Here is a 57,671-nt window from a genome sequence, read left to right as displayed (position 1 = left end):
CTGAGGGCTGGAACTTTAATAGGCACAACATTGAGGGTATAGAAGAGGTCTGAGCGGAAAAGCCCTTTTTCAACTAACTCTTTTAAAGGTCTATCTGTACCTGCCATAATTCTGGTATTGAAGGAACTTATCTCTTTTTCGCCTGTTACCTGCAACATCTTGTCCTGAAGAACACGCACCAGGCGTCCCTGTAAGTTTAGGGGCATTTTACCGATATCCTCCAGGTAAACACTCCCTTGATCAGCTAACTCCAACACTCCCGCTTTTCCGATATTGCCGTTCCCTATTGATACTCCTTGCCCAAAAAGTTCAATTTCCAAAAGTTGCGCCGGCAGTGAGCCGCAATTTAATTTATAAAAAGACCCTTTACTTCGTTTACTCTGGCAATGGATTAATCTGGCAATTTCTTCCTTGCCTACCCCTTGTTCTCCGACTAATACTACTGGTGAATCGACTTGACTGACCCTAAATGCCAGATCCAAGACATTGTTCATAATGACTGAACGTGATCTCAAATCAGCACGCATTTCCTGATTATTCCTCATCTGAGCTATCTCAGACTGATATTTTTCGGCAAGCTGTTTACTTTCCTCAAGAGCTTCTCGCAAGAATACTAACTCACTCATATCTCTGATGTTGATAACAATCTTGGCAATTTCTCCTTCTTCATCATAAACCGGGTTACCCGTGATCGCCAGGGAATGCTCCGCATAAGGCCTTTCCAAAATGCTAACCAAACCGTCCTGTTGTTTTACCAAATGGATAATATTTTTCTGGAAAACGCCTTTATCGACTAAATCCTTAAACGGACTCCCCACCAACTCTTCCCACAAAAGGTTGAGGATTCTCCCCACAGCAGGATTGCAACGTAGAATTTTACCCTGACCATCACAAATAATTAACCCGTCATAAGAAGAACCTACGATTTTCTGGAGTTCCTCAGTAAGTTGTTTTACACTCTGCAGTTCTGGTAAAACTTTTTCTATCTCGGAGACATCCTGGAAAACCCCTACCGCCCCTACAACTTCCCCATCCTTAATAATCGGGGTGCGATTGGTAATATACTGTCTTCCACCCACCTGAAACTTTACACCGAATTCAGGTATTCCGCTGCGGACAACCCTGAGGAGGCCCGTGGGAATAATAACATCCGTTAAAAAGCGTCCCACGGCTCCTTCTTTGGTTGAACGAGTTGGTCTTTCGGCTGCCGGGTTAAGGGATGTAATTATCCCTTGTCTATTAATTGCTAGAATTCCATTATGCACGGCGTCAAAGACCGCCTCCAGTTCACAACTACGTGATTGAACCTCTTGCAAATACGCCTGCAATAACGAATATTTGGATACTACCCCGGTAATTTCTTCCTGGTTATTAAACACAGGGTATATCTCAAAGGGTAAATCCCAAACATCTTCCAATGATGTCTCTTCGTTTAAAGGCAGAAAGCGAGTCGTCAAATAGTCAGCAGCCTTATTTTCCGCAGCATAGTTTTCCAAGCCCTTCTCGTTAACCTGGTCTTTGGTTACCATACCCAGTAAATGACCCTGTTCGTTGATTAAGGGCAAGCCAGTCACCTTTTTTTCCATCATCAAAGTCATTGCATCCCCGATAGTATGATAGTTATAAAGATATACGGAAAGCCGTGACATCACTTGCCCCACACGCAACAAACTATCCCCCTCCAAATTACTATCTATTTGGTTGGATACCAAGTTCGATTTTAGCCACAATCTGATTATGAATATTGGAGGTTCCTTCCAGAGTTTCAAACTGTTTGGCATCGCGAAGCCATCTGCCGCATGGATATTCGGTCGAATACCCAAAGGCCCCGTAAATCTTCATTGCCATGTTTGCCCCGTGAACTGCTGCATTACAACCGGCCAGCTTAGCCATCGAAGTTGCCTGTTGGTTGGGCAATTTGTTATCTTTTAGCCAAGCAGCATGGTAAAGCATATATAAGGCCCCTTCATCTTCGAGCTTCATATCGGCAATCTGTTGCTGGATCATTTGATACGTCCCAATCGGTACGCCAAACTGCGTACGTTCCATCGCATATTTACAGGCGCCCTCCAGGCAAGCTGCGGAAAGCGCGACCGAACCGGTAGCACAACCCATGCGCGTGTTGTTTAACATCCACATGCAAACCAGGAAACCCTTATTCTTGGGACCTAAAAGGGCTTCCTTCGGGAGCACCGCATTCTCAAACACCAGTTCCGAAGTCGGAGCAGGCCACATGCCAACTTTCTTGAGAATGGGAATTCGCGTAATGCCCGGGGTGTTATTGTAGTCAACGATGAAACAGGATAGCCCCTTGGTTCCGCCGCCTTTTTCCGTGGCCGCATAGAGAAGTCCCACGTCGCAGGTATGGCCGCCGGAGATCCACATTTTGGTGCCGTTCACCAACCAGTGGTCACCCTTATCTTCGGCAAAAGTTTTCATACTGGCCACATCGGAACCTGTGTTAGCTTCGGTTAATGCAAAACTGCCTACAGATCTCCCACTTAGAAGACCAGGGATATACTTTTGCTTTTGTTCCTCAGTACCCCACTCATTAATGGTCATGGCCGGTCCCCAGACATTGCCGCTGACACTTAACCTCCAGGAAGTATGCACTTTGGATATTTCGTATAAAGCCAGCACACCTTCCATCCAGCCCATGCCGTTTCCGCCGTACTCTTCCGGCAGGTTCCATCCCAACAAGCCCTCGTCACCCATTTTGGTGAGGATCTCACGGCGATAGTAATGGTTATCTTCATCTTCTTCCACATAAGGAGCTATTTCCTTTTCCGCAAACTTGCGAGCCATATCCTGAATCATTTTTTGTTCATCGGTTAATGCAAAATCCATTATGTGTTCCTCCCCTAAAATAAAATTATTCTTTAAAAAATCTCACCGAAGATATTACCCGGACAATCCTAGCCCTTGATCGACCTCGGTAAGATCATCTGATGGATCGGGGTAATAGATTTGGGGTTTTGATAATTAGCGCACGTAAACGCCACGCAATATTTTCTTAAATCCGGCAGGGTTACCACCTCATCCACAAACCCTGTCTGAGCACAGTATACCGGCCTTGATTTATCGTTGTAATCCTTAACCATTTGATTCATCTTTTCAATAGTCGGTCCTAAATCGCGACCGGCATCTTGTTCCTTGACCAGCCTGCGGGCATAAGAAGCGGCAGCGGCAGTTTCCCCATGCATGACATAAATTTCTGTCAACGGTGTTCCCAGGGTAAAGGCGTTATTTTCATTGGCTTGAGGACCACCCATAATATAATGAGCGGCAGCGGATCCTTTTCTCAGGACAATACACATCATAGCGACATCCGTTTGTTCGATTGAATAAATCAGGCTTTGACCCAGAGCGAGCAATTCAGCCCTCTCGGCGATATCTCCAACATCAATCCCGGTAGTATCTTGAATCCAGATTATCGGCAAGTTATCGCGACCGCAGAGGGTGACAAATTCGTTTTGCTTGATCAGCCCTTGACGATATTGTTTACCGCCGATCCCCATATAGGCTCCATTTGCATACTCCGGATAATTCAGTAACGCTCCTTGTACGTTGCCGATGAATCCAACCGGGAAGCCGTCAATTTTAGCTATCCCTGTGAATACCTCCGGACCGTAACCAGGCTTGTACTCCATAAATTCACTATTATCCGTCAGACGAGCCAAAAATTGAATAACATCATAGGCTCTTTTTTGGTTAGATGCAACGATCATATTTAAATCTTCAACAGGGAACTTAGGTTCGGCAGGTTCTGCCACCCTAAACACTTTGGGGTCGAAGACCGGCATACCCTTCATATAATCTTTGATCCCATCCAGAACGCCCGTTTCGGCATCATAAACTTCCCTAAAATAAGCAGTCTCATCAAAATGAGTTTCTACCCGTCCCGGGGGCTTTGCGACGAATCCCCTCGTAGCATCGATTAATTGTTGGGCCGATTCCTCGTCAAAGTAGCCTTTGGGATTCATCCCGCCCACAATTCCCGCTCCGCCCACGGCAATATTGCAATCCTTATGGGCCAAAAGGATTGTAGGGCTAATTCCCTGGTAACCTCCCCCGGCAGGGTTTGTACCATAAATAGCATTTAAAACAGGAATCCCCAGACGGTTCAGTTCCGCATGTCTAAAGAAAGTAGTTCCGCTTCCCCGCCGATTAGCATAGACTCTCTCTTGCTCCATTAATTTAACCCCACTGCAATTAGTGAGCCAGACTAGAGGAATATGCAGCCTTTTAGCCATGTCGGTTACTCTTAAAATATTCTCGGATTGGCCGGAAATCCAAGCCCCTGCCATGACTTTATTATCAAAAGCAATAATTACTGCCCATTTTCCTTCAATTTTACCCAGACCGTCAATAACCCCCGTACAACCTTCTTCGTTATCGTTCGGGTTAAAAAGGGTATGCAGGGGACACCAGGTACCGGGATCCACAAGATATTCCAATCTATCCCAAACGGTCATCCAGCCTCTTTTCCTGATTGATTCAGAAGAAGAACCGGCGTTCTTAACCTTTTCTATTGCAGCGTTAATAATATCCTCTTGTTCTTGAATAAATTTAACGTTTGCCGCACTCCGCTTTACTTCCCCGGCACTCAAGGGTTTCCCAATATCGTCCATTTTTTCGAAGTAAGGGCGCAAAGCTGTTTGCTTCCTATCCATTAATAAATATCCCCCCTGTTTGTTCTTATCATCAACTAAAGTTTAACCGCATAGGCATGTAAGCATTTTACGAGGGCAAAACTTAACCAAAATATACCAGGTAATGGGTACTTCAGTAACAATCTTTACCCTATGATTTCACCACCTCCTCCTTAGAGATTTTCCCGACACCTTGTAAAGATAAATTGACTCAAGGACAAATAAGTATGCATTTGCGCATAGGCATATTCAAATTTGCCTTTGTACTATTATTTAGTATTTACGCTAGGATATCCATAATAGTTCTCAGGTATGGGATGATCTCCTAGATTCTCCTGGATTCTCCACATTTCAGTCCTTTGCAATTATGCATATTCAGCCTTGTCTGTCCTTACATTATATCATTTATTCACAAATTACAATACTGTTATGCATCCGTGCCGGAAGAATCCTACGCGATCGTCTTGAGTGCCTGCGGTAATATTTAATCAACAGAAAAGAACGCTGGATACCGCACGAGCTGCATTCCAACGTCCTTTTAATACGCTTCTTTGATTTCATACTTAATCTTTGTTAGATTATGATGCAGATTAACCCTCCGCTGCCGTCATTGACTATCCGTTGTAAAGTATCTTGCAGCTTATGTTGGGCATTTTCCGGCATTTTATAGAGTTTATTCTGAATTCCTTCCCGCACCAGATTATGCAAGGATTTGCCAAAAATATTCGACTCCCAGACCTTCTTCGGATCACTTTCGAACTCATCAAGCATATATTTCACAAGTTCTTCGGCTTGCTTTTCCGTTCCGATCAAGGGCGTTATTTCTGTCGTAACATCCGCTCTTATAATATGCAACGACGGAGCACTTGCTTTGAGCTTGACCCCATAATGCCCCCCTTGTTTCACAAGTTCCGGTTCTTCCAGAAACATTTCATCAAGTTGGGGTGTAACAACGCCATATCCATTGATATGGACTTCTTCAATAGCCGTTGAGAGTTTATCCCATTCTTTCTTAGCCTTACTATAGTCTAAAACCAAGCGAAGCAACGTATGATCTCCTTCAATTTCCATCCCGGAGAGATCTTGCAGGACGGTTTTAAAGAGCCCTTCGACAGCGGTGATTTCAACATTGGCTACTCCGGTCCCCAGGTTCATCTCTTTAAGGAGAACATCTTGAGCATATTCACATTCGGTCAAGGCATCCAAGGCTTGATCAATATCCCGCAAACGCCGTACCCCTTCGATCGCTTTGCGCACAGTTTCTTCAAAAGCAGCCCGTACTTGATGAGCGGGGTCGAGTTCCTCAACCCATTTTGGCAGATCAATATTTACTTCAGCTACGGGGAATTCATACAGTACTTCTTCAAGAATCTGGGTGATGTCATCGTTATTCATTTCCAGACAATTCACTGGAATAACAGGTATCCCATATTTCTCCTCGAGAGAACGGCTTATTTCCCGCGTGTTTTCTGCATAGGGATGAGTTGTATTTAAGATCACTACATATGGTTTTCCCAGCTGGCGGAGTTCAGAAATGACCCGTTCCTCGGCATCCTGATAAGCCTCCCGTGGAATATCCGTAATAGTTCCATCCGTCGTAACTACGATTCCGATCGTGGCATGATCACTGATGACTTTACGGGTACCCATTTCAGCAGCAGCCTGAAAGGACATAGGTTCGTCACTCCAGGATGTTTTCATCATGCGGGGCTCTTCACCGTCTTCTGTCTCGTACCCTGAAGCACCTTCTACTGTGTATCCCACACAGTCAACCATACGTACATTCATATGAATTGAGTCTTTAACAACAATTTCCACGGATTCTGATGGAATAAACTTGGGTTCTGTCGTCGTGATCATTCTTCCATTCCCACTTTGAGGAAGCTCATCTTTGGCACGCTCCCGCTCAAAAGCATCCTGGATGTTGGGCAGAACTAGGAGGTCCATGAATCTTTTGATAAAGGTGGACTTTCCTGTGCGAACTGGCCCGACGACACCGAGGTAGATATCGCCCCCTGTACGTTCAGCAATATCTCGAAAAATGTCTACTTTTTCCATTAGTATTTTCCCTCCCTTTTGAGTGCTGTCCCCAATTTGGGAAAGGGCCTCCACCTTATCTCCCCTTCCACCTCCCAGTAACAAGTGGCTTCCCGATAACCGGACTAGCACCTTAAGCAATATAAGTATATTGGTTCCTTTGGACAAATATGACATCACAATAAAAAACGTAGAAAAGGTTTTTATACCTCTTCTACATTTATGAAACAATTATCTAAATATGAATTAATTGAACCAGTTCATTTCCATTACTTCTTCAAGTTCATGGCGTTTCCCCCGCATCATCAAATCCGCTACGGCAACTTTTGGATCGGCACCTTCAAACAGTACTTTATAAGCTTGTTCTGTAATAGGCATCGAAATATTGTTCTCTCTACTAAGCTGATAGGCAATACGGGCTGCCCTAACCCCTTCCACCACCATGCCAACACCTTGAAGCACCGTCTCTAATGACTTCCCCTGCCCGAGAGCGACACCGGCCCGGCGATTTCGGCTGTGCTTGCTGGTACAAGTAACAATGAGGTCACCAACTCCCGATAAGCCTGCGAAGGTCATCGGGTTTCCCCCCAGGGCAACTCCCAAGCGTACAATCTCCGCTAATCCCCTGGTCATGAGTGCCGCTTTGGTGTTGTCCCCAAATCCTAACCCCTCGGCAATCCCGGTGCACACAGCAATAACATTTTTTAAAGCCCCTCCCAGTTCAACCCCGATGACATCAGGATTCGTATACACTCTAAATTCCGGCGTCATCATCAGGTCTTGAACTGCTTTGGCATTTTCTACATCTGAGGCAACCACTACGGTTGTCGGCATATTCTGTCCGACCTCTTCCGCATGACTGGGACCGGACAACACGGCAATCGGATGATGAGGAAGCTCCCCCGTTAATACTTCAGAGAGACGGAGGTGTGACCCTTCTTCCATTCCCTTGGCCGTATTGACTACGATACAACCCGGCTTCAGATAAGGCTTAACCAAACGGGCAGCTTGTCTGACACTATGAGATGGTACGCTGAAAACAACCAAATCGCCGTTTAAAAGTGAAAGATCCGTTGTCGGCAGAACTCCTGGGGGCAAAACAACGCCCGGCAAATAACGTACATTTTCACGATGTTTGCTCATTAACCCCATCTCATCCGCATGACGACCAATGAGCGCAACCTGATGACCTGCATTCGCTAAGACAACGGCCAATGCGCTCCCCCAGCTTCCAGCCCCATAAACCGCTACATTAGGCATATTTAATCCTTCTCCTTCTCTTCATCTTTCTGTCGAATGATAATTCGGATCGGAGTACCCTCAAACCCGAAATGTTTCCGCATCTGATTCTCTAAATAACGTTTATAGGAAAAGTGCATCAGTTCCGGGTCATTGACAAAAAAAACGAATGTCGGGGGCTTAACACTAACTTGCGTCAGGTAGCGGACCTTTAAACGCCGCCCTTTATCGGTCGGAGGCGGGTTGAGATGGAGCCATTCTCTCAGTAAGGTGTTCAAAGTGGCCGTCGTCACACGGGTTGCATTTTGTTCGGCGACAAAATCCACAAGCTCAATAATTTTTGTGATCCGTTGTCCCGTTAAAGCCGAAATAAATATCATTGGTGCATACTGCATAAACCCTAATTCTTCGCGAATAGTCTTTTCGAATTTGTTAATGGTCTTCTCATCCTTTTCAACGAGATCCCATTTGTTGACCACCAAAATAATTGCTTTGCCTGCTTCATGGATATACCCGGCAATCTTTTTGTCCTGTTCCGTAACTCCATCCACAGCGTCGATAAGCATGAGGATCACGTCAGAGCGATCGACCGCACGCAGAGAACGTACAACACTGTATTGCTCGGTTAATTTATCTATGCGCGCTTTACGACGCATCCCTGCGGTATCAATGAGGACATAATGCTTCCCATCTTGTTCAAAGGGAGTATCTATGGCATCCCGGGTTGTTCCCGGAATGTTACTGACGATAACCCTGTTTTTCCCGAGCATCATATTAACCAAGGACGATTTTCCGACATTTGGCCGTCCAATAACAGAAATCCGGATCACATCAGAATCATACTCTTCTTCAGTATTCTTTGGTAAATTTGAAATCACCAGGTCAAGCAAATCACCGGTATTCAGACCATGTACTGCCGAAATGGGAATTGCTTCTCCTAAGCCCAAACTTAAGAAGTCGTAGAGTTGGCCTTCAACTTGTTCAAAATTTTCTACTTTATTCGCAGCGAGTAAGACCGGTTTTCCAGACCGTCGCAAAGTACGAGCAATCAGCTCATCATCCGGCGTAGGAGGTAATCGGGCGTCCACCACAAAAACTACGATATCCGCTTCTTCCATGGCAATTTCCGCTTGCCGGCGCATCTGAGCGGCGATTGGCGTCCCTTCATCTTTAAATTCTATTCCCCCGGTATCAATCAAGGCAAACTTATGTCCCAGCCACTCCGCATCGCGATAAAGTCGGTCTCTCGTCACGCCAGGTATATTTTCCACGATGGCCACAAGTCCGCCGGTGATGCGATTAAATAACGTTGACTTGCCGACATTCGGGCGTCCCACGATGGCTACAACGGGTTTACTCACAGCATTCCACCTCCAAAGAATATCCGATCACATGTTCTAAGAATGAAAGCCCATCGTTTTCGACGATACGCGCCTTGCCATTAACCTTTTCTTCCAACCATTGCACGCTCAGATCGTCGAGAAAGATGTCTTCATCGGCCTTAAGCATAACACGCGGGATAAGAAACTCACCACCCAACAAATCTCCTAATTGACGGGCTACATCCTGAGCCGTAATTAAGCCCGCAGCCGTGACGGATGAACCAAAAAAATCATTGCGGATCGCGTGGACCGTGAGCTTCAAACCACTTACTTGCTCCATCAAACGGTCCCGCCACAGTTCAAAAAAGCCTTTAGCTGATGTTCCGGTAATAAGATGCACATGACGTTCTATTATTGCTTCCGGCAATTTCCTCCAGGCAACTTCCAGCTCAGTAATAAATTTCCGGACCATTCCCACCCCATTTTCTAATTGCGGAAAATCATCATAAAGTGTAGCCTCAGGAAACTCTCGTCCGGCCAAAACGTAAAATTCATCGGCGAAATAGACAAGATGTCGGCCCGTCTGCTCAAAGAAGCGCTTTTGCCACCTCTCCGCCTGATCCAAGACCTTGTTCGCTTCAGCCGACAAGAATCCGCGCAGTGGTGTAAGCTGTTCGCGGTAGCGAGTTAACCCCACCGGGACTACAGCAATCGATTGTACCGCAGGATAGAGTTCAGCTAACCGTTCGATTGTTTCCCTCAACACATCTTCGTCGTTATAATCCGGGACTAAGACAACCTGAGCATGGACGACAATTCCAGCCTCAGCCAAACGTTTGATTTGTTCCGGCAGCTTTCCCGCTTGCGGGTTTTTCATAAGACAGACCCGAACCTCTGGATTCCAGGCGTGAACAGAAATATAAAGCGGACTTAGATGCATTCGAAAAATTCGTTCTAAATCCTGCTCACTCAAATTAGTCAGGGTGATGAAACTCCCCTGGGTCAGCGATAAGCGGTAATCGTCATCTTTAGCATAAAGCGTTGCCCTCATCCCTTTGGGCATTTGCGCAATAAAACAAAACATACAATTATTACGACATACCTTTAGCCCCTCGGCACTTATTGTCTCTACCTCTAACCCTAAGAATTCCCCAGGACCCTTCTCTATGTCAATCTCCCACAGCTCACCACTTGGTTTTTCAATAAGCAGAGTATATTTTTCTTCCGAGATGCCAAACTGAAAGTCAATGATATCGTTAAGTTCTTCTTCATTCACACTAAGAACGCGATCTCCGACTTGAATCTCCATTTCTTCAGCAATACTCCCAAGGTCAACCGCTGCAACCACAAGCCCCCTAGGCAATAAATTCCATCCTCCTGACATTCCAGATCAGATCATATCATCCCAGCCAATAATCGTTCCCAGGTACTACAAAATTCACACACCTGCTACAGGAGTTCTTGTTCTTCTGAAGATTCGTAGACTTTTCCTCCATTCGCAGGCAACAGCTGTTCGACGATCTCCGTTTCTCTTTCTTTTTCAAAATAATACAGCCATGCCAGACGAAGTCCTGCCCAAACTGTGAACAAGCCCACACCGAAATTCCAAACAAATGGATCAGGGAAATCCGCAAGTCTCACAATCCCCTCATAAGTAAAACGCCTGAAGACTTGGTTCAAAAGGACGCTCCCTGTAAAAGCAGCGGCCGTTCCCCAAAAGGAGTGCGCGGTCAACCAGGCGGCAAAGACCGGTACAACGGTATAAACCCAAGATTCGTAGGGAATAACCCCAGGTGCATTCACGAGAAAAAGCGTTTCCATGCTTAAGACAAAGCTTGTCAAGAGGAGCGGTAAGATCCGCCGTTCAGCACGTTGCCAAGCCCATGCCCAAAAAGCCAGCATGACCGCCAGACGCGCGTAGTGCCAGTGCCAAAGTGTTGTCGAAGGAAAAACTACCTCTCCACATTTTCCTAGCAGCCAGGTGCCCAGCAGCATCAGAAAAAACCGTCGAGAGGCTCGTTTTTCGGTCCAAGCAGCAAGTGCTAAGAAAAGAATCACCCATTCTCCATAGGGGAAATCCAAATGAACCCCTCCTTAAACGGACCCCATACTCATATTATTCCCGTTTAGGCGGAGTTTACACCGAGACGTTGCGCAGGTTCGTTGCAGTATGGCTTGATGGAGCTCTATTACGATAACGGGATATATTTAAGATCAAACCAAGCTCAATCAACGTAATAACCAGGGAACTCCCACCATACGAGATTAATGGCAGGGTAATCCCTGTTACCGGTAAGACGCCGGTCACAACTGACAGGTTAACTGCTGTCTGAATCGCCAACGAGGAGGTCAGTCCAAAACCAAGGAGCCGTCCAAAGCGATCCGGACATTCACGAATCACTCGGTATGCCCGGGCATATAACGAAATAATGAGGCACAATAAAAACAGGGTACCCACAAAGCCCAGTTCCTCCCCGACAATGGCGAAGATCATATCTGTATGGTTTTCTGGTAGAAAACCGTATTTTTGCATACTCCGACCCAAGCCAACACCAAACAAGCCGCCCGAGCCAAAGGCAATCTCGGCGTTTGTAATCTGGTATCCGATATTATCAGCATATTTCCAAGGATCAAACCAGGCCAAAATTCTATCCCATTGATAATGAACGGCTTGAAACTGAGTGCGCCAAATCAGATAGTAGAGCGGTAGTCCAAATGCCGGACAAGCCAACAGAAACCAGAACGTCGGAAGTTCCGTCTGAAATAACATAACAGCACCGGTCGCTGCTAATACAAGCGTCGTCCCTAAATCAGGCTGTTTGTAAACGAGGCCCAAAACGAGAATCGAAACTGGAATCAGTATTCCCAGCGGGGTGAGCCAATTTTTCCCACGTTTGATCGGATATCGGTCCAGAATGTGCGCGTAAAACAACACCAAAGCCAATTTAGTGATTTCAGAAGGCTGAACATTAATTCCCATAATCTTAATCCAACGGGCAGAGCCGGACGTCGCATCCCCTGCGTCCGTACATACTAACGCAATAAGTAAGCCGATACTAATAAGGATGCCCACTCCTGCGAACCGACGCCAAAACTTATAAGGAACTTTAATGACTACAATCGCAAAAAGAGAACCGATGAGTGTCCACTTCATTTGTTTGAAAACATAGAAATACGTATTTTGTGTAGCATTAAACCCTCTCACTGCCCCGGCACTCAAGACCATAATTAAGCCAAAGGCTATGAGGGCAAGTGTTATAAATAAGATAGGAAAATCAATAGGCCGAGTTGGTTTTAGTTTAGACATCTTCATCCCTAATCATGATCTTTATCCAAAGCATCATTGATAGTTTCTGAATTGTTTTCAGATTGCGAGACAATCGCTTCGTTATCACCTGCTTGAGCAATGTCTTTGACCATCTCGCGCATACTTAGGCTTAACCGTTTCGCCTCCGGCTTACATTCAATAACCTTGGCACTAACCTGATCCCCGACCTTCAGCACCTCTTCTACTTTATTGACGCGATGATCCGCTAATTGCGAAATATGAAGTAATCCATCCACCCCATCTGCAAGCCCCACAAAGGCGCCAAACGGAACGATGCGCACCACAACTCCTTTTACAATGGAATCTATCGGATATTTTTCGGCCACCCGAACCCACGGATTTTCTTGAAGCTGTTTAAGCCCTAAAGATAGTTTTCCGGTATCGTGTTCAAATTTTAATACTTGGACTTCCACTACGTCCCCCGTTTTAAGTATCTCCGAGGGATGCCGGATGCGGGCGTAGGCCATTTCCGAAATATGAAGCAGTCCATCAAGCCCACCGATGTCTACAAATGCACCAAAATCGGCTATCCGTCGCACGACCCCAGTCACAATATCGCCGACTTGAAGGGTCTCTAATAAATGTCTGCGTTTATTCGCCTGCTCTTCTTCCAAAATAATTTTTTGGGAAAGAACCACTTTCCGTTTGGCAGGATCAAATTCAATGATTCGAAGACGAAGGGTTTGACCTAAAAACTGGTTCAGGTCTTCGACATAACCGAGTTGGAGTTGTGAGGCAGGAACAAAACCACGTATTCCCACATCAACCAGCAAACCGCCCTTGACAACCTCAACGACTTTTGCTTGAATCTCCTCTTTACTCTCAGCGAACTTTTCCAGTCTTTCCCGTGCTTGTTCTTCATCCGCTTGCCGTTTAGAAAGGACGGTATACCCTTCTTCATTTTCAACACGAATTACCACTGCGGCAACTTCATCTCCTATGGATAGGAGGTCCTCCGCGCGTATTTGGCGGATCCCCTTTTCGTCGGTAAATGGGATGATACCCTCTGATTTCCAACCAATATCCACGAATATCTCATCATTTGTTATTTTAACGACCTTACCAGTCACCCTGGCTCCCAGGTGAACATTTTGAAAACTCCCTAACCAATTGGCCATATCCATTTCATTTTCATTCATTTCGAACATTGTTTGATAAACCTCCTCAATTATCCAATCTGGTGAAGAAGCCCCTGCAGTTAAACCCGCACTTTTTGCTTCTTTAAACCAGTCAGCTTCTAATTCCTCCGCTGTTTCGATCAAATATGTTTTCGTGAGTTCCGCACAAATACTCGCTAATTTTTGAGTATTTGCACTATTACGCCCACCCACAACTACCATGACATCAACTGTTTGCGCTAACTCACGAGCAGCCTTTTGTCTTTCTGCCGTTGCGTTACAAATCGTGTTGTGCACGGTAAGGTCTTCAGTATGGAGTTTTAGCTCTTCGACAATCCCTGCAAAACTTTCCGCGAGTTGGGTTGTCTGTGCTAAAACGGCTAGTTGCGGGTAAAACGGAAGTTCTTTGGCTTCCTCGAGCGTTTGAAGGGATAAAGCCTGTTTTCCTGCCCACCCCAGAATTCCCTGTACTTCCGGATGAAGTTTGTCTCCCATGACAATTACTTGCTGCCCCCTCCGAGCAGACTCTGCAGCCAGTCGTTGAGCTTTCTGAACAAAAGGGCACGTCGCATCCACCACTTGAATTCCTATATTTTCAGCCCCCTGATAGACACTGGGTCCTACACCATGGGACCTGATAATCAGGGTTTGTTCAGCTAATACCTCATCCAAGGCCTGAACAACATGAATTCCTTGCTCCGCCAAGCGTTTTACAACCTGTTGATTGTGAATGAGTGGTCCGAGGGATACTGCCGATGAAGTTTCCACTGTCCGTTCCGCCATATCCAAGGCGCGCTTAACACCAAAACAAAAACCAGCTTTTGCCGCCAGTTTGACTTTCATAACCATTGACCTCCATAGATCTCCATAATAATCGTAAAGCATAAGTTCTCTACTGTGTTCTTAAAATCCTGCTATTTTGAAGGAGTTTATATCGATAAATCACTTTCCTTTCGCTAATTAAGATAAGGTCATCTTCCAGCCTCCTGCGTCAACGCTACAATTTTAGCTGCCGTTTCTTCCACACTCAAACCCGTGGTATCAAGAATGACAGCATCTTGGGCTGGCTCCAGCGGCGAAACCTCTCGTTCAGTATCCTGTCGATCCCGTTTTCGCATATCTTGAGCGACTTCTTCAAAAACCACATTTTTTCCCGCTTTCACGAGCTCCCTCCATCGGCGATTTGCCCGTTCCTGTTGTGATGCGGTTAAAAAGATTTTAAGAGAGGCTTCTGGCAAAACATGTGTACCTATATCACGCCCATCCATAACTACTCCCCCTCGCTCTGCCTCCCTGCGCTGCAATTCAACCAAACGTTCCCTAACCCCCGCATAAGCTGCAACGGTAGAAACTGCGCGAGAAATTTCCGGACTTCTAATCACCTGTGTAACATTCTCCCCATCACACCAGACCGTTCCTTCATCCGTATGATCCAGAACAACCTCCGCCGTTTTGGCAATTTGACTTACGTTAAGTTCGTCTTCAAATTGAACTTGGTTTATTAGGACTTTATAAGTGATTGCCCGATACATAGCCCCGGTATCCACATAGAATAGATTCAACTGCTTGGCTACAAGCTTAGCTACCGTACTTTTACCGGCACCTGCAGGACCATCGATGGCAATTTGCAATACCTGTTGTTGTTTTTGCTTCACACAAAATGCTCCTTTTCTTTAAATCGGTAAGCTTGCTGCAATCAATGTCGCAACTATGTTATTTAACCCATGTAACGCTATCGCAGGGTAGAGCGATTTATACTTATCATAAAGGTAAACTAAGACCATTCCTAAGATAAAGCGCGGGAAAAATCCGTAGGCTTGGAAATGAAGAGCGGAAAAAATCATAGCGCTGAGCACAGCTGAGGTCCATTTTCCTAAGTACGCTTGCAAGCATCCAAAAATAATCCCCCTAAATAACGTTTCTTCCACCATGGGAGCTAATACGCCCGCAATAACCAAATTCAGAATCAAGGAATACCATGTGGCTTGTCCTAATAATTTGACATAAACATCTGTATCGGAAGGGGTTAAACCATGCCGGTAGAGAAAAATTGCATAACTAATATTTATAATCCAGGTTAAAGCATATAATTTCAAGATCTTTGGCAGTAATTTTTTAAGCGGCACAGAACGCCAACCAAAATCCGCCCATTCCCAGTGCCGGATTCTTTTCATGGTCCAAATCAAGAGGGCAAGAGATAACTGCGTCAGAAACGCGTTAAGATACATTAAAAAGCGTTCATAAGGCCAGCGCTCCATTAACCAGAAGGTTCCAAAAGCCAATATAATATAAATGCACACAATCCCGCCTAAAACTATAACCAGATCTACCCAACTCAAGTAACGTTTCAGAAGAAAATTCGATTGGATTTCTTCATTCATTGACATACCTCCAAAATAATTTCCTTAAATTCCCTGGATGAATATAGTTAAAAAAAGCCATCCTAAGAACAAAAGAAAGGAGGAGTTACTATGTTTTATCATCAAAAACACACTCATACCCATGGGTTTCTCTTTATACTTAGTTTATTGGCAGCTTTCTTACTCGGTCGAAAATCTGAACAGTATGGTTTTACTATTATATCACGCAGGTGTGGATGTAATCCCGATGAAGAGGATAAGCAGGATATAAAGAACGACCCCGACATTTCCGCACAGAGCTAGCCCCAATTACCTCCAAATTGATGTATATTCCTCATATCCATTAACTTAATTCCAGTATAACTTACTTTCACCAATAAGTAATCGCCCTACGTGGTGTACCATAACCGAAACTCCGAGATTATTCCCGGAGTTTCCTATTTTATACTAGTCAGAGCTCCTCTTCAATCGTTACCAACTTTATTCACTACCGAATGGGCTTAAAATTCTTTACCTTGTATATCACAAGTAAATTTGGGTAATAAAAAGCGTGTTCCTGCGTCAATATTATTGAAGGCTTAAAGCCCATATTCTTAAAGCCCATATTCTTAAAGCCCATATTTAGCTAACTTTCCATAAAACGCCGAGCGACTTATTTTGAGAAGCCGGGCTGCAGCACTTTTATTTCCATTCGCTTTTCTCAGGGCTTCCAAGAGAATTTCCTTATCAACATCACCTAATAGTCTACGGTAGGTTGATGGTTCCAGCGGCTCGTTAGGTTCCACGGTTCTCCAGGAGCTCATAGGCTCTATGCGGGCTATGGGTTCCAGCCCCAACCGCACAATTTGGGTTGGAAGATCCTCGAGCCCAATTTCCCCTTCCCAAACATAATTGGCGGCTCTCTCAATAGCGTTTTCCAGTTCCCGAATGTTTCCAGGCCAAGCATAAGATTCTAAAGCATTTTTGGCCCGGGAATTTATTCCGATGACATTTGAGCCTAAAATTCGGTTGTATTTTTCAATAAATGATTCAGCTAAAATCAGAATATCTTCAGAACGCTCGCGTAGCGCAGGCAAATTAAATTCGATGACATTGAGACGATAGAAAAGATCCTCGCGAAAAGCGCCCATCGCGATCCTTTTCCGTAAATCTCGATTCGTGGCAGCAATAATTCGCACATCAACCCCGCGAATGCTTTGTCCGCCCACCCGGATAAATTCTTTTTCCTGTAACACCTGTAAAATTTTAACTTGAATCGACAGCGGCATATCCCCAATTTCATCCAGAAAAATTGTCCCGCCATCCGCACGCTCAAAATAGCCCGATTTTCCCTTTTTAGACGCTCCGGTAAAGGAACCTGGGGCATAACCAAACAGTTCCGATTCTAATAAGGTTTCCGGTATAGCTGCACAATTCACTTTGATAAAAGGATGTTTCATCCTAGGACTCGCAGCATGAATGGCATGGGCAAAGATGTCCTTGCCAACTCCACTTTCCCCGGTCAACAGGACCGTCGAACTACTGCGTGCAATGCGTTGGGCGTCCTTTTTCATCTTATTGAACTTTGGATTTTTAGAGACAATATGATCAAAACTCCTAATCTCTGCTCCCCGTTTTTCCAGTTCATTGCGATAATATTGAACCTGTTGATTTAACGAAAACCATTTTCGAGCGATCTCTTCAGTGAGCACATTATCTTCAAGATAGACTGTACTCACCACCCCCGTTATCCCAATTCCATTGTTCTCTTCTTGCGTAATTGGGATGTGAGAAACAATACAGTTTCTCCCTTTTATGACACATTCGTCAACTTCGGCTGTACCTGTTTTCAGGACTTGAGCCGGACTTTTCGTTTGGAGTAAAGCATCCACCGGTCTGCCTGTGATATTTGCAGAGGGTTCTGCGAGCAGCTGACTGGCCCTCTCATTGACAAATCTTACCGTACCTGTCATATCCGAAACAAACACACCATCCGAAGAAGCGCTGAGAACTCCACTAAGGGTTGACTGCAATTCTTTGACTATTTTCAGTTCCTGGGCAATTTGAATAGCGTACGAGATGTCCAAGAGCGCAATGCTTGTTCCGATTGGTACTTCTCCTTCCAGGATCGGTACTTGATTTACAATCACATGCACGGATTTCACGATTTGTCTTATACCTAAGCGGCGTTTCTTGGAAACCGTAATCTCCGGGAGGATCTCTTTGAGACTAATTCCTTTAACCTCTGATGCCCTAAGTCCAAACATTCTTTCAGCGGCGGGATTAATCCGCAATATTAATTCCTCACGATTAATAATAACGATCCCCTCGGAATTAGCCCGAAATAATGATTCAAGCAGAGCAGAGGAAGTCATGATCACATTCAGGCTTTCGCGCAGATATTCTGCGGTGCCTATCATTCCTACCACTTTATTCGAGCCATCCACGACAACAACATAATCAACCCGACTTCGATTGATTCTCACTACGAGTGATATTTCATCATAGGTGAGATCCGATGATACAAAAACGGGATCAAAAACCACGTACGCATTGCATGGATCATCAAGGCTTAAGCCATCTAATAACGCCTTAAATAACCTTTTTTTCGGAAAGACGCCAATAAGGTTTTCATCCTCGCCAACGACCGGAAGCGTATTCAATTTATATTTATGGAAATGCCGAATCACGGTTCGGAGGGAATCACCTAAATGAAGAACCTCAAATTGTTTATTCATCATCTTCTCGACAATTAACCACGAAGCAGAATCCAAAACATTGAAAATATCCATTTTACTTCTTCCTTCTGTAGGTCATGACAATTTCCGCTGAAATATCCCCAAGTGCCCCCAGCGGAATAACAACTTACGAATCCCTGGCATAATGATTTCTACCCAGACTCAGGTCTTCCGCCATAAACTCCTCCATCGAGCCGTCAGGGAAACCGACGATCAGCCCTCCTCTTGCGCTGATATCTACTGCCCGTCCCTGCTCAGGACCACTATCCCTATTGATGGATACATCCCTACCCAAGGTTACATTGTTATCGATCCATTTCATTCGAAGATAGGAATGTCCTCCGTGCAGAAAACTCTGATAGTGCCCCTCCCAAGAGCTAATAAACTGCTGCAGTACTTTCCAACGCGAAACATTTTGTCCTAATTCCATCCTCAGTGAAGTACTCGATTCCCGGCAATCTGGAGGAAGTTGATGGGCATCGAGATTAACATTAATGCCAACCCCCATAATGACGTATTCGAGAGCATTTTCAGTAAAACTACTTTGGGCGAGTATGCCGCAGACCTTTTTGCCACGTATGACTATGTCATTGGGCCATTTAATTCCCGCTGCACAGCCTGTCGTTTTTTTAATAGTTTCGGCAACGACCACCCCACATAGGAGTGTGAGCTGAGGAATTAACTGCCTATCGATTTCAGGCCTTAAGACCATAGACAGCAAAATGCCCTGGCCTGCCGGACACACCCACTGGCGTTGCAACCTTCCCAGGCCGGAAGTTTGCGTCCTGCTCAGTACGATGGTACCTTCTGAAGCTCCGGAGCGAGCCAATAGTTGAGCCACCCTGTTGGTTGACGTTACTTCCCGATAAAGAAATACCTCCTTACCCATCCAATGGATCAATTTATGGGGCAAGGCAGCCTCTCCATGGACCTTCTCCTCTATTGTTGCCATATTCCCGAAATCCACCTCAATCCCCTTATTTTAAGCATATATACCTTATTGCCCGTATAGCTGCCGCCTATTTATTATTACCACATCTTGTTCCAGAAGTAAACGGAACTACAGACGCAACAACCTAAGCGCATTACCACCAAGAATATTTTCTACACCCTCCGCCGGTAACGGTAACTTACGGATAGCTTCCATATTGTGCTTGATCCTGGACATACCCGGCCAATCGCTGCCAAAAATGACTTTAGCCGTGTTGCGAGCAAGTTCAGGAAAATAGGTCAACAGTTTGGCCGGAGGAAGACCGGCCAGCTCCATATAGACATTAGCGTGCAGTTTAGAGAGAAAGAAAGCCCTGTCGTACCAGAACCCCCGACCCGAGTGAGCCATAACCAGATTTAAATTCGGGAAATCTACCGCCACATCATCCAAGTGCAGCGGATCTCCATACTTTAGGCGAGAACCCCGAAAAATTGATGATCCGGTATGAATCAGGATGGGAATGCCTAAATCCTGGGCAGCTTGGTAGAGCGGGTAGATTCTCTGATCGTTGAGGTAGTAATGTTGGTAGGTGGGATACAATTTTAACCCCCGGAAACCCTCATCTTCAACTTTGTGGCGCAGTTCGTCACCCAAGTTAGAGAAAATATAAGGATTAACGTCACAAAATGGTACCAGCCTCGACCGACCCCGACAGAAGTCTCTCACTTGCTCATTCGTGCAGACCCCCGTAGTAATAGGACTCAACTCTGCAAGCACGCAGGCATAATCAACTCCTTCTGACGTTAACAGTTCTTCAAAAGCTCCCGGGTCATTATAATGCTTAATATAGTCCTCAAACCCTACCGGATGAGCTTGCTTCAACCACTCAGTTACCCACGGCTGGTAAGAGGTATATAACCCCAGATGCACATGAAAATCGACCCGCAGCTTAGGGGATTTTTGGTCCGCAATTTCAAGTGTCAAATGTTTCCATCTCCTTTCATTATACAAGATCATTTAGAAGCGCAGACCTTCTCCAGGTTGTTAACGCTAAAACAATACTGAAACGTTACAAACTCGCGTTAGTCAACACGAGTTTGTTAGCATCCTAATCCTCCCGAGGAAAGGAGTATAGAGTATAGAAAATATGTTTAAATGGAAAGTCGCCCTGAGCACGGTTCACCCATAAAATACAGCAGCTTTCATTATTACTTTGTTGGCTATAGTGCGCTTCATTATTATAAACTAGTCGGGGTCGGCTTGTAACCCGTAAGTTCATGATTTTCCCGTTAATATACGGTACCCTTAAACGGAACACATGTTCTATTTAAGGGTGGTGGCATATGATACCTGCCTGCATTATGAACCCTGACGTTTATACAGCCCGAATCCCCCGCAAAAACCAATATTATCGGTGCGTGGAAACACATTTTGAGGAACTGGCAGCTTCAGCGGCATAGATGTCTATTTATTATAAATTAAAGTATTAAAAATAAGTGCAAAAAGGAGGTCTTTTGCAAAACCCCCTTTTTATTCTTCAGTTAATCTTAGAAATCAGGAGTTAAAACAATTCTCTTCATTAATTTGCCGGCATGAGTCTCTTCGAAAGCGGTGGCGATCTGGCTCATCGGCCGTACGTCTACGAATGGTTCAACCTTGATTTTTCCATCCAAGACCATTTTCAGGACTTCGGGGTAGTACTTGGGCAGGCAGCCCCATGTCCCTTCGATTTCGGCGTCAAAGGCCATCAGCTTGGAGATCATGTATTCAATTTTCTGCATGCCGAATCCGACAACCATCATTTTGCCCACAAAGGAAAGGAAATTCAGGGCAATTTCCTGGCCCATTTTTGTCCCGGTGGACTCGAAGATTTTCCACCCTACGTTGTGAGGCAGACCATTAGCCTTGCAGTAGGCACGGAATTCTGCAGTAATGGCTTTCATGTCTTTGTCCTGCGTGCTGATTGCACAGGTTGCGCCGAAGCTTAAAGAACGCTCCAGCTTTTCCTGGTTGCGGGCAATGGCTACTACCGCCTTTGCGCCCATAGCGCCTGCAAGCTGGGTCAAGTAGCTGCCGACTCCGCCCGTTGCGCCGGTTATCATTACAAGATCCCCTTCCTTAACACCGGCTTTAACTAACGCCTGGTAGGGGGAGGTAATCGCATCCGCCACTACAGCCAGCCACTCCAAAGGCATGCCTTTTCTGTCTCCGACTAAGCAAAGGTCCTCTGCGGGAACAGGGATATGGCTAGAGAAGCCGCCGTACATGCCCAGGCTGTTGCCGGGCATTTTCTGCGCCAAGCAACGGTTGCCCCTGCCGGAAGCGCAGATTGCACATTTATTGCAGCCCATGACTGCCGGAATAATAACTTCCTTGCCGACCAGATTGTCTGGTCCTGCAACAACCGTACCGCTGATCTCGTGTCCGAGGGTCAGAGGGGGTTTGTTGACGGTTGGTACGCCATCATAAAAATAGCCAACGTCAGTGTGGCAAACGCCGCAAGCTGCGACTTTCACCAACGCTTCACCCGGCTGCAGTTCCGGAACGTCAATGCTCGTCTTCAGTAATTTACCGGGTTCAACCATTTGCCATGTGTCAATCTTTGAAGGTATACCCATTATAATTTCCTCCTTATAACTTTTTAACTTTACTACCTAAAACTTAAGGTCGGCCGCTTATTTCGCGGTTTACTTGCCCTGCCAGACCGGACGCCTTTTTTCATTATAGATTGTCTTAAATTGCCTGTCAAGTGGATTAGGTTATTCTTTCCATGGTAGAACCCTTACCCCTGTTCGATAACAATACCCTGGTCAACTTCAAAATTTTTAAGTGAAAATAACCTTCTTTTGTCGGATATCTACAATACCCTTTTGGGTAATGCGCACATACGGTAAACCAGTAAAGCCTAAAAAGCCCAGTCCAAAAATCGGATCATCCCATGGACAACCTTTTTCTTGTAAGAACGTATTCAGCTTTGTTATGTCCTGTGCTAACTCTTCTAAATCAGCAGTGGATAAAACCCCACCAATCTTCATAGGTAACTCTGTAACAAGTTGACCGGCTTCATAGATAACGATTCCGCCGCCCAACTCCAACATGCGGTTAGCCGCTAAAGCCATATCCTGCTCATTGTTACCTACCGCCATGGGGGAATGAGTCTCATGGGCAATACTACTAACAATTCCCCCGACCACAGCACCAAAACCTGTGAGCAGTCCTGTTAGCCAAGAATTCCCGTCTGCCGACCACAAAGATATTTTCAAAAGATCGGGACTTCCCTGTATTTCTACCTGACCGTTATGAACCGGCAGAGTAAGATTTACAGGTTGCGTAATGGTCTTACTAATCATCTTGATACATGGAATTTCTGCCGTATCCCCCACTGATTTGATCGAAAAGTCCTCAGGTTTAACAGGCGTTCGGGGTATTCTACCTTCCCGCCAATCCTGTGCCCTGACTTCAGGAAACATGGGGATATCAGTTGTTAATTCACCTTTATGGGCGACTGCTTTACCTCCGACCCATATGGTCTCCGGTAAAGGATTTTCGAGGTCTTCTACCAAAAGCATATCTGCTAAACGTCCTGGGGCAATGCCGCCAATATCATTATCTAGCCCTAAATAAGTTGCGGGATTGATCGTAACCATTTGAATAGCTTTCAGAGATGGAATCCCAAATTTCACCGCCTCAGAAACTAAATAATTCAAATATCCGTATTTTAAAACGTCCTGAGGACTGAACCAGTCAGGACTGAGCATTACCCTGCTGGTGTCGAGATGAGGATTTTTGGTAATCAATTCTGATAAAGGTTCCAAGTCAGCGCGGATTGAACCATGCCTGAGGATCGTATACAAACCCAACCTGAGGCGATCTAAAGCTTCCGCAGCTGTAACACTTTCGTGGCAGGATGTGAAACCACAGGATATCAAGGCATTAAGCTTTTCATGGGAACATCCGGCCATATGACCCTCAATCCGTTTCCCTTGTTCCCGAGCATAAACCAGTTTGGCAATAAACTCCCGTTCCAGTTCCATGAGCCTGCCCCAACACGTTACTTCACTTACAGCCAGAACCCTGGGATTTGCAAGAAACGACGCTACTACATCCTGAGTAAAAACATCCTCGCCTTCAAATTCAGGTAAGGGTGGGAAGACCGCCGGCGCAGCCAGGTAATAACGGAACGGAATGTCCGCAGTGGCGTCTAACATAAGTTTCAAACCTTTAGGTCCTAAGGCCCCACAAATATCATGGCTATCTGTAAGCATACCAGTAGTTCCCGTAGGTAAGATCTTTTTAGCCAAAGCCAGAGGATTGGAAATAAAATCAGCGTGGCCGTGAACATCAATAAACCCCGGTAAAAGGTACATCCCCTTACCGTCAACGACCTCTGTTGACGGTCCAATTTTTGCCCCAGGACCCACGTATGCAATTCGGCCCTGCCAAACAGCTACTTCCTGTCCCCTCAGAATTTCGCCTGAATATACATTAACTAAGTGGATATTCCGGATAATAAGCTCGGGAAATATTCTACCTAAGGCTACCTTGATAAGGCCTTCTCTGGTATTCAACACTTTTGTCATCTCCCAAATTATGTTTGTTTACCAGGAACTGAGAACACACCCATAGGCTCACGAGCCACTTCCTCCCCTGAGCCATCCTTACATCCGCAATTAGTTGTCAACTGTTCACCTACTTTCTCCTCTAAATGACTAAGTTACTAGATACTTAAACCTCAACTATCGATAAACTGACAATTTACCGCTATGATAAACTGAAAATCTACCGCTAATCGCTTTTTTATGCAAATATCATGCCCGTTTCGCTTACTGTCATACCATTTGAGTATCAATCTGCTGACATTGCTATTTTAACCGTCAAAAAGCAACTGTCAACGGATTATCGCCAGTCAATTTGTCTAAAGTTCTTCATAGGGGAATGCTAAACCCCACTGCATATTTGCAGTGGGGTTTAGCATTCCCCTTGCAAAAAGTCTGTTTGGATCAGAGTTTGTCCCGAATCATATTTGCATCATAATAATGCGAATCTGATTCGGTTGTTAATTCACTTAGCTGGAGGCAGAACTTTTACAATTCCAGCTTAGAATGAAAACATATATGTCTGAATAAATATTGCATGCAGAGCTTTAAGTGAAAGGGGACTTTCTGAATGTCCAATGCACATATTAAAAAGATGTTTCCCGGTGCCCTTACCTCTCAAGGGTTTTACTCATTCTACCATTACATGATTCAACAAAATGCTAACCAAATATTCGTTCTCAAAGGGGGGCCGGGTGTAGGTAAATCAACGTTTATGAAAAAGATTGGGCAAACTATGTTAGATCTCGGCTACGATATCGAATACCATTGTTGTTCCTCAGACAATAACTCAATTGACGGGGTGGTTATCCCAAATTTTAAGATTGCTTTATTAGATGGAACAGCTCCCCATATCGTGGATCCTAAAAACCCGGGTGCCGTAGATGAAATCGTTAATCTCGGTGAATATTGGGACGAAGCTCTGATCAAGCAGTCCAAACAAGAGATTATATCCTGTAATGCAAAAATAAACGGTTATTTTCAAAAGGCGTACTTTGCCTTACAAGAAGCTAAGATCGCCTTAGAAGAATGGAAATCCTACACAAAACCTTATCAGGATTGGACCAAAATTAACCAGATGACATTGCGGATTGAGAAAGAAATTTTTATTTCTGCGCCAAAAGCCCTAGGGAATGAACGGCATCTCTTCGCATGGGCTCATACACCACAAGGAAAAACAGAATTCATCGATACGCTGCTATATGATACGGATACGCTCTATATGCTAATAGGCCAACCAGGGATTGGTAAATCCACCTTTCTTGCTCGAATAGCCGAGCGAGCATCGATTTACGGCTTGGATGTTCAGTACTATCACAATACCCTTGATCCTGCAATGCTGGATCTCATCATCCTTCCGGAACCTCGGATTGCTTTCGTTATTAACTCTGAGCCCTATTCCTACACTCCGAAGTTTGATGGGAAAATTATTACGTTAAATTTCGAGCAGAGCCTTAATGTGGCTCAACTCATGGAAGACTGCGGAGGGGAGCTCCAAGATTGTCAACATCGGGTAAACCAGCATATTACGCGAGCACGGAAGCATTCGGAAAAAGCGAAGGCAACCCATGATTTACTCGAAACATATTATGTGCCAGCCATGAACTTCTCTGATATTGAAAAGAAGCTGAATTCCATACTCCAAAGGATCCTTGCTTTTGAAGAACAACCTGCTGTTGCACCAATGACAACCATTTACCCATAATAAATTTATTCTAATATTTAATTCCCCTTTCCTTTAATTCATGCAACTTATTTTGAGAACATTCCTCGCACCTAAACTCTGGGTTTTTATCTTGTGTTTTATCGTAATTTGTCGTTTTAACTAATCTAAAGCCCTTTGAAACCTGACCACAATCAACGCATTTTATTTTTTCCTGAATTTCCCAGAGTGGATAATAGACATTATTTTTAAATATATATCTATCGACCCAGAAGAATATTAGTGCACCTATAAAATTTGCAACTATAGTTTTGATCGTAATATTAAAATTCATATAATACATACATAGCGCTAAAATCGGTGTACTGCATTGCCAACGTATGATGTAGAATACATACTTTTTAAGCATTATTATCTAATCCTTTCTTTATCCCACAACTTCTATTATCTAAGCTTCTTAATGGTCATTATATCTATTAACGGACCAGTTTATCAATACAGCCTCCCCGCATGGTCTGTACCAGAGACTGGATGCACTATCGTCTCCGAAAAGAGTTTTTCGCCTGGATGAGTACAGGCTTTTCTACCTCTTTTTGGGTACGCACTGCTGAAAGGCAAAAAAATGATTGAATTGTATCATAATAAGTAATAAAATTAAATGATTATTGAGATCATTAGGAGGCTGTATTTATGATAGAAATTGCTTTAACCAAAGTAGAAAAAGTGGGCTCTTTACCCATCGACAATGAACTCGGTTTTGGAAGAATTTTTACTGACCACATGTTTGTAATGAACTATCTGACGGGAAAAGGTTGGCATTCCCCGCGCATCATTCCTTATGCTGATTTTCCTGCCAGTCCTTCGATGATTGCCTTACATTATGGTCAAGCAATTTTTGAAGGAATGAAAGCTTTTCGCTCCGATGACGATCGTCTTCGGGTATTCAGACCATATGAATATTTGAACCGGTTTAACCGCTCTGCCCGATTTCTTAACATTCCCCAAATGGATGTTGAACAAATCCATACGGCATTATTTAAACTTTTAGCTTTAGAAAAGGACTGGATTCCAGGTAAGCTTGGTACTTCCCTTTATATCAGACCCTTTGTTGTCGCTGATGAATCGCAACTTGGCGTCAAGGTAGCGGACAGCTATAAATTATTTATTATTCTTTCCCCAGTCGGTGCTTACTATAAAACCGGCTTTAATCCCATTAGCATTAAAGTTGAAGATAAATATGTCCGGGCTACTAAAGGCGGGCTAGGTGAAGCGAAAACACCGGCTAATTACGCCATGAGTTTAGCCGCACAACAAGAAGCTTACGCTGAAGGTTTCGGACAAGTTCTCTGGTTGGATGCTGTCCACCGCAAATATATTGAAGAAGTAGGGACCATGAATATTCTCTTCAAGATTAATGGTGAAATCATTACACCGGCCCTCAACGGCAGTATATTAGGGGGCATAACCCGTAAGACCGTCCTGGAATTATGCCGAAGCTGGGGGATAAAAGTATCTGAACGCCAGATTTCTATTGAGGAAGTATTTGAAGCCCATGCCAAAGGTGAGTTAGAAGAAGTTTTTGGTTCCGGTACCGCTGCGGTCATCTCCCCTGTTGGCGAGCTATCTTGGAAGGGACAAAAAATCGTCATCAGCAATAACCAAACCGGTGAATTTGCACACAAGCTCTTTAATTATGTTACAGGCGTACAGTCTGGAAAAATTGCGGATCAATTTAATTGGATGGAGGAAATAAAAAGTTAATCGTCTAATTGCATCCCTCAGTCCCATTTCTTATTAAAAAATACCCGTTGGACGCTCTTTACGTGTCCAATGGGTATTTACTATTCACTAAAAATGAAGGGTTGATTTAGTTGACCTTAATGCGTTTGCCTTCCTTAAGCCCTGGGAGCTCAGGATCTAGAAGGACCTGCTCTCCGTCGCGGAGCCCTTTTTCAATGATCGTTTCTTTATCGTTTTCTAAGCCCTTGGTCACAGGTTGTACGATAGCCTTGCCATCGCGTACCAACCAAAGTGCTTGCCCTCCTTGATAAGGGAAGAGTGCAGTTTTGGGAACGAGCAGACAATCAGTTTCTTGATGGGTGATAAATTGAACATCCATACTGCTGCCGAGAATTACCGGTGTATTGCTTTCGAGCAGGAGGGTTACTTCGACCCGGTTTTCTTTAAGTCCAAGAGAGGAGATCCGTTCACTCGCTGACGGGGCGATCGATTTAATTTTCCCGGTCAGCAATATATCGCCGGAACTTGTTGCCTGCAAAATATTAACCGAACTTCCCGGTTTGATATCCAGCGCATCACTGGCCAGGACATAGCTTTCCAGTTTATAGCCTTGGGTTTGAGCAATTGTGAGCAAAAGCTGCCCCGAGGGAACGACCATCCCCGCTTTGACGGTAAGATCTTTAATGATGCCATCCTGTGGTGCGGTTAGCTTGGTCCGTTGAATTTTATCTTCCAGCTGGCTGATCTGAGCATTTAAAGCTTGCTTTTGACCTGAAAAATTAAGCTCTGTTCCCGGAACGGGTATTTGCTGCTCCTCGAGAACCTGAATGGCGACTTTTTGTTGTTCGAGGAAACTCCTGGCTTTATCTGCTTGGCGCTGTGCTTCTTCGTACTCAACAAGCGGAAGTGCGCCGGCCTCATAAAGGGCTTTACTTCGCTCCAGAGCTTGTTCTTGCGTAAGAAGATCCTTTTCCGCTTGCTCGATCAGCAGATTTTGTTGTTGGATGAGGGCAGTTTGGGGAGCACGATAGGCGGCTTGCAGCCGCTGTCCTTCTAAACTGATAAGCTGGGCTTTCAGAACATCAATTTGGTTTTGAATATCCTGAGTCTCAAGTTCGACCAACAGCTGTCCTTTGCTGACGTAATCCCCGTTTTCGACGTGCAGCGCTTTGATTTTTCCATCGACCGGATTAAAGAGCGACGCTTCCTTTAAGGACAGGACTTGCGCTTCTTCCGTAAATCCTTTTGAAAACTCCCCAGAATGTACCGTTAAGACTTTTCCGTTCAGCGGTAAAGCTGATGCGGCAAAAACCCCCGCTATAATCAGAAGCGCAATCAGACTCAAAACCAGAATCTTTTTGGTTAGCCCTTTGATCCGGAACTGCCCGATCATTTTATTGGTAACCTGTGTTGGAGTGGGACTTTGCAGTGACATAAGGCTCCCTCCTTGTTATAGACTTTGAATATAAAACCTTATGCCGCATATGCGGCACCATCATAAGAATGAAAACGTGATCTGCATAAGCCTTACTCTTTAGTGGCCATGATTTCAACGAAGGGTAGTTTTTTAATCTTGCGATACGCGCGGGTTTGGGCAATCCACATGGAAAAGACAGTGCCAACTGCAGCACCGATCAGTGCAGAAAAAGGAAGCTGCGCCGGAATGGAATATAAGTCAGTGCTTAAGGCTTGAACCATACCTGCCAGCAGAGCATAGGAAAGGGGAATCCCCAGGAAAATGCCAAGCAGGGTTAAGAGCCATTGCTCAGAAGTAATCACCCGCAAGACCTCCTTTGGTGTCAGACCGAGCACCCGCAGCGAGGCAAGTTCACGTTGTCTCTCTGAGAGTGTAATAATACTGGAATTAAAAATAAGTGCAAAACCGGCGATTCCGGCCAGAATGGCAAAGATATAGGTAGTAAAACCATAAGAGCCCATCATCTCAAGGATCTTCGCCTTACTTTCCTGGCTATCCTCAAGGGAAGAGACCTGGCTCGCGTCCCGATATTTCTTTTTAAAGGAACTCCGCTCTTCCGGATCCATTTGAATCAACATCGAGGTACTGATATCGCCTTGCTGCAGGAAATTTTGCAGGGCCTTAATTTCCATAAAAGCATTAAGTCCAATATACTGCGGAACGATTCCCTGAACAACCAAGCTTTCTTCCTTTGAGCCGATCAGCTCGCGGCGAAGCGGACTTTCAACCGTAAGAAAATCCCCGGCTTTAACCTGGAGAAGATTGGCTAAACGCTCGGAAAGCAGAATTCCACCGGTTGGCACGGCAACTTTTTGCTCATTTTTGTCTAAGATATTATACAGTGTGGCATCAGGCGATAAACCCATAATGGCAACTTCTTTTTTCAGCCATTGATTTTTTAAAGTTACCGGGACTTCTATAACAGGCTCGATTTTGGAAATCCCGGGTTCATGCGCAAGTGTATGAAGCGTCGTTTTCGTAGAGATTGGAGAAGTAAGGGAAAGCTTGATATCATATGTTTGCACTTTATCAAACTGGTCGGTAGTCAGTGTATCTATCATACCTTGCATAGACCAGGAAACCGTCATCAGACAAAAGACGACAGCCATGCCCAGGATCGTAAATAAGCTGCGTACGGGAGCACGCATCACGTTGCGGATCCCCATTTGCGCTTGAGAGGAAAGTTTAGTCCACAGCCAGGTTATTCGTTCGATAAGGGTTTTATGTGCTGAACCGGGGGCAGCAGGGCGCATGGCATCAGCGGGTTCCAGGCGGAGAATATTGAGGCTGCCTTTAATACCGCTGAAAAGACTGAAAATCAGGGCAAGAGCGATTCCCAGGATAAGGTATTTAAAAGAGAAGGTACCATGCAGACCGGGCAAGGCAAAAAATTCCTGATACAATGAAGTCAACGGATAGGATAAGGCAATACCGGCTAATCCCCCCAGAATTCCTCCCAGACTGCCAATGATCAGGGGGTAGGAAAGATAATGCAGGATTATTTCCCGATTTGTGAAGCCAAAAGCCTTTAGTATGCCAATGATTCCTCTTTGTTGCTCGATCATGCGAATGAGCATGGTATAAAGGATAATTGAAGCAACCCCAAGAAAAATAACCGGCAGGGTTTTCGTCTCCCCTCTCAGTGAATTCAATTCACTGCTGAGGATGGCATGGCTGGTTTGATCCTTGCGGGGAATAATGCTTTGGACGCCATATCGTTTGAGGTCTGTTTGCAGAGTATCTTTGACTGCATTAAAATCAGCTGCGGGCTGTAGGGTAAAAACAATATCATTGACCTGACCGGATTCCTTAATCAGGCCTTTGAGCGAATTAAGCGGGATATAGGCAATTCCAAAGGTTTTAGGATCCGGATAAAGATCTTGCGCGGTTCGCATGGAATAAATAAACTCCGGACTTTGGGCTAAGCCCACCAGAGTGAAGCTGACTCTTTTTCCTTCCAGGATGAGGGTTAAGGTATCTCCGAGGGAAAGGTTATTTGCGGCATAAAACTTCGGATCTATGAGAATTTCCGCGGCATGTTCATCGGGTAACCGACCGCTGCTGATTTGAAGCCGGTTTAAGCCTTCAGAGCTTGACAGATTCATGGAAACGAGGCGGAGTGAGCGGTTAGGCCCGCCTGTTTCTTTTTCATAAATATTAACATCTTTTACGATCCGGCCCTCAACTTGCGCGATACCCGGCAGATTGGCTAAATCTTTAACTTTATTTTCAGGGTAGCCCGTCAAACGGATAAAGCCGTCCGCAAAGTTAGTTTGCGCGTAAAAGTTCTCTTGCGAACGTTCTAAGTTCTCGAGGATAACGGACATGGAGGTAAAGGACATCAGGCCGATGGCAATAACCACTATGCAAGCGAGATAGATCCCAATATTTTCTTTAATTTCCCTTAGGAGTTTTTTCCGCAAGACTACCATGACAATTCCTCCGGTGCAAGCGGCTGTTCATTAATTGTCACGCGCTCCATGGCGCCATCTTTGAGATAAAATACACGATTGGCCATTTTAGAAACTTCTACGTTATGGGTGATAACGAGAATAGTCATCCGATAGTCTTGATTAAGCCGTTTCAATACCTTGAAAACCTGAATTCCGGTTTGAACATCCAAAGCTCCCGTCGGTTCATCACAGAGGAGAAGAGCAGGTTTTTTAACAATCGCCCGGGCAATAGCTACGCGTTGCTGTTCCCCGCCGGAGAGCTGGGATGGAAAATGATCGGCTAAGCTGCCCAGGCCGACATCCCGGAGAACCGTTTCAATCTTAAGATGGTCAGGTGCCAGTTCAGCTGCTAATTTGACATTTTCGTAGGCGGTCAAATTGGGCATCAGGTTATAGTGCTGAAAAACAAAACCAACTTCATTGCGGCGGTAAAGGGTGAGTTCTGCTGCACTCGCTTCATGAAGGGGTTGTTCTTTGTAATAAAGCTCACCGGCTGAAGGCAGCATCATACCGCCAATAATGTTAAGCAGCGTCGTTTTACCTGAGCCGCTGTATCCGAGGACGACAATGAATTCTCCTTGAAGGACTTGGAAATCAATTCCCTTTAAGACTTCAGTTTCCACTGTTCCGGTTATAAAGGTCTTCCGGATTCCTTTTCCTTCGAGCAGGATCGTCAAGCGACTCACCTCCTAGCGCAATTAAATGACTTATCCAAATAGCACAAGCCTTATGTATCGTCTGAAGTTGCGCACCCAAAAATGGCTGGCATTTAGTTTGCAAAGGTGAAAAATATAGCTAAAATCCGCATGAACACTGAGTTTCTGGTATTATTAGATGACGATCCAAATTAACCAAAAATAAGGTGTTAGCATGCGGAAACTGTCAAAGAAATTGAAGACGTGCTCCAAAGTCATGATTATTCGATTTACAACATTATATGTGAAGGAAGGAAGACATTCAAGCTTAAACACAGTGCCATCTGATCCAATTACTGGCGATAAATAGACAAAACCGCCACCTCCAAAAGAAAATGCCCATTTGAGGTTAGAATTCTGAGGTCTTAAACTGAGATTGTCTTCATTAAAGCTCTAATAAATTTTATGAATCTTATAATTATCACTTAAGCTTAATGATTCAGTTGGCACCGCTGTTACTATTCCGCCAATTACTTCTCCATTAATAATAATCGGAAAAGAAACAGCATAGTATTCAATCCCTATAACTTCAGCACCGATTATTTCCTTTACTTTTTTTCTTGTTTGAATTGTCTGATATGCCGCAGAACCAGATAAAATAGCATCACCTTCTTTTACAGGCAAGCTGATTGCTACACCATGTTTAATAGTAACATATTTCTCGCGATCAAATAAAGCAACAAAGGCTTTCCCAAAATTAGCATCATGAAGCATATCAACGATTTGTTTGAAATGTTCAAGCATATTTTTTCCCCCCATTAACCAATCCGGGCGTAATAAAGTTATTTTTACGGGCGTGCTTAAATATACTGTATCCCCTCATCATATACAGTCACGGTTTCCAGTCCGTCTTGAGTTACCAGATAGGTATTTTCAATTCCTGCGACGCCGTCCGGGAAGGTAAATTTGGGTTCCAAGGCGAAGACCATACCTGGCTCCAGCGGCGTTGTGAATCCGCGTCCGATAACCGGCAATTCATCCAGTTCAATGCCAACGCCGTGACCGACAAATGCCAATGGTGTCGGGTAGCCTGTAAAATGCTTGGCAAACGGACTTTCATCAGCTATTTGCCGCGCCAAATCGAAAAGCTTCCCACACGGTACCCCCGGCTTGGCCAGTTTCCGGATCTGCTTCAGGATTTCGATTGCTACTGCGTAGGCCTGCACCAGGTGGTCAGGTAATTTCCCAATGCAATAAATCCTGGCCTGGTCCAAGATGTATCCATCGCAGATAAAGCCGAAGTCCACTAACACAGACTCGTTCCGGCCAATCAGCTTATCGCTGGCACCCTGCGCGAACGCCGGGCCGACCCCTTTGCCTCCAACCGCTCCCCAGAAATAGCTGGGATCGGTATTTTGCCCGGATACAACATGCGTTTGAACCAGATCCTGATTGAATCCTCGTATTCTGCAAAAACCAGGGTGGCCCTTCTCCCGGAAAAAAGCGTCAACCATCGCGGCCACTTTCAGTTCCGACATACCCTCGCGTAAATTTGCCTTGACAAAGGAAAGTAATTCTGCGTGTACCTTGGCTCCGTCTCTGATTATTTCCACTTCATAATCCGATTTGACCATACGCACTGTGCGGATTAGAGAACTGACATCAACAATATTAGCCGATTTCACGAGCTTCTGATAGCGCATATACGTGTTTGCAGGCAGCACATCCAGCTCAAAGCCCAGGGTTTTAAAGCCACTATAGCCATATAACTGGAGAACATTAAACAGCTCCTTAAGGCTGTCCAGGTAGACTATATTGTCCAGTGAGGACTCTTCCCTGGCCCGTTCATAACTCTTTTTCACCAATAGTACCGGTTTGCCCTCTGCCGGAATAAAAAGGTGGGATTGCTGCACAGTCCCGCTGAAGTAATAGAGGTCAGCGTTTTGAACAAATATTACCCCGTCGATATCCTGTTGTTTTAAGAGTACTTGCAGCTTAGCAACCCGTTGGTCCAACTCTTTTTTCGGAGTATAGCGCACAATATTATCTCCTTCCTTTACAATTATTACAACTTACCTGAATTTGCATCCTCAAATCACTAAATTTCGTATTCCATCCCACTAGTGCGATACCCGATTTTACCAGGCATATTTTACTGGGCATATATTTTAATATTTCTACATTTTCCCCTCATATCCTTCCTTGATAGCAAAATAATCTATCGGCACCTAAAAGCGCAAAAGAAAACGGGACAGAATGCCCCGAAGCCTTAGATACCAAAACAACTTAAATTAAGAGTGACCCTCCTCATACCTCATCTCCAATTAGAATCAATCATTAATAATGGTCTTTGATTAACTTTTCAATTGCGTTTACATCCTTGTTAAACATCGGTTCTTTTTTATGTATTACACCATTTTCATGCCTTATTCCTTCCTCCTGGCCTTATCTTCTCAATCATCATCCCGCTCTTCAACTCAAAAACAAAATACGTTGGCGAGAGACTATTTCCCATTTTTTCATTTTCAATCCATGTTTTACCTTCATTCGTTCCTGCGATAGGTTTATAATGCATGAATGCTTCCTTAACAAACTTGCAGGCCTCCATTCAGGGGTAGTTCCAGCGTGGTATCCGACATCTTCGGCAAAAGCTCTCCGCGCATTATTAACTACATCCTTAGAAAACCGGAAGATACAGATTTTGACGTTGATAACTCCTGAGATATAATTATTTGTTATCAGCCGCCGGTTCAGGAAACCAGTGGCGTGTTTTATTTATAAAGCGCACCAGCAAAAGCATAACGGGAACTTCAGTCAGTACGCCCACCGTACAGGCGAGAACGACCGGGGAATCAGGACCAAACAGGGCGATTGCCACCGCCACCGACAGTTCAAAGAAGTCCGAAGCCGCTATCAATGAAGCAGGAGCCGCTATATTGTGCGGCTGCTTCGTCAATTTGCACAGATAATAGGTAAAATTGGCAGAAATCACATTTTGTAGGATTAACGGAACCGCGATCAGCAAAACATATAGTGGTTGCTCTATAATAATGTCGCCTTGGAAAGAGAAGATGATGATCAAAGTGAGAAGCAGCCCCAAAGTCGTGATCCCGTTAAATTTGGGAACAAACTTTTCATTGAAATACTGCTCTCCCTTTTTCCGAATCATGAAGAAGCGCGTGAGTGAGCCGCCCACGAGCGGAACAACAACGAATAAAATAACAGAAACAGCAAGCGTATCCCATGGGATATGAACGCCATTTACCCCAAGCAGCAATTGTACCAGCGGCACAAATAACACGAGGATCAACAGGTCATTGACTGAAACCTGCACGAGCGTATGTGCAGGGTCTCCCTTCGTTAGATGGCTCCATACGAACACCATTGCCGTGCAGGGCGCTACTCCCAACAATACAGCCCCTGTTATGAAATCCTGTGCCAAGTCTGCCGGGATGAGGGGTTGAAAAATGACCTTGAAAAACAGGGTCGCCAGCCCAAACATCAGGAATGGCTTGATCAGCCAACTGCTGCCGCTGGAAATCAAGATACCCGAAGTGTTCTTCCCGACATTCTTGATGGATTGAAAATCAATCTTCATCATCATGGGATAGATCATGATCCAAATGAGAATGGCAATCGGGAGGTTTTGGCCTGCGTATTGAAATTTTTCCAAAACTGCCGGAATGCCGGGCAGGAATTTTCCGATCAGGATACCTGCCGTCATGCACAGCAATACCCAAACCGTCAAGTATTTTTCAAAAAAACCGATTCCCTGTATTTTTTCTTTACTCATATCGTATCACCGGCCTTCTCCCAACGTTCCATTGCATCCTTGTGTGTCTTAGCTCAAAATCACTTCTGTTTCTCATTATTTACTTTGCCATTGAACCGGAACAATAACCATATTCATCTCACTTCCGTCTTTCATGCTTACTTCATAAACCTCCAGCTGCCCTTTCCCCACAGATGCCGGTGTGAAACTTAATTGTGCTTCAAAGTCTCCCCGCTCAGGAGCACCTGCCGCAGCCATGGTCGAACCCTGAGCCAAAATATTTCCATCGGCATCTCTCAGGCGGTAACTTACCATAGCTTCGAATATCCGGGCATTTCCTTTTATTCTTACAGGGCTGATTATAGTTTGATCGGCTATCGGAGAATTAACCCAGATGACCGGTTCGTATACCGCACTAAGATTACGTTTAAAAGGCTGTTCATAGAGACCGACATGTCCCCACCAACCCATACCATTTTCCGCCTTACCATCAACTGTAAACTGAACCTGTTGAACAGTCGGAAACTCCGTTAGAGTATTGACAATACTCGCTATGCCCAACGCTTCCCCAGTTGAACCGACATTAGCCTTAAGTACCTCTCCGGAGAAATCGACTGTGGCCAGGCCATTCTCAATTTTAATACCCAGAATCTTCGTATCTGCCGGCAACACCTTGGTAGCTCCTGAAGTAAGAGGATTTCCCGAAATTAACTCATGTAAGGCAGCCCGGGCTACTTCGACCCTTTTCTCAACCTTGTGAACTTCACGAACAAGGTACATTTCGTTATTTTTATCTTTCAAATAGTAAACTGCCACATTCATGGTCTGTATGGCCTGTGGATCAGATGGTACAGGTTCTGGAACAGGTTGAGTCTGAGCTTGACAACCGACAAGCCCTGCCAGTCCAAATAAGATCACCAAAGACGTAACAATCCTAAAAATCTTCATCTTCATAATTCTTTTGACTCTCCCTTCTCGATAGATAATGCCGCTAATCTGCGTACTGCTCCAGATAATGCTCAATATATTTCCGTGCTTCAGCCGCCGGCCGATAGACCCCAAAGTGCCCCTCGCACAGGATATCCGCCTTTAATTCAAGGAGCTTTTTCATGGAAGCCTGCCACTGGTCTGAGTCCGCGCCCCAGGACGTATTGAACGGGCCATGAATATCCTGCCCAAACAGAACCCATTCCCCGATATTTTTAGGTAATTTTCGCTAAGTTCCCCCCAAAGTCCTGCAAAAGTCTTAGCTTTTCAAAATATAACTTTTTCGTCGTTACACAGACTCTCGTTATGTTATATAACTTGTTAGGAGCTGAGCGGATGAAATGCTAGATCCGCATCCATGCAGATGGCGCCTTTAATAACACCACCAGTACAACTAAGCTAATCAATATGGCAATTATTACAGTCGCTGTAAACCAATTCTTCGATTTAGTTGCCCTCTCTCTTGCCTCTTCCATCATTTGACCGGGAATCATCTTGTTAATTATTGCAATACCTAACGGAACAAGCACCAGGTCATCAAGAAAACCTTGAATTGGAATAAAATCGGGGATTAGATCAATGGGACTTAATGCATATCCTACTACGAGTACTATAAACATTTTCACATACTTCGATAATCTTGGATCTCTATATGCAAAGTAAAAGGCCAATCCGTCCGATTTTAGTTGTTTCGCCCGTTGTTTCAATTGAGTTATATTCATAGAAAGCAGACAACCCCTTTTGTTAATCGACTTGTCTGTTTATCATTGCCACATTCAGGATATATATCATACAAAATCTTTCCGACAATTATATTTACCCCAGATATTTTGCCGCTGATTTCAAGGCGTTTGATACTTTACGATTGGTCTTTTGCGACTTTACTTTTAATATTTCTCTATTTTCTTTCGGCATAAACTGCCTGCTATATAAATATAATTATAAAGTTGGTGTAAGTTTCTATAACCTTGCGCTAATAATGGCTTTTCGCCATTGGTAACATTAAGATAAAGGAGAGTATATAAAAATTGAGATTATTTGTAGATTATATTAGAAGTAGGGTCAAAAACCTAAAGTGGGTTTCTAAGGCTGTGGGGAATGCCCATAATAATTTGATAGAGATTTCAGGCTATTTACCAATGATTGAGGTAATTAATGACCTTGAAGAATTTGATTTTCTTTATCCCGAGATAAAGTTTCTAAAAGAGATAACACAGATGTTTGATAGTAAAACTTCCACTGTAATAATTGGAAGAGATACCTTTAATTTGTGTGAAAGTCATTTAAAGAGAGTGCATTTAAAATGTAAAGCAGTTATTGAGGCTATTGACCAAGTTATGCCCGAACAGAAAATGAACTCAATTAGCGTTAAACTCCCACAGCTTAGACTCGAGTTTGACAGTAAAAATGCAAAACCAGAAGCTGCCGATTTTCAATATCCGCAATCGAAGCGGGATTCCGGGTTTTTAATTAGTTAAAAATTCAAATCATATATGTAGTGCCGCACGGTGTAAATTATATGTTATAATTTATTTTAAAAATTTTTTTCTTCAGCACTTTCAATTCTTCATTGTAATTCTTAGACTTCATATTTGGGAATGCCTGCAATATTCTTTTCTGACCCAGAAATGACTTGTCAAGCATTTGAGCCAACTTTTCATCTTGTTCTTCAATAACTCTGGTTGCAATAGTCTTACCTTCTTCTATTACCTCAATAGCATTATCCTTGAGTTCTGCCATTTCAGTTTTTAATTCCTCTGTTTTTTCCATAAATAGGATACTTTACGATGAAATTTTCTCTCCGAATATAATCTGAAAGATTTCTCATCTTTGCGGCCATCCGATTGATTTGTTTTAGTTGCTTACTGAGTTTAAAAATAGGTTGCACAGTTGCAACTATGTCTATAGCTAAATAAGTATAGAAAATAATGAGAATAATTTGTCCAACTCTGATATCTACAAGCAACACAAGGTTTTGGATTATCGGGTGTATAACGTTCATTACAAGCAAGCAGACAAGACCCCACATAAGTGAAAATTTTAAACAGGTATAACCCCCTATATTAAAAGGCAGATCTGAATAGTCCCACCATTTATGAGAGAAGATTTTATTAAATGCCCATCCAGTGAACCATTCCAACGCTGAAGTCAATAATACTGAACCAAGAAACAGCAAAAATATATTTTCTCTTAGTGGTGTCAAAAATGCAATTATTATCACAGCTCCGACGCCGTAGATAGGGCATACTGCTCCATTCAGGAATCCACGATTAACAAACTTTCCTGTGTTCACAGCTGCATATGCAACCTCTGCACACCAACCTAAAAAAGCATAAATTAAAATAAACCATAAATATAAATACATTTTACTACCTCACCCTGTAAATATATTTACTTCATTCCATGATCTGCTTTACCTTGCTATGCTCTTCATTCTATAAGAGTAACGAAATAACCTTCTCAAGAGCAAAATGCGCTGGTGTGAGAATATCAATCTTCTCAGCCAACGCATTAATTATTTGTTCATCGTTTTTTTTCAATCCTCGTCTTGGTCCTTTTGCTTTCTTTATTGGTCTTTGACGGAGACGCGCTCAGTACCTTATTGAATTCCTGCAGTCTCTTGTCCGCCAGATTAAAGACGCTGCCCTCCGGGTATTTGCCGTGTTTGTTCTTTTCGCCCGCCGGTATTCCGCTTAACAATTCAATCCCCTCTTCTATTGTTTTGACAGCATAGATATGGAAGCTCAGGTCTTTGACTGCATTCATCACTTCGTCTTTTAGCATCAAGTTATCGATATTCTGTGCCGGGATCACAACTCCCTGATCACCGGTCAGACCTTTGGCCTTGCAGACATCAAAGAAACCCTCGATTTTTTCCGTGACCCCGCCGATAGGCTGAATTTCTCCCAACTGATTGACCGAGCCTGTCACAGCCAGGTTTTGTTTTAAGGGAAGCCCTGTCAGACTGGATAGAATCGCATAAAGTTCGGTACTGGAAGCGCTGTCTCCATCCACACCCTCATAATTCTGCTCAAAGGTAATCTGCGCCGTTAAACCCAGCGGTCTTTCCTGGGCAAATTTACCACCCAGATAACCGGCTAAAGTCAGCACACCTTTGGAATGGATATTGCCACTCATGTCAGTTTCCCGCTCGATATTGATGATCCCGCCGCGGCCGGCATAAGTTCGGGCTGTAATTCGCGTTGGCATTCCAAACATGTAATTGCCCATGCCTAATACTGCCAGTCCGTTTACCTGACCTACTATATTGCCTTTAGTATCAATCAGGATTTTTCCCTGCAGGATCATCTCCTGAATTTTTCCCTCCAGCCTGTTCGAACGATATTTGCGTTCCTGAATGGCTTTATCTACATGTTTCGCGCCCACATGCTCGGACCCGTTATTATCAGCCAGAGCAGCCGCTTCATAAACGATCTCGGAGACCTCGCTGAAACGGGTGGACAGCTTGTTTTGGTCCCGGGCCAGGATAGAACCATATTCGATCACCTTAGCCAAACCATCCCGGCTAAAATGTCTCAGATTTTCCTGCCGGCAGATCTCACTAACAAAGGAAACATACTGGTGCAGGTTTCCCTGCGTCCGGGGCATTTCAATATCAAAATCGACTTTAACCTTGAAGAGCTTCTGAAAATCCTCGTCCAGCGTGAAATAGGAATAGAACAGCGGACTACCGATTAAGATAATCTTGACCTTAAGCGGAATCGGCTCTGGTTTAATCGTTGAGACGAAGCGGTACTGCTCACCGATATTTTCCACCACAGCTTGCTGATACTTCAGCGCCCGCTTAAGAGTATCCCAGGCAAACTGGTCCGTCAGCACATCCTTGGCCTGAAGAACGAGATAGCCACCGTTAGCCCGCTGCAGCGCTCCGGCTTTGGCCATAGTAAAATTGGTATTTAAAGCAAACATTGCGCTCTTGTACTCGATTTTGCCAAACAGGTTGTAATAATTACAGCTTAGTTCGAAGATAGCTGGCAAACCCCCGGTCTTTTCATTATTCACAAACAGATTCACTTTGTAGCGGGTAAAGGGATCCACCTCATCCTGGGGCATCGGGAAAGGCAACGGCGAGGGTGTGATAGAACCCCTGAAAATGCCGAGGTTTTCGATCACATCTTTCAGCACCTCATCCAGATACTCTGTAATTTTGGTAAATTTGCTGTATTTCTCTTTCAGCTTGCCGACCAGGTGGCTGGCAGCACCGAGTCCGATCTTTTTTTCCAACTCCGCAGTTTGTTCATTTACCTGTTTTTCCGACAAACGGCCTTCATGAATGTATGTCTCGTCCAGTCTCTTTTGCAGTTTGTGTGCCTTTTTCTCAAAAGCCCGCTGTTCCTCATCAGAAAGCTTATTATATTCTTCCGGGTTCAGCGGTTTCTCGTCTTTGATCGGAATAATCTGTAAGCCCTGGGGCGTGCGCCGCACAACAAATCCGGCTTCCAAGCTTTCCTGCTCGGCGATATGAAATTTTTCCTCCATCTTCTGCTGAACCGCCTGGATGATTGCATCCTTCTGCTGCTCAAAGTCATTGCCTTCAAATACTTTGGTGATGGCTGCCGTCAAATCGGTAACCAATTCATCCATGTCTTTCTGGAACCAACGACCTTGTCCAGCAGGCAGTGAAATTGCCAGCGGCCGGTCGGGGTCACTGAAATTGTTGATATAACACCAGTCGGAAGGAGTCGGGCCTTTGTCCGCAATCTTGGAGACAATCGTCTGCACATATGTACTTTTACCGGTACCGGTCGGCCCCACAACAAAGATATTGTAACCCTGAGTATCCATATCCAAGCCAAACTCCATGGAATGAACTGCCCGGTCTTGCCCGATAACACCCTCCCGGGGCGGCACATCCAGAGAAGTTTTGCAAAAATCCAGTTCATTATTGTAGTCGCAGACTTTCCTTAGCTTCTCTACCGGAATCCTGAACTTATTTGTATTCTCCATTTATAACCATTCCTTTCGCTTCGCTCATTCCTTATGCAACTTTTTCTATTCCAAATCTGAGGATTGATTCAGTAAATCTTTGAGTTTAATCTCAGGATGATATTTTCAAAGCAATATTCACAAAATCTAAAGTTTTCATCACAATTAGTATAATCATAGTCGGTGTTATGTTCAATAGCTTGTTTTTGCTAGAGATTAGACCTCTTTGTAATTTAAATATCTTCTTATCGGAAACTAAGAAATAGGAGTATAATAAGAAAGAATATAGAAAGGGGGTATCGAAATGATTGCATTCATAATTAGTCCTCCTAATAAAACGTGACAAAGGTCGCACTAGACTTCATCTTTCGTGGCCTTTTCTTTTCGGGTTATTTATCTAATCCTTGACAGTACCTCAAGTGTTCGTTAGTATCTTAGTAAATGCTTATCTCCGCGTTACAATGGAAAAAGCGGGGGCAAATATTGATATGACTAAGATACTGCCTTATATATATAAATTGCAGTTTTCTGGCATTTAAAAGGAAGTTTTAAATGGAAACAAATAACTGGATATTTGCTTTGACACTTTCCTTATGCGCCGGCCTGTCTACAGGGCTTGGCGGTTTTCTTGTGCTGCTGTTTAGGACGACAAATAAAAAGTTCTTATCAGTTGCACTCGGTTTTTCAGCGGGGATCATGATTTATCTATCATTTATGGAGATCCTTCCGGATGCCAAATCCCACCTGATTCTGAGCATGGGGGAAAAGGCGGGTGGGCGGATAACCCTATTAGCTTTTTTTACCGGGGTCCTTTTTATTGCAGTAATCGACAAACTCATCCCTACTCTTAAAAATCCGCATGAAATGCACATGATTGAGGAAGTCGACGAGTGCGAAGTATCAGTCGAAGCCCAAAAACTAATGAAAACCGGTGTTCTGACTGCTTTAGCTATTACAATTCACAATTTTCCTGAAGGTCTGGCGACTTTTATTTCAGGAATAAGTCAACCCAAACTTGGGATCGCCATTGCTATCGCGGTTGCCATTCATAACATACCAGAGGGAATTGCGGTTGCCATCCCTGTCTATTGTGCTACAGGGAGCAGGAAAAAAGCTTTTTATTATTCTCTTTTGTCCGGGGCGGCTGAACCACTGGGGGCAGTTCTTGCATTTCTTTTCCTTGCTCCTTATATCAATGCGACGGTGCTGGGATTCATTTTTGCTGGGATTGCTGGAATCATGGTTTATATCTCTTTTGATGAACTGCTTCCAACAGCAAGGTTATATGGAGAACATCATTTGACTATCTATGGTCTGCTGTCCGGTATGTTTGCTATAGGAATATGCCTGTTGCTTGTGTTTTGATATAAGATACTATTAGAGTTTTTGCCCTTTCCAAATTGAATTGGATCAGAAAACAACAGGCAAACTGCGCAATCAGGCACGGGAAGCACCCAGGGAATTTCTGAATCGAGAGAGCCACTACTACTTCTACGGAAAGCGCTACTTGCTGCAAGTAGGGATGAGCTTAACAGATTAGCAGTAAAACATGAAAACTGGAATTACTGAAAAACCTTTGTGATATAGAGGATTCGATATTGTAAGTAATACTCTTGAAAAAGTCAAGAATTAGGCAGATCGCCATCTAATTCAGGCGCAATGGGGCATCAGCCTGAATGTAATTATCAATCAAGTGGCGCATATGCTGGAGCTGTTTCCGAAAAGAAACAGCTTTTTACTACGTTCGCCATTATCGGATGCGGACTGGGCGAGAGTGTCGCCTTGATTACCGATGGGCGGTTCAGCGGCGCAACCCGAGGCGCGGCCATCGGTCATGTTTCTCCGGAAGCGGCGATTGGCGGGAATATTGCTTCAGCTGAGTGTTCTTGCCCTTTTCTCCGTCCAGAGCCTTCTGGAGATCGGCTTTTTCCTGCAGGGCCGGTCCCGATCCTGAAATGCCTGTTCCCGTTCCTGAAGAGCTTGCTCCTGCTCCTTCACTGATCTTGTTAATTTCAGCCGCGATTACATGTGGCGTGCGTCAGCTGATGAAATTAGTTTCAGTTGTTGTATCAGTTATGATATCCACACTCCTTGGGGCTAAGCAGCTCCTTCTAACTCTTGACTTACCTTAGAGGACATGGTAATTTTATCCTAACTGAAACCTTAGCGTTCATTAACCCTTAATTTTAGGCATAGGTTATTGCCGCTAATCTATATTAGCGGACATTAGATAGGGGGCGTTTTCATGGCTATAAGTAATGATGATTTATTAAAGCTGGTAAAGCTACTCCCAGAAGAGGCAAAGCAATCTGCTTATGATTTTTTGAAATTTTTAACAATTGGGCATAAGCGACCCGATTGGGATGAAATTGACCTATTGGAAACGGACGATATACCATTGAGTGAAGAAGAAGAACTGCAAATGAATAACAATACGGAATTTGTGTCATGGGAGGATGCAATGCATGAGCTCAATTTACCAACTGACATTAAACCGTGATTCGTTAAAATTTCTTGCCAAGCAGGAAAGAGCTGTTCAGGTACGTATTCGTAAAGCAATATCAGGCTTAGCCATTCGTCCACCGATTGGAGATATTAAGCTTCTTAAAGGTCAAGGAAAGTTAATGCGTTTACGAGTTGGTACATACAGAGTAATTTTCGAAGTTAATCATACGGAACAAATTGTATATATATTGACGATCGACAATCGCGGTGATGTCTACTCCTAAGAGGATCATCGCCTGGGAGTATGTCAGATTACGCAGGTACGTAATCTGAGTTGCTCGGAAGCATCCAGCAGTTTGCTCAAGAAGCATCGCCTGGCTGTAGTTCAAATTCGGATTCGAATCCGAATGTGAGGAGGTCACAGGCGGAAAAGCCTGAGATAAGGTTAATGCAAATACCTTTGTTCTTCTCTGTGATGACGATGCTCCACCTTATCTCCGGCGGAAGTACCCTGGCAAGTATACAGTGGCCGGGCTTTGTGACCGGTGTGTAATAGTTGATGTGCTTTTTCGCTGTTTGGTTCATCCAGGAATTCCGCGTAAAGTTTCTGTACTTGAGGATTTTCATGCGATTTCCGGTATTCCTTTTCTGCGTCAGACTGAAATAAACCCCTGGCCCGGGACTTGCGAAAATCTAATTGCAAACTCCACTTATCCAGATTAGAGTAAATAGGCTGCCCGCCGCCGCCAACGCAGGCTCCGGGGCAGGCCATTATTTCTATAAAGTCATACTGCGCCTCTTGATTGCGCACCCGGTCACAGAGTTTGCGTGCTTCACCAATGTTTCTGGCTACCGCCACCCGGATAGTCCGGTCCCCCAACCTGAATTCCGCTTCCCGCACTTCATTGAAGGAGCGGACTTTTTGCAGGTCTTCCTCAGGAACTTCCGTTCCGTTAACTTTTTCGTAAACCGTTCGCAGGGCCGCTTCCATAACCCCACCGGAGGCCCCGAAGATCACCCCTGCTCCACTGGAATAACCCATGGGAGCATCAAATTTCTCATCCGGCAAATCGGCAAAATTCAGCCCGTTTAGCCTGATCATTCTGGCCAGTTCCCGTGTCGTCAAAACAGCATCCACATCTCTATACCCACTATCCCGGTGTTCCGGTCGGGCAGACTCGAATTTCTTGGCTACACAAGGCATGACAGAGACACTAAATATTTTCTCCGGCGGAATCCCGGCCAGTTGGGCATAGTAGGTTTTTACTAAAGCACCGAAAATCTGTTGCGGGCTTTTGGTTGAGGAAAGGTGCGGAATGAGTTCGGGATAAAAAATTTCACAGAACTTAACCCAGCCCGGGCAGCAGGAAGTAAACTGGGGTAAGGGACCTCCCTGACCGTTTAAACGGGCTAACAACTCATGTCCTTCTTCCATGATACAAACATCAGCGCCAAAACAGTCGTCAAAGACTTTATTAAAACCTATTCGGCGCAGGGCGGCAACCATTTTGCCAACAACCAGTTCTCCTTGCGGTAAGCCGAATTCCTCACCCAAGCTGACGCGGATGGAAGGAGCAGTCTGCACGACAACATGGATATCCGGATCGGCAAGCGCTTTCCAGACTTTATCCGTATCATCCTTTTCGTGCAGAGCTGCTGTCGGACAAACAAGGATACATTGACCACAGGTTATACAGGGGGTATCCGCCAGGCTGTCATTATATGCCGGTCCGGCGACAGAATCAAAACCACGCTGCTGCATATCATAAATACTTACGGTCAGAACATCGCGGCAGACGGTAATACAACGCCGGCAACGGATACACTTGCTGGGTTCCCGCACCAGAGAGGGCGATTTATCGTCAATAGCAAAGAATCCCCGCTCCCCTTCCCACTGTAAGCCGTGGATATTCATTTCTCGGGCTAGAGTTTGCAGCTCACAATTGCCGTTGCGAAAACAGGTTAGACAGTCAAAAGGATGATCTGAGAGCAGAAGTTCCAGTACCTTCCGGCGGGCCTGCAAAACCTCCGGGGTATGCGTATAAATAACCATCCCTTCGGCTGCCGTTAAAGCACAGGCCGCTATTAATTTCGGATGACCTTCCACTTGAACCTGACAGATCCGGCAAGCAGCAATCACATTAACTTCTTTGAGATAACATAAAGTCGGGATGTCAATCCCCAAGGCTTGCGCCGCTTCGATAACCGTAGTGCCTTCCTGGACCTCGATGGGCTGATTGTCTAGAGTTAAGTTGATCATATTGTTTCCTCCTAGTGAACGAGCGCCGGGTTACTAATATCTTGACTTCCGGCCGCAATGTTCCCGATCAGGGTTTCCGCTCCTGCTTGATTTTTACCCGGCAAATGTTCGCCCGGCCCAAGGGAAATCGCTTGAAAAGGACATTTTGCCAGACATTTACCACATTTTGTACAGGCTTCGGCCTCAATGGAGTGCGCTTGTTTAGCCGCGCCCTTGATAGCCCCGGCGGGACATTCCTTACGGCAAAGACCGCAGGCTTTACAGAGTTCCGGATTTATTGTATAAGAAAGTAATTTCCGACATACCCCGGCCTGACAATGCTTCTTAAAAATATGATCCTCATATTCCTGACGGAAATACTTAAGGGTGCATAAAACGGGATTAGGAGCTGCGTTCCCCAGGCCACAAAGGGAATTTTGCTTAACCAGATGAGCGAGTTCCTCCAGATCTAACAGATCCCCTTCTTTAGCTTTCCCTTCGGTAATTCTGGTCAGGATCTCCAGCATGCGTTTTGTGCCAATCCGGCAGGGAGTACACTTGCCACAAGACTCATCACGATTAAACTCAGCGTAAAAACGAGCCACATCAACCATACAACTATCTTCGTCCATCACGATTAAGCCACCGGAGCCCATCATAGAGCCGACACTAAGCAGGGTATCATATTCCAAGGAAATATCCAGGTAAGCTTCCGGCAAACAACCCCCTGAAGGTCCGCCCGTGTGCGCGGCTTTAAACTTCTTTCCCCCAGCTATTCCGCCTCCCAGATTGAAGATAACCTCACGCAGGGTAGTACCCATCGGCACTTCAATTAACCCCGTATGCTGAACCTTGCCTGATAAGGCAAACACCTTGGTGCCTTTGCTGCGCTCGGTACCCAGGGAAGCAAACCAGGCACTGCCCTCCCGGATTATATTGGGGATATTGGCTAAGGTTTCCACATTGTTAATCAAAGTCGGTTTCCCCCAAAGTCCGGCCACGGCCGGAAAAGGCGGACGTGGGCGTGGTTCGCCCCGCAAACCCTGAATCGAACGAATCAAAGAAGTTTCCTCGCCACAGACAAAGGCTCCCGCCCCCAGACGAATTTCAATATTAAACTGAAAATCCGTGCCAAATAATTTATTGCCCAAAAGACCCTTTTCCCGGGCTTGCTGAAGTGCGATTTCAATCCGTTTCACAGCTAACGGGTATTCCGCCCGGACATAAACATACCCTTGCTCAGAGCCTATGGCATAGCCGGCTATGCACATACCCTCCAGAACCGCATGGGGGTCTTCTTCCAGAATACTCCGGTCCATAAAAGCACCGGGGTCACCCTCATCAGCATTACAGATGACATATTTGGTTTCCCCCTTGGCATCATGAGTAAACTCCCATTTACGCCCTGTAGGGAATCCTCCGCCGCCACGACCTCGTAAGCCGGATTTTTTTACTTCATCGATAATCTGCAAGGGTGTCAGCTCTTTTACCACTTTGGCTAAAGCGAAATAACCGTCCCGGGCAATATATTCTTCAATCTTTTCCGGGTTAATTACCCCACAATTCCTCAAAACATTGCGCCGTTGCCCTTTTAATTCCGCTGCTGATTCCACCTTAATGCATCTCCTCAGTGTTGTTTTTTTTATCTCTATCTTTTTTATCTATAAGATCTGAGAGCATTTCCGGTTTCAGCTTCCCGTGAATATCTTGCCCCATAACCAGCACCGGCGCCAGATTACAGGCGCCTATACAACGGGAAGACTTAAGGCCGAATTTATGATCCGGAGTTATCTCTCCGACTTTGATCCCTAATTTCTTCTCCAACTCGCTGATAAGATTAGCTGAACCGTTGACATAGCAGGCTGTTCCCAGACAAACATCCAAAGTAGTTTCCGCTTTTGGTTGAGTCGAAAAATAGTGATAAAAACTTACTACCCCATATACTTCAGCTAGCGAGATCCCCAAGCGGTTGGCAATATGGATCTGCACCTCACGCGGCAGATAACCAAACAAATTTTGGGCATAATGAAGTACCCGGATTAACACACCCTCTTCCGTAGCTAAACTGTTCATAAACTCATCCAGTTTACGATAAAGTTGATCATCTTCCGAAGGGCTGGGGCAGGAAATATTACCTTCCAGCCGTTCCATAAATTCCGGTTCAAAATCTCCAGGCCGAGGGTATTGATGATTCGCTGCTTGCTCTTGTTGCATGATTACCTCCAACTAGTTAATTATTAGTTAGAGTAAACCAATGTGTTCTTAATTATCCATGTTATAGTCAGCTAAAAAAAGGGGCAAGAGCTTAAGTACGTTTGGAAACATTATAAATGGACTCTTGGCCATGTTCTTGGCCATGTATAATAAAGGCTTTTTTGTTCTTCAGAGTAACCACTCCCAAATCAGGAACATATTTCCTTTATTTAACATAATTTGTTTTAGGTCTTATTAAGCAATTCGATAAACAAAATATCTAAGACTAATAATAATTCAAGGGAGGTTTTCTCTATGTGGTGGGGTCGATTGGGTTGGGGTTTCCCCTGGCTTGGCTTTGGACTTGGTTTCCCCTGGTGGGGTTTTCGCCGCCGCTGGTGGTGGTAATTTCTATTTTAATTCTTAGTTAAAAATCTTATGCTTAAATAAAATAAATAGGGTAACTGCAATGTATATCTGCAGTATCCTATTTATTTTAGGTTGAGGGGATTTTTAGCTCTTGACAAATTATAAATATTACAATATCATTAGAAAAAATGTAACATAAACTTTTGATTGAGAAGAGTACATACTTATGATTGTTTTTCAGAGAGTTGCAGGCGGTGTGATTGCAATAAACGGCTTTGTATGGAATGGACTCATAAAGGTGGGAGGAAAGGTCTTTGACTGAGTAATGCCCAACGGGATTTCCACCCGTTATCAATGGAATGCGTATGATAGTACGTATTTGAGGGGATGCGTTTGCATCAATCTAGGTGGTACCGCAGAAGTTTAAGGCTTTTGTCCTATTAAACAATAGGATAAGAGCTTTTTTATTGCTTTACAATACCTAAAATTAATTTCAACAAACTTAATCCAAGGAGGTCTAATATGAAAAAAGGGAGATTTGGCGATTACGGCGGTCAGTATATGCCGGAAACGTTGATGAAGGCGGTTTATGAACTTGAAGAGGCATATGAATTTAATAGAAATAATCCTGATTTCCAAAATGAGCTGAACAGCTTACTGAGGAATTACGCGGGAAGGCCATCGCTTCTGTATTATGCAGAGAAAATGACTCGGGATCTTGGTGGTGCAAAAATATACCTCAAAAGAGAGGACCTTAATCATACGGGCTCTCATAAAATCAACAATGTCCTGGGACAGGTTTTACTTGCCAAACGAATGGGAAAGACGCGCGTAATCGCGGAAACGGGTGCAGGACAGCATGGCGTTGCAGTTGCGACAGTAGCTGCCCTGATGGATATGGAATGTGAAATCTTTATGGGCAAGGAAGATACCGAACGTCAGGCGTTGAATGTTTTTCGCATGGAACTGCTGGGTGCCAAAGTTCATCCGGTCACCAGCGGAACTATGACGCTGAAAGACGCCGTCAATGAAACCATGCGCGAGTGGACAGCGCGTATGGATGATACGCTTTATGTTCTGGGTTCTGTCATGGGGCCACACCCCTTTCCCACCATTGTACGGGATTTTCAGAAAGTCATAGGCAAAGAAATAAAAGAGCAGCTTATGGTAGCGGAGGGGAAACTTCCCGACGCCGTTATAGCCTGTGTCGGCGGCGGCAGTAACGCCATGGGAGCATTCTATGAGTTCATTCAAGAGCCCTCGGTAAAGCTCATCGGCTGCGAGGCTGCTGGGCTTGGTGTCGAGAACCCAAAAAATGCGGCGACGATTGCCAATGGAACAGTAGGCGTGTTCCATGGTATGAAATCTTACTTCTGCCAAAGCAAATACGGTCAGATTGCGCCGGTGTACTCAATCTCGGCAGGACTTGACTACCCGGGAATCGGACCTGAACACGCACACCTCGCCGACACAGGTAGAGCGCAGTACGTACCGATTACGGATGACGAAGCCGTAAATGCATTTGAATATCTTTCCCGTACTGAGGGAATCATCCCCGCTGTTGAAAGCGCCCATGCTGTTGCATACGCCAGGAAGCTGGCGTCCACAATGGCAAGGGATAAGATCATTGTCGTCAATATCTCTGGCAGGGGCGACAAAGATGTAGCGGCAATCGCAAGATACAAGGGGGTAGCACTTTATGAGTAGAATTACAGAAGCTTTTAAAGGCCATAAAGCATTTATCGCGTTCATCACGGGCGGCGATCCGGATATTGAAACCACGGAGAAACTGGTTCCCGCCATGGCGGAAGCAGGCGCCGACCTGATCGAAATAGGCATACCATTTTCTGACCCTGTTGCGGAAGGCATAGTCATTCAGGAGGCGGACGAACGTGCCCTGAAGGGCGGCTGCACCACAGACAAGTTGTTTGATATGGTAACAAGAATCCGGAAAACAACCGCTGTTCCACTACTATTTATGACTTATCTTAACCCTGTTTACACCTATGGGAAAGAGAAATTCATCAGCCGGTGTGCCGAATGCGGTATCGACGGCATCATAGTTCCTGATATGCCATTTGAAGAAAAAGATGAATTAGCGGAAGTCTGTGAACTCAACAAAATCGATTTAATTTCTATGATCGCCCCAACCTCGGAAGAGCGAATCAGCTTAATCGCCAAAGAAGCCAAGGGGTTTATCTATTGTGTATCTTCCCTTGGTGTTACCGGCGTACGCAGCAATATCACGACTGACATCGGAAAAATAGTGCGAAAAGTTCGGGAAGTTACCGATGTCCCATGCGCAATCGGCTTCGGCATTTCAACACCTGAACAGGCTGGCAGTATGGCGAAACTATCCGATGGCTTAATCGTCGGAAGCGCAATTGTTAAGCTGATCGCGAAATTTGGAAAAGACAGCGTTGAGTCCGTCTCAGAATATGTACGCAGTATGAAAAAAAGCATTGAAGATGCCGTTAAATAATATTTAAAGGGAGGACACTATTATGTACAAGAACATTTTAAACAAAGCAACAACCAATCAGGAACTGACTAAAGAGGAGATTTTTGCACTCATTAAAGCCATCAACGATGATGAAGTCAGCGACGTTCAGATCGCCGGTTTTCAAGTCGCACTATTAATGAAAGGCGCTTCACTTAAGGAAATAGGTTACATCGCCAAAGCAATGCGGGATAATTGTGTTCCCCTGAAGCCTAATGTGAAAGATGATCTGATGGACACCTGCGGTACCGGCGGCGGCCTTAGCACGTTCAACATTTCCACCGCAACAGCCATCGTTGCTGCGGCAGCAGGAATCCCCATTGCGAAACATGGCAGCCGTTCTATTTCCAGCCTGTCAGGCAGCGCTGATGTGCTGGAGGCCCTTGGCGTCAATATCAATCTTACGCCCGCACAGGCTGAAAAACTGATTGAGGATATCGGTATTGCCTTCATCTACGCACCTTTATTCCATCCGGTAATGTGCAAGGTTCTGCCTGCGGAATCCGATCTTGGTATCAAAACCATTTTCTATACCATCATAGGTCCATTGATCAATCCCGCTTTTGCCCCAAGACATATCCTTGGCGTTTACAAACCGGAGCTTCTTGATACTGTGGCCTATGTAGCCAAAGAGCTGGGCTACACCAATGCCATGTTTGTACATGGTCTGGATGGTCTGGATGAAATCTCTCTCCTTGGTAAAACAAGAATCAATGAGCTGAAAGATGGCGATATCACAACTTATCAGATTCAGCCCGAGGACTTTGGCATGGAGCGATGCACACTAGAAGAGATCAAAACAGGCACCCCCGAGGAAAACGCAAATACAGTTCGTGGTGTCTTCTCCGGCGAAATTATGGGTCCCAAACGCAATGCTATCATTCTCAATGCTGCCGGCGCATTGAAGGTCGGCGGAAAAGCAGCCAGTTTTGAAGAAGGCATTACTCTCGCTAATAAACTGATTGACAGTGGTGCCGCGGCAGAAAAACTGAATCAGCTTTGTGAAATGTCCAACTCGTTTGTGGAATAAACAAATGAATACTAAATTTTCAGATGCTCTGATAGCAAGAAAACAGGCAGGTTTTATTCCCGTCATTCCAGATATTAAATGTACTTCCCCCAAGGAGGGTGACCTGCTTCGGGGAAGAGATCCATTGGAATCGGCAAAGTTACTGGCTGAAGCAGGTGCGCCCGCCCTGTCTGTTGTAACCGAGCATAAAGCCTTTGGTGGCTCCCTAGAACTTCTGAAGCGAATTGCGGCTGGAACCAAACTGCCTGTACTCCGCAAGGATTTTATCACGCGCATAGACGATCTGAAAATCACAAAGGATTGCGGGGCGGAGGCAGTCCTGCTGATATGTGCCATACAACCGCGTCCTTTACTGATGGAACTGTATGACGAAGCGTTGAAAATCGGACTCGAGCCATTGGTTGAGGCTCATACGGAGGAAGAATTGAGCTGGGTCGGTAAAATCGGCGCAAAACTTGTGGGTATCAACAATCGTAATATCCTTGAACTTGAAAAAGATGACGGAACCGTTTCCGCCACGGAGTTGCTGTCCGCATATGCACCAATTAATGCAGTACTGGTCAGTGAAAGTTCCATTCAGACCCCTGCGGAAGCTCAGGCGGCAATTAGGGCAGGCGCCGATGCGGTACTTATCGGAACAGCAATCTGGCAGGCGGAAAACATGGGTGAGTGCTATCTGGCCCTCAGCAAAGGAATAGGAGATCACGTTTAATGGGCAGCATTAAAGTGAAAATATGTGGTTTGAAAAGCAAAGTTGACGTACAAATTTGCATGAATCTGGGCGTGGATATTCTCGGTTTTGTTACGGAATACCCCATTCCGGTTCCTTGGAACCTGAGCCGCGCCGAGGCGCTGCCATTGTTGAGCATGGTCCAATCCCAGCACCGAAGTTGCATTGTTACGGGCGGTACTCCCGAAAAAGTGATCGAACTGGCTTCCAGCCTGCGCCCGTCCATAGTGCAGCTTCATTACAAGGAAACGCTGGAGGACACCATAATGATCTCTGACGCACTTCATGAACTGAATATTGATGTGATTAAGACCGTTCCCCCGGGAATCGAAGACCGCATCCTCCAATTTGGCACTTCAGATATTGAAAAGATTGTAGCGGAACTCTGCAAAACCAGCGTCTACGGATTGCTTGCAGATTCACGAGTTCCCGCAAATTCATCTGAAAATGGCACCAGGATAGATCTGGACTTCTGCCTTGAAATCATCAAACGGTCTTCAAAGCCCGTCATCATTGCAGGCGGAATAAATGCCGATAATGTCTCCAATTTTGTGAGGCAGACTGGTACAGAATTCATCGATATCATGACCGGTGTAGAGAGTATCCCAAGCGAAAAAGATGCTGCATTGTTGTCTCGTTTGTTATCGTCTATTCGTAATTTATAAACTCCAAAAAGGCCGCCTCACCAAAAACAAGTAATCTGCACCCTGTCACCGTAAGGGGAGCAGATTTTTAAAGTTTTATTGAGACGGCCTTTTTTTTGCATTTTCCTTATGGTATCCTGAATTAACTTATCACTCTCCAAGGAAACTCACGGTCTCCTTAACATCCTGCTCAATTAAAGCCACATGACTTAGCAGGCTCTGAACTAACTCCTCCGCTAACTCCTCCGCTATTTCTACTTCCAATTATGTTTACAGTCGTAAATCTTTGACTAACCTTAGGACTTTCGCATTCGGGGCATACTTTCTGATCCTTTTGGCTGATGGTACAGAAAACAAAAAATTTGTGTCCGCATTCTTGACAAACCATGTCATAGCTTGGCATTTACTTAACCCTCCCAGTAACAGACTTTTAAGTAGATTATATCACAATTCCGCCTTTTAAAACTCATATAATTTCTCTTTGAGATTATTATTAAAAATCACAAGTGAGAATAGAAGTCCGGAAATCGGCAGGAGGTCCGCCATGGGTTTTGTAACGATAATGAACTCCGTCTTTGTTATTTTATTGATGATCATGATCGGCTATATTTGTAAAAAGCTTGGTTACATGAATAAGGAAGTGACCAGGGGGGTTACGGAAATTCTTCTTAATATTGCGATTCCGGCCATTGCCATCTCTTCCTTTAATCAGGACCTTCCCGCATCAGCTTTGTCCAGCGCCATCATCCTTTTTATTTTTGCTGTTGTCAGCTATGTGGCGTCTATCTTGCTCGGCGCGTTCCTTTTTAAAAAATATCCTCCAGATCAAAAGGTAGTCATGCGGTTTATCCTTGTCTTTACCAACTGCGGCTTCATGGGATACCCTGTGATGGAGAGCATTTTTGGCAGTATCGGTATCTTCTATGCCTCCATTTACTGCGTTGTCTTCAACTTGTTCCTCTGGACCTATGGGTTTATGCTCTTTACAGGAGTCAGCGACCGGCAAACCTTAAAGAAGGCGCTTGTCAATCCAGGCACCTTAGCGACTGTTTTCGGTCTCGTTTTGTTATTAACGCCTCTTGAACTGCCGACATTTGCAGCCAAACTAGTTACGACGGTCGGCGGCCTAACTACTCCTCTGGCTATGATCGTCATAGGCGCCATGCTGGCCGAGGTTAAGTTCAGTGAAATGTTCCAGGGAATCCATGTCTATTACGGGGCCTTTTTAAGACTGCTCGTTCTCCCAGCCGCTGCGTACCTAGTTTTAAAGCTCCTGCACGTTGATCAACTGACACTGGCCGCCTGTGTCATGCTAACCGCTATGCCTCCGGCAAGCAATACTGTTATTTTCGCAGAAAAATTCGAGAGAGATTCGCTCTTAGCCTCAAAAATTGTTGTGCTTTCCACTGGATTATCAATTATTACTATTCCGTTGTTTGCCATGCTGGTTTTTCATTGATAATTTGGATTTTCTATCCAAACAAGCGAAGGGATTTCGGGTTGCTATATCGAAGATATTATGTTAATCTCAATTTGATCCTATTCTTTGCTTAGGGTGGAGAAATAAAGAAATGGTTAATAAATCATACAAAGCAGATCTATATATTATTCTCGCAACATTACTCATTGCTCTGATCATCATTGGGTTCTTTTGGTTTCTAAATAAAGATAAAGGCGTATCGTCTATTTCGGATTCGGCACCGGTTTCAACGCCAACGTCCTCTGGTTTAATGCGGATTTCAGAGGGAGGTGACGTTAACCTCCTTGTCCTGGGAGATTCACTCGTTTCTAGCACAGACGCCTCTAATCCTGGTCAAACAGGCTGGACCTCGCTCGTCTCACACGATTTACAACTCCTCTATCCAGGTACTTTAAAATGGATGTTTACGGGTGAAGGTTATAGCGCAGATAATATTCTCCCCCTTGTTCCTGAGATCGAAGTGAATTCAGACGTCGTTTTTCTCTGTTTTGGCCGCAGCGATGCCTCGGAAATAAACCCTACCGAATTCAAACAAAAGTATCAGCAGCTGATTCTAGATGTCCGCAAAAAAGTACCGCAGGCAGACTTATACTTGATTGTCGAGCCTCCGGTTAAAAACATTCAAAAGAATAATCAATTCTTCCCTCTTCGCCAGGTCATTCTCGATTTAGGCCGGCAGAACCAGCTTAACGTCCTTGATCAGTGGACGACGTTTATTAATGCGCCTGAACCTCTGGATGAGCTTTTAGCCGCTGATACCATTAACCTATCGGATAGAGGCTATCGTATTTTTGCCGATACGGTGTTAGCATGTTTCAAGGATGACCTTGCTGATCATTAATCCGTAATTATCACTTGCTTGAATTGGCGCGGTGAAATAGTGCTGCTTGAATAAATTCAATTGGTATTAACTCCTTTGTCACGGAGATATTTTTTTAGCTCAAAAATATTGATCTCTCCGAAGTGGAAAACGGATGCCGCTAGAAGGATGTCAGCCTTCCCTTCCTGAGCAGCTTCTAAAAAATGTTCCCTCGTTCCGGCCCCGCCGGAGGCAATAACCGGAACCTTTACCGCGCCTTTAATGCCTCTGATGAGTGGAATATCATACCCTGTTTTTGCTCCGTCACAGGCTTTGCTGGTTGGCAATATGTAACCGGCACCCCGAGTTTCCGCCTCCCGCGCCCATTCAATAGCATCTTTTCCTGTGGGGGTGTTGCCTCCGTCAATGTAAACTTCATATCCAGAGGGGAGGGCCGGATTACGATCTACATCAATAGCCACGACCAGTTTGGAGGGGCCAAATTCTGCAGCAGACTGGTCAATTAAACGGGGATTGCGAAAAGCCGCACTGCTGATCGATACACGGTTAGCTCCCGCCTCTAATACTTCCTCAGCATCTACTACAGAACCAATACCTCCGCCTACTGTAAAGGGGATTGTAATCACTTGAGCCACCCGCCGGACAGCTTCTAAAGTAGTCTTCCTTTTTTCGATGGTAGCGGTAATGTCTAAAAAAGCCAGTTCATCAGCTCCATTTTCGCAATAAATCCTGGCGCATTCCACTGGATCGCCCGCATCTCTTAGATTTATAAAATGCACACCTTTGACGACTCTTCCATCATTCATATCCAAGCAGGGCATAATAAGAACCTTTCTCATAACTCATATCTCCTTCAAATCATTGTACTTATGATTATACCGCAGTTCACATTTTTTATCGAGCTTGTATCTTATATTAACTTCCATTTCGACATCTATATCTTTAATTCTCAAATTTAATGCCTCTGATAGCCTTAGACCACAACCATAAAGGGTTCTAATTAAAAGTGCCAAAGGAGGAAATCCCTAATTAAATCGCGACACATTGATAATTTAACTTTCAAGGTGTCCAAATGTTTTCTGTAAGTAGGGCATTACACTTTCGGTAAAGCCGAAAGGAGATGAACAAGGTAGGAATAAAGATAAGTAGAAAGAAACCAGGGATGTTTTATAGAAGGAGGCAAGAGTATTATGAACTGGACGGAGTGGAACTTGGTAGAAGAAAATAATTTCACGGACATTTTATATG

General features: G+C 44.6%; 50 protein-coding genes, 1 pseudogene and 1 other annotated feature (1 of these 52 running past the window's edge). Of the genes and pseudogenes, 15 read left to right on the top strand and 36 right to left on the bottom strand.

The window, feature by feature from the left end; genetic code table 11:
• From AC6I5A_RS09925 to AC6I5A_RS09870, 12 genes are all read right to left on the bottom strand, one after another.
• Positions 1-1,661 carry the 5' portion of a sigma 54-interacting transcriptional regulator gene (locus tag AC6I5A_RS09925; RefSeq protein WP_497900651.1) on the bottom strand. It extends 427 nt beyond the left edge of the window, so only the first 1,661 of its 2,088 coding nucleotides appear in the window; its start codon is at positions 1,659-1,661; the stop codon falls past the left edge of the window.
• A gap of 28 nt (positions 1,662-1,689) precedes the next feature.
• Entirely contained in the window at positions 1,690-2,847 is a 1,158-nt protein-coding gene (locus AC6I5A_RS09920; protein WP_034615110.1) for an acyl-CoA dehydrogenase family protein, read from the bottom strand.
• A gap of 68 nt (positions 2,848-2,915) precedes the next feature.
• A complete protein-coding gene (locus AC6I5A_RS09915) occupies positions 2,916-4,673 on the bottom strand; it encodes an acyl-CoA carboxylase subunit beta (protein WP_034615107.1) in 1,758 nt (585 codons plus the stop codon).
• Between the two features lie 552 nt (positions 4,674-5,225).
• Complete coding sequence (gene spoIVA, locus AC6I5A_RS09910; RefSeq protein ID WP_034615233.1) at positions 5,226-6,710, bottom strand: stage IV sporulation protein A; 1,485 nt, start codon at positions 6,708-6,710, stop codon at positions 5,226-5,228.
• A gap of 225 nt (positions 6,711-6,935) precedes the next feature.
• Positions 6,936-7,949 (bottom strand): NAD(P)H-dependent glycerol-3-phosphate dehydrogenase, encoded by a 1,014-nt coding sequence (locus AC6I5A_RS09905; RefSeq protein ID WP_034615102.1) that lies wholly within the window; start codon positions 7,947-7,949, stop codon positions 6,936-6,938.
• Positions 7,950-7,951: 2 nt separating this feature from the next.
• On the bottom strand, positions 7,952-9,289 hold the full coding sequence (gene der / locus AC6I5A_RS09900; RefSeq protein WP_034615099.1) for a ribosome biogenesis GTPase Der: 1,338 nt from the start codon (positions 9,287-9,289) through the stop codon (positions 7,952-7,954).
• Complete coding sequence (locus AC6I5A_RS09895; RefSeq protein ID WP_497900646.1) at positions 9,282-10,613, bottom strand: DUF512 domain-containing protein; 1,332 nt, start codon at positions 10,611-10,613, stop codon at positions 9,282-9,284. The genes der and AC6I5A_RS09895 overlap by 8 nt, the downstream gene beginning before the upstream one ends.
• 86 nt (positions 10,614-10,699) lie before the next feature.
• A complete protein-coding gene (locus tag AC6I5A_RS09890) occupies positions 10,700-11,332 on the bottom strand; it encodes a hypothetical protein (protein ID WP_034615093.1) in 633 nt (210 codons plus the stop codon).
• 55 nt (positions 11,333-11,387) lie between these two features.
• On the bottom strand, positions 11,388-12,557 hold the full coding sequence (gene ftsW / locus AC6I5A_RS09885) for a putative lipid II flippase FtsW (RefSeq protein ID WP_052168015.1): 1,170 nt from the start codon (positions 12,555-12,557) through the stop codon (positions 11,388-11,390).
• Positions 12,558-12,565: 8 nt separating this feature from the next.
• Positions 12,566-14,539, bottom strand: a complete 1,974-nt coding sequence (locus AC6I5A_RS09880) for a bifunctional 4-hydroxy-3-methylbut-2-enyl diphosphate reductase/30S ribosomal protein S1 (protein WP_034615086.1) — start codon at positions 14,537-14,539, stop codon at positions 12,566-12,568.
• 128 nt (positions 14,540-14,667) lie between these two features.
• Positions 14,668-15,351, bottom strand: a complete 684-nt coding sequence (cmk, locus tag AC6I5A_RS09875; RefSeq protein ID WP_034615083.1) for a (d)CMP kinase — start codon at positions 15,349-15,351, stop codon at positions 14,668-14,670.
• 18 nt (positions 15,352-15,369) lie between these two features.
• Complete coding sequence (locus AC6I5A_RS09870) at positions 15,370-16,077, bottom strand: CPBP family intramembrane glutamic endopeptidase (RefSeq protein ID WP_034615080.1); 708 nt, start codon at positions 16,075-16,077, stop codon at positions 15,370-15,372.
• 90 nt (positions 16,078-16,167) lie between these two features.
• Between AC6I5A_RS09870 and AC6I5A_RS09865 the strand changes: the two genes are divergently transcribed.
• On the top strand, positions 16,168-16,359 hold the full coding sequence (locus AC6I5A_RS09865; protein ID WP_034615078.1) for a hypothetical protein: 192 nt from the start codon (positions 16,168-16,170) through the stop codon (positions 16,357-16,359).
• Between the two features lie 305 nt (positions 16,360-16,664).
• Here AC6I5A_RS09865 and AC6I5A_RS09860 read toward each other — a convergent pair whose 3' ends face one another.
• From AC6I5A_RS09860 to AC6I5A_RS09840, 5 genes are all read right to left on the bottom strand, one after another.
• On the bottom strand, positions 16,665-18,827 hold the full coding sequence (locus tag AC6I5A_RS09860) for a sigma-54-dependent Fis family transcriptional regulator (RefSeq protein ID WP_034615076.1): 2,163 nt from the start codon (positions 18,825-18,827) through the stop codon (positions 16,665-16,667).
• Between the two features lie 73 nt (positions 18,828-18,900).
• A complete protein-coding gene (locus AC6I5A_RS09855; RefSeq protein WP_497900645.1) occupies positions 18,901-19,725 on the bottom strand; it encodes a biotin--[acetyl-CoA-carboxylase] ligase in 825 nt (274 codons plus the stop codon).
• Positions 19,726-19,833: 108 nt separating this feature from the next.
• On the bottom strand, positions 19,834-20,688 hold the full coding sequence (locus tag AC6I5A_RS09850) for an amidohydrolase family protein (protein WP_034615074.1): 855 nt from the start codon (positions 20,686-20,688) through the stop codon (positions 19,834-19,836).
• Between the two features lie 563 nt (positions 20,689-21,251).
• Positions 21,252-22,322 (bottom strand): 6-hydroxycyclohex-1-ene-1-carbonyl-CoA dehydrogenase, encoded by a 1,071-nt coding sequence (gene had / locus AC6I5A_RS09845; RefSeq protein ID WP_034615072.1) that lies wholly within the window; start codon positions 22,320-22,322, stop codon positions 21,252-21,254.
• Between the two features lie 207 nt (positions 22,323-22,529).
• The gene (locus AC6I5A_RS09840; RefSeq protein WP_034615070.1) at positions 22,530-24,275 is read right to left on the bottom strand and encodes an adenine deaminase C-terminal domain-containing protein; all 1,746 of its coding nucleotides are present in this window, start codon (positions 24,273-24,275) and stop codon (positions 22,530-22,532) included.
• A gap of 595 nt (positions 24,276-24,870) precedes the next feature.
• Between AC6I5A_RS09840 and AC6I5A_RS09835 the strand changes: the two genes are divergently transcribed.
• Entirely contained in the window at positions 24,871-26,004 is a 1,134-nt protein-coding gene (locus AC6I5A_RS09835) for a PRK06851 family protein (RefSeq protein ID WP_034615068.1), read from the top strand.
• 10 nt (positions 26,005-26,014) lie between these two features.
• Here AC6I5A_RS09835 and AC6I5A_RS09830 read toward each other — a convergent pair whose 3' ends face one another.
• Positions 26,015-26,371, bottom strand: coding sequence for a hypothetical protein (locus AC6I5A_RS09830; RefSeq protein WP_034615066.1), 357 nt, complete (start codon positions 26,369-26,371; stop codon positions 26,015-26,017).
• Between the two features lie 281 nt (positions 26,372-26,652).
• On the opposite strand from AC6I5A_RS09830, the gene AC6I5A_RS09825 reads away from it, so the two are divergent.
• Entirely contained in the window at positions 26,653-27,723 is a 1,071-nt protein-coding gene (locus AC6I5A_RS09825) for a branched-chain amino acid aminotransferase (protein WP_034615064.1), read from the top strand.
• Between the two features lie 106 nt (positions 27,724-27,829).
• On the opposite strand, the gene AC6I5A_RS09820 is transcribed toward AC6I5A_RS09825, so the two are convergent.
• The 9 genes from AC6I5A_RS09820 to AC6I5A_RS09780 all read right to left on the bottom strand — a co-directional run bounded on the left by AC6I5A_RS09820 (position 27,830) and on the right by AC6I5A_RS09780 (position 37,748).
• Positions 27,830-29,137 carry an efflux RND transporter periplasmic adaptor subunit gene (locus AC6I5A_RS09820; RefSeq protein ID WP_034615062.1) on the bottom strand — a complete coding sequence of 436 codons (1,308 nt, stop codon included), beginning with the start codon at positions 29,135-29,137 and terminating at the stop codon, positions 27,830-27,832.
• A gap of 92 nt (positions 29,138-29,229) precedes the next feature.
• Complete coding sequence (locus AC6I5A_RS09815) at positions 29,230-31,611, bottom strand: ABC transporter permease (protein ID WP_034615059.1); 2,382 nt, start codon at positions 31,609-31,611, stop codon at positions 29,230-29,232.
• Positions 31,605-32,309 carry an ABC transporter ATP-binding protein gene (locus AC6I5A_RS09810; protein ID WP_034615057.1) on the bottom strand — a complete coding sequence of 235 codons (705 nt, stop codon included), beginning with the start codon at positions 32,307-32,309 and terminating at the stop codon, positions 31,605-31,607. The genes AC6I5A_RS09815 and AC6I5A_RS09810 overlap by 7 nt, the downstream gene beginning before the upstream one ends.
• A gap of 411 nt (positions 32,310-32,720) precedes the next feature.
• Positions 32,721-33,071, bottom strand: a complete 351-nt coding sequence (locus AC6I5A_RS09805) for a hypothetical protein (protein WP_052168013.1) — start codon at positions 33,069-33,071, stop codon at positions 32,721-32,723.
• 56 nt (positions 33,072-33,127) lie between these two features.
• Positions 33,128-34,306, bottom strand: coding sequence for a M24 family metallopeptidase (locus tag AC6I5A_RS09800; protein WP_034615054.1), 1,179 nt, complete (start codon positions 34,304-34,306; stop codon positions 33,128-33,130).
• A 380-nt stretch (positions 34,307-34,686) separates the two neighbouring features.
• Positions 34,687-34,842: a hypothetical protein gene (locus AC6I5A_RS09795; RefSeq protein WP_497900644.1), complete on the bottom strand. Its 156-nt coding sequence runs from the start codon at positions 34,840-34,842 to the stop codon at positions 34,687-34,689.
• A 153-nt stretch (positions 34,843-34,995) separates the two neighbouring features.
• Positions 34,996-36,060, bottom strand: coding sequence for an ACR3 family arsenite efflux transporter (gene arsB / locus AC6I5A_RS09790; protein WP_034615049.1), 1,065 nt, complete (start codon positions 36,058-36,060; stop codon positions 34,996-34,998).
• Positions 36,061-36,135: 75 nt separating this feature from the next.
• Positions 36,136-36,987 carry a Gmad2 immunoglobulin-like domain-containing protein gene (locus tag AC6I5A_RS09785; RefSeq protein ID WP_034615222.1) on the bottom strand — a complete coding sequence of 284 codons (852 nt, stop codon included), beginning with the start codon at positions 36,985-36,987 and terminating at the stop codon, positions 36,136-36,138.
• Positions 36,988-37,370: 383 nt separating this feature from the next.
• Positions 37,371-37,748, bottom strand: a complete 378-nt coding sequence (locus tag AC6I5A_RS09780; RefSeq protein WP_034615046.1) for a YkvA family protein — start codon at positions 37,746-37,748, stop codon at positions 37,371-37,373.
• A gap of 306 nt (positions 37,749-38,054) precedes the next feature.
• Here AC6I5A_RS09780 and AC6I5A_RS09775 point away from each other — a divergent pair, with 306 nt between their 5' ends.
• Positions 38,055-38,504: a hypothetical protein gene (locus AC6I5A_RS09775; RefSeq protein WP_034615040.1), complete on the top strand. Its 450-nt coding sequence runs from the start codon at positions 38,055-38,057 to the stop codon at positions 38,502-38,504.
• Between the two features lie 37 nt (positions 38,505-38,541).
• Here the strand turns inward: AC6I5A_RS09775 and AC6I5A_RS09770 are convergent, their stop codons facing one another.
• The 3 genes from AC6I5A_RS09770 to AC6I5A_RS09760 form a co-directional block, all read right to left on the bottom strand.
• Positions 38,542-38,796 (bottom strand): hypothetical protein, encoded by a 255-nt coding sequence (locus AC6I5A_RS09770; RefSeq protein WP_497900643.1) that lies wholly within the window; start codon positions 38,794-38,796, stop codon positions 38,542-38,544.
• Entirely contained in the window at positions 38,768-39,391 is a 624-nt protein-coding gene (locus AC6I5A_RS09765; protein WP_052168011.1) for a putative ABC transporter permease, read from the bottom strand. The genes AC6I5A_RS09770 and AC6I5A_RS09765 overlap by 29 nt, the downstream gene beginning before the upstream one ends.
• Before the next feature lie 158 nt (positions 39,392-39,549).
• The gene (locus tag AC6I5A_RS09760; protein ID WP_034615037.1) at positions 39,550-41,994 is read right to left on the bottom strand and encodes an ATP-binding protein; all 2,445 of its coding nucleotides are present in this window, start codon (positions 41,992-41,994) and stop codon (positions 39,550-39,552) included.
• 531 nt (positions 41,995-42,525) lie between these two features.
• Here AC6I5A_RS09760 and zupT point away from each other — a divergent pair.
• The 4 genes and pseudogenes from zupT to AC6I5A_RS09740 all read left to right on the top strand — a co-directional run bounded on the left by zupT (position 42,526) and on the right by AC6I5A_RS09740 (position 44,702).
• The gene (zupT, locus tag AC6I5A_RS09755) at positions 42,526-43,338 is read left to right on the top strand and encodes a zinc transporter ZupT (RefSeq protein ID WP_034615034.1); all 813 of its coding nucleotides are present in this window, start codon (positions 42,526-42,528) and stop codon (positions 43,336-43,338) included.
• A 294-nt stretch (positions 43,339-43,632) separates the two neighbouring features.
• Positions 43,633-43,854: pseudogene (locus AC6I5A_RS09750) on the top strand (hypothetical protein); the annotation flags it as partial.
• Between the two features lie 364 nt (positions 43,855-44,218).
• Positions 44,219-44,473, top strand: a complete 255-nt coding sequence (locus AC6I5A_RS09745) for a hypothetical protein (RefSeq protein ID WP_034615028.1) — start codon at positions 44,219-44,221, stop codon at positions 44,471-44,473.
• Complete coding sequence (locus AC6I5A_RS09740; RefSeq protein ID WP_034615025.1) at positions 44,439-44,702, top strand: type II toxin-antitoxin system RelE family toxin; 264 nt, start codon at positions 44,439-44,441, stop codon at positions 44,700-44,702. Before AC6I5A_RS09745 ends, AC6I5A_RS09740 begins: the two co-directional genes overlap by 35 nt.
• A gap of 161 nt (positions 44,703-44,863) precedes the next feature.
• Here the strand turns inward: AC6I5A_RS09740 and AC6I5A_RS09735 are convergent, their stop codons facing one another.
• From AC6I5A_RS09735 to AC6I5A_RS09725, 3 genes are read right to left on the bottom strand one after another with little or no spacing between them, the layout of a single operon-like run.
• On the bottom strand, positions 44,864-46,678 hold the full coding sequence (locus AC6I5A_RS09735; RefSeq protein WP_052168010.1) for an NADH-dependent [FeFe] hydrogenase, group A6: 1,815 nt from the start codon (positions 46,676-46,678) through the stop codon (positions 44,864-44,866).
• Between the two features lie 11 nt (positions 46,679-46,689).
• A complete protein-coding gene (gene nuoF, locus AC6I5A_RS09730; protein WP_497900642.1) occupies positions 46,690-48,270 on the bottom strand; it encodes an NADH-quinone oxidoreductase subunit NuoF in 1,581 nt (526 codons plus the stop codon).
• A gap of 1 nt (position 48,271) precedes the next feature.
• Positions 48,272-48,871, bottom strand: a complete 600-nt coding sequence (locus tag AC6I5A_RS09725) for an NADH-quinone oxidoreductase subunit NuoE family protein (protein WP_497900641.1) — start codon at positions 48,869-48,871, stop codon at positions 48,272-48,274.
• Between the two features lie 542 nt (positions 48,872-49,413).
• Positions 49,414-49,662, top strand: a binding site (T-box leader).
• Between the two features lie 79 nt (positions 49,663-49,741).
• Between AC6I5A_RS09725 and trpB the strand changes: the two genes are divergently transcribed.
• From trpB to AC6I5A_RS09700, 5 genes are read left to right on the top strand one after another with little or no spacing between them, the layout of a single operon-like run.
• Positions 49,742-50,926 (top strand): tryptophan synthase subunit beta, encoded by a 1,185-nt coding sequence (gene trpB / locus AC6I5A_RS09720; protein WP_034615022.1) that lies wholly within the window; start codon positions 49,742-49,744, stop codon positions 50,924-50,926.
• Positions 50,919-51,701, top strand: coding sequence for a tryptophan synthase subunit alpha (gene trpA, locus AC6I5A_RS09715; RefSeq protein WP_034615019.1), 783 nt, complete (start codon positions 50,919-50,921; stop codon positions 51,699-51,701). Before trpB ends, trpA begins: the two co-directional genes overlap by 8 nt.
• 22 nt (positions 51,702-51,723) lie before the next feature.
• The gene (gene trpD / locus AC6I5A_RS09710) at positions 51,724-52,749 is read left to right on the top strand and encodes an anthranilate phosphoribosyltransferase (protein WP_034615016.1); all 1,026 of its coding nucleotides are present in this window, start codon (positions 51,724-51,726) and stop codon (positions 52,747-52,749) included.
• A gap of 4 nt (positions 52,750-52,753) precedes the next feature.
• Positions 52,754-53,461 carry a hypothetical protein gene (locus AC6I5A_RS09705; RefSeq protein WP_052168009.1) on the top strand — a complete coding sequence of 236 codons (708 nt, stop codon included), beginning with the start codon at positions 52,754-52,756 and terminating at the stop codon, positions 53,459-53,461.
• Complete coding sequence (locus AC6I5A_RS09700; protein WP_034615013.1) at positions 53,461-54,144, top strand: phosphoribosylanthranilate isomerase; 684 nt, start codon at positions 53,461-53,463, stop codon at positions 54,142-54,144. Before AC6I5A_RS09705 ends, AC6I5A_RS09700 begins: the two co-directional genes overlap by 1 nt.
• 169 nt (positions 54,145-54,313) lie before the next feature.
• On the opposite strand, the gene AC6I5A_RS09695 is transcribed toward AC6I5A_RS09700, so the two are convergent.
• Positions 54,314-54,526, bottom strand: coding sequence for an FmdB family zinc ribbon protein (locus tag AC6I5A_RS09695; RefSeq protein WP_034615011.1), 213 nt, complete (start codon positions 54,524-54,526; stop codon positions 54,314-54,316).
• A gap of 141 nt (positions 54,527-54,667) precedes the next feature.
• Here AC6I5A_RS09695 and AC6I5A_RS09690 point away from each other — a divergent pair, with 141 nt between their 5' ends.
• Both AC6I5A_RS09690 and AC6I5A_RS09685 read left to right on the top strand, forming a co-directional pair.
• On the top strand, positions 54,668-55,582 hold the full coding sequence (locus AC6I5A_RS09690; RefSeq protein ID WP_034615009.1) for an AEC family transporter: 915 nt from the start codon (positions 54,668-54,670) through the stop codon (positions 55,580-55,582).
• Between the two features lie 112 nt (positions 55,583-55,694).
• Positions 55,695-56,444 (top strand): SGNH/GDSL hydrolase family protein, encoded by a 750-nt coding sequence (locus AC6I5A_RS09685; RefSeq protein WP_034615007.1) that lies wholly within the window; start codon positions 55,695-55,697, stop codon positions 56,442-56,444.
• A 56-nt stretch (positions 56,445-56,500) separates the two neighbouring features.
• Here the strand turns inward: AC6I5A_RS09685 and hisF are convergent, their stop codons facing one another.
• The gene (hisF, locus tag AC6I5A_RS09680) at positions 56,501-57,262 is read right to left on the bottom strand and encodes an imidazole glycerol phosphate synthase subunit HisF (RefSeq protein ID WP_034615005.1); all 762 of its coding nucleotides are present in this window, start codon (positions 57,260-57,262) and stop codon (positions 56,501-56,503) included.
• Between the two features lie 3 nt (positions 57,263-57,265).
• Positions 57,266-57,436, bottom strand: a complete 171-nt coding sequence (locus AC6I5A_RS09675) for a tyrosine-type recombinase/integrase (RefSeq protein WP_497900640.1) — start codon at positions 57,434-57,436, stop codon at positions 57,266-57,268.
• Positions 57,437-57,671: the final 235 nt, after the last annotated feature.

It is taken from the genome of Desulfosporosinus sp. Tol-M2 (genome assembly GCF_059735615.1).
Note: the sequence above shows the minus strand (reverse complement) of the source record. Positions and strands in the feature narration are given on the sequence as shown.

Excerpts from the sequence above, each read along its gene's own strand:
- AC6I5A_RS09920 (WP_034615110.1), bottom strand. The coding sequence starts at position 2,847 with ATGGATTTTGCATTAACCGATGAACAAAAAATGATTCAGGATATGGCT.
- AC6I5A_RS09915 (WP_034615107.1), bottom strand. The coding sequence starts at position 4,673 with ATGGATAGGAAGCAAACAGCTTTGCGCCCTTACTTCGAAAAAATGGAC.
- spoIVA (WP_034615233.1), bottom strand. The coding sequence starts at position 6,710 with ATGGAAAAAGTAGACATTTTTCGAGATATTGCTGAACGTACAGGGGGC.
- AC6I5A_RS09905 (WP_034615102.1), bottom strand. The coding sequence starts at position 7,949 with ATGCCTAATGTAGCGGTTTATGGGGCTGGAAGCTGGGGGAGCGCATTG.
- ftsW (WP_052168015.1), bottom strand. The coding sequence starts at position 12,557 with ATGTCTAAACTAAAACCAACTCGGCCTATTGATTTTCCTATCTTATTT.
- AC6I5A_RS09880 (WP_034615086.1), bottom strand. The coding sequence starts at position 14,539 with ATGAAAGTCAAACTGGCGGCAAAAGCTGGTTTTTGTTTTGGTGTTAAG.
- AC6I5A_RS09870 (WP_034615080.1), bottom strand. The coding sequence starts at position 16,077 with ATGAATGAAGAAATCCAATCGAATTTTCTTCTGAAACGTTACTTGAGT.
- AC6I5A_RS09865 (WP_034615078.1), top strand. The coding sequence starts at position 16,168 with ATGTTTTATCATCAAAAACACACTCATACCCATGGGTTTCTCTTTATA.
- AC6I5A_RS09860 (WP_034615076.1), bottom strand. The coding sequence starts at position 18,827 with ATGGATATTTTCAATGTTTTGGATTCTGCTTCGTGGTTAATTGTCGAG.
- AC6I5A_RS09855 (WP_497900645.1), bottom strand. The coding sequence starts at position 19,725 with ATGGCAACAATAGAGGAGAAGGTCCATGGAGAGGCTGCCTTGCCCCAT.
- had (WP_034615072.1), bottom strand. The coding sequence starts at position 22,322 with ATGGGTATACCTTCAAAGATTGACACATGGCAAATGGTTGAACCCGGT.
- AC6I5A_RS09835 (WP_034615068.1), top strand. The coding sequence starts at position 24,871 with ATGTCCAATGCACATATTAAAAAGATGTTTCCCGGTGCCCTTACCTCT.
- AC6I5A_RS09830 (WP_034615066.1), bottom strand. The coding sequence starts at position 26,371 with ATGCTTAAAAAGTATGTATTCTACATCATACGTTGGCAATGCAGTACA.
- AC6I5A_RS09825 (WP_034615064.1), top strand. The coding sequence starts at position 26,653 with ATGATAGAAATTGCTTTAACCAAAGTAGAAAAAGTGGGCTCTTTACCC.
- AC6I5A_RS09820 (WP_034615062.1), bottom strand. The coding sequence starts at position 29,137 with ATGTCACTGCAAAGTCCCACTCCAACACAGGTTACCAATAAAATGATC.
- AC6I5A_RS09815 (WP_034615059.1), bottom strand. The coding sequence starts at position 31,611 with ATGGTAGTCTTGCGGAAAAAACTCCTAAGGGAAATTAAAGAAAATATT.
- AC6I5A_RS09805 (WP_052168013.1), bottom strand. The coding sequence starts at position 33,071 with ATGCTTGAACATTTCAAACAAATCGTTGATATGCTTCATGATGCTAAT.
- AC6I5A_RS09795 (WP_497900644.1), bottom strand. The coding sequence starts at position 34,842 with ATGCATTATAAACCTATCGCAGGAACGAATGAAGGTAAAACATGGATT.
- arsB (WP_034615049.1), bottom strand. The coding sequence starts at position 36,060 with ATGAGTAAAGAAAAAATACAGGGAATCGGTTTTTTTGAAAAATACTTG.
- AC6I5A_RS09785 (WP_034615222.1), bottom strand. The coding sequence starts at position 36,987 with ATGAAGATTTTTAGGATTGTTACGTCTTTGGTGATCTTATTTGGACTG.
- AC6I5A_RS09780 (WP_034615046.1), bottom strand. The coding sequence starts at position 37,748 with ATGAATATAACTCAATTGAAACAACGGGCGAAACAACTAAAATCGGAC.
- AC6I5A_RS09770 (WP_497900643.1), bottom strand. The coding sequence starts at position 38,796 with ATGGAAAAAACAGAGGAATTAAAAACTGAAATGGCAGAACTCAAGGAT.
- AC6I5A_RS09765 (WP_052168011.1), bottom strand. The coding sequence starts at position 39,391 with ATGTATTTATATTTATGGTTTATTTTAATTTATGCTTTTTTAGGTTGG.
- AC6I5A_RS09760 (WP_034615037.1), bottom strand. The coding sequence starts at position 41,994 with ATGGAGAATACAAATAAGTTCAGGATTCCGGTAGAGAAGCTAAGGAAA.
- zupT (WP_034615034.1), top strand. The coding sequence starts at position 42,526 with ATGGAAACAAATAACTGGATATTTGCTTTGACACTTTCCTTATGCGCC.
- AC6I5A_RS09745 (WP_034615028.1), top strand. The coding sequence starts at position 44,219 with ATGGCTATAAGTAATGATGATTTATTAAAGCTGGTAAAGCTACTCCCA.
- AC6I5A_RS09740 (WP_034615025.1), top strand. The coding sequence starts at position 44,439 with ATGAGCTCAATTTACCAACTGACATTAAACCGTGATTCGTTAAAATTT.
- AC6I5A_RS09735 (WP_052168010.1), bottom strand. The coding sequence starts at position 46,678 with ATGATCAACTTAACTCTAGACAATCAGCCCATCGAGGTCCAGGAAGGC.
- AC6I5A_RS09725 (WP_497900641.1), bottom strand. The coding sequence starts at position 48,871 with ATGCAACAAGAGCAAGCAGCGAATCATCAATACCCTCGGCCTGGAGAT.
- trpB (WP_034615022.1), top strand. The coding sequence starts at position 49,742 with ATGAAAAAAGGGAGATTTGGCGATTACGGCGGTCAGTATATGCCGGAA.
- trpA (WP_034615019.1), top strand. The coding sequence starts at position 50,919 with ATGAGTAGAATTACAGAAGCTTTTAAAGGCCATAAAGCATTTATCGCG.
- trpD (WP_034615016.1), top strand. The coding sequence starts at position 51,724 with ATGTACAAGAACATTTTAAACAAAGCAACAACCAATCAGGAACTGACT.
- AC6I5A_RS09705 (WP_052168009.1), top strand. The coding sequence starts at position 52,754 with ATGAATACTAAATTTTCAGATGCTCTGATAGCAAGAAAACAGGCAGGT.
- AC6I5A_RS09700 (WP_034615013.1), top strand. The coding sequence starts at position 53,461 with ATGGGCAGCATTAAAGTGAAAATATGTGGTTTGAAAAGCAAAGTTGAC.
- AC6I5A_RS09695 (WP_034615011.1), bottom strand. The coding sequence starts at position 54,526 with ATGCCAAGCTATGACATGGTTTGTCAAGAATGCGGACACAAATTTTTT.
- AC6I5A_RS09690 (WP_034615009.1), top strand. The coding sequence starts at position 54,668 with ATGGGTTTTGTAACGATAATGAACTCCGTCTTTGTTATTTTATTGATG.
- AC6I5A_RS09685 (WP_034615007.1), top strand. The coding sequence starts at position 55,695 with ATGGTTAATAAATCATACAAAGCAGATCTATATATTATTCTCGCAACA.
- hisF (WP_034615005.1), bottom strand. The coding sequence starts at position 57,262 with ATGAGAAAGGTTCTTATTATGCCCTGCTTGGATATGAATGATGGAAGA.